This is a genomic window from Arcticibacterium sp. (assembly GCF_055134445.1).
In genome coordinates, this window is the sequence record NZ_JBSRVI010000113.1 from 1 (window position 1) to 57671 (window position 57671).

The following is a 57671-nucleotide window of genomic DNA, read 5'->3' on the forward strand; positions in this document are numbered from 1 at the left end:
CTGTGATTTCTTCGTGGGCAATTTTATCTATACAATCACTAATTTCTTTGAAGGCATTTCCAAAACGACAAATTAAATTTATAGCACTGCTACCACCTACTGCTTCTAAAACTACTTGGTCATGAGCCACCAATTTGAAAATTACAGGGCTGGTAGTAGATAAATTGAGGTCTTTGTTGATTTCTGGGAGTGCTTCATTTTCAAGTTTTATTTCATAATGCCCATTCTCTTGAGCTTTGTCCAAGATTTGTTCTAAATAAAATTCAATTGGCGACAGCGTCACTTCTTTCTCAGCCGAATCCAAATCAATTTCTGTGATGAGGGGGGCAAAGCTGGTGTCAAACCTGTCTCCATATCCTATGCCCTTTTCTGTGTCTAAGGCTATTAATAATGGCACTTCATGTTTGCCAAACCTTCTATCAAATCTTATTTTAAAGGTCTCTAAATCCGTACTTTGAGACTCGGATTTTAAGGTATTTAAGACATAAATGGCGTTTAAAAGCTGTGGCTGAAGTTTTGTGTCTACAGCGTGCCCTTCTACTAAGTTGAAAAAACTTTCGACATGGAATGCCCTTTGTCCTCCGGCATTAAATAGCCGCTCTATGGCCGTATAACGGGCTATTTTATTAATTTGATTTAAATCAAGTTCTTTGAGGCGTGTTTTGACAGTATTAATTTTTTTTGCCCACACTTCAGGAAATGAATTTTGATGCAGCAGATCTAAAAGTTCAGCTATTTTATCGGAGCTACACAAATCCGGTTCCAGTTCACTGACTAGAATTTGAGTGTCTACCAAGTCACTGGCGAAGGCAAGTGCCTCTTCTTGGGTAACTTCTTCACCTACAAATAATGCTGCAATTTCATGCAAGGTGGCACCATTTTCTGCCAATGAAAGTGCGGCTAAGATATATTCATTTTTGGTGATTGCTGATATCTGAAAATCAAGATGCTCATCCACCCATATTTTTTCTGTATACCTTATTTGATCATGAAGAATGTAATAGCTTGAGTTTGGGTAAAATTTGGCATTAATCTTAGCTTGAGGTTCATTTTTGATGGTGTCATAAATTTGTGTTAACACCGAAAAGTCAAGTTCAGTCTTTCTCAGAAAGCCTTCTTCTTGTTTTATGTGGGTTTTAGGACCCCATTTAGTCACGGAGTTTCCGGCAAATAATCCAAATGGTGTTGGTCTTGAAAAACTCCGAAGAATGTACTTGGTGACACTGATAATTACTTTTTCTTCATCTTTTTCTGACAGGGAGCCTTTATTTAATTCTAGAATAGCTTTAAAAAGCGATGGAGAGGAAAGATATATGCTTTCTAACAGGAGGTCATCTTGAAGCAGATTCCTTACCTCTTTTTCCGTGATTATTGGCTTAAACGAGTGAATGGGAGTCCGGAGGACTAAATCTGGAAGAAAGTTATATTTGGGCATTTTGATAACGGATGAACCTGTGGGGATTAAAGTTAGGATTTAAGGGTTAAGATTTAATCATTTTGTCTCATTCTCCACATTTTTATTCAAATCCTTTAAATTTGCAGGCACATTATTTTAAAATATGGGAAGAGCATTTGAATTTAGGAAGGCGAGAAAGATGAAGCGATGGAGTTCCATGGCTAAAACCTTCACGAGAATTGGTAAGGATATAGTAATGGCGGTAAAGGAAGGTGGGCCAGACCCCACTTCTAATAGCAGGCTTAGGGCTGTTATACAAAACTCCAAGGCTGCAAATATGCCGAAAACCAATGTAGAGAACGCAATAAAGCGAGCATCTTCAAAAGATCAGGAAGACTATAAAGAGGTGGTGCTTGAGGGTTACGGCTTACATGGGGTTGCTGTTTTGGTGGAGTGCACCACGGATAATAATAAACGTACCGTAGCAAATGTTCGAAGTTACTTTTCTAAAACAGGGGGTAGTTTGGGAACAAATGGCATGCTTGATTTTATTTTTGATAGAAAATGCGTTTTTAAAATTGAAAATAAAGAAGGCTTAAATTTAGAAGAATTAGAGTTAGAGCTTATTGATTTTAGCGTTGACGACGTTTTCTTGGATGATGAAACAGCTGAAGTTAACATCTACGGAGAGTTTGCCTCCTATGGCGACATTCAGAAATATTTAGAGGAGAATGATTTTGAGGTAGTGAGTTCAGGTTTTGAGAGAATTCCTACAGACACAAAAGTCCTGTCTGAAGAACAAGGCATGGAAATTGATAAATTATTAGAGAAATTAGATGAAGATGACGATGTTCAAAATGTTTATCATAACATGGTTCTAGAGTAAAAACTCCAGTCCTATAATCTTGATAAGGGCGTTCTTCCATTTTGAGAACGCTTTTTTTTTGTTAAGACCTAAAGATTGCAGAGCAAGAAACATGCATATATGGCGAATAGTTAATTTCATATAAAGAAAGCGTCAGTTTGACTTAATTACTTGATTGATGGATGATTTTAGAGGCTTAAGTTCTTATGATATAGATATTTAATGTCTAAATTGCTTCATTATATGTTATTACATACTAATGTATCTTTGTTATAAGGCTTGTGATATGTTTAATCTTTCTGTTTTTTTTGTAACCCATACCAACTAAAATTGCGATTCTTTTTACTTGCTCTGTTGCAAATACCTTTAATGGCAATCTGCCAAACGGTGGAGCACGATCCTGCGGATTATTTTCTGAAAGTTTTTAGAACTTCCAGCCAGATAACTATTGATGGTGAGGCAAATGAAATGGTATGGCAAAGTGCAGAGGCTGTGGGAAATTTCTGGGAGCTTTTTCCTAAATCAGGCATACAGAGTAAAACTAAAACTTCTGTCAGAGCGGCTTATGACGATGACTTCATTTATTTTTTAATAGAAGCATATGATAGTTCGGGCACTTTCGTGGCACCATCGCTAAAGAGGGATGTCAGCTTAGCTGCAAATGACGGTGTAGGGGTAATACTGGATCCCATAAATAAAAAATCGAACGGATTTGGCTTTACATGTACCCCTTATAATGTACAGTCGGAGTATCAGTATGGTACAGATGATGCTTCTTTTACCTATGCATGGGATAATAAGTGGTTTTCTGAAGCCAAAATTTATGATGACAAATATGTCATAGAGATGGCAATACCTTTTAAAACCTTAAGATATAAAGCAGAGAATACCACATGGGGTGTAAACTTTTTTAGGAGCGATAGAAAGAAAAATCAATTTTCTTCTTGGACCAATTTACCGCGACAGTTTTCGGCATTAGACCTTGCTTTTTTAGGAACCCTACAGTTTGAAGATAATCTAGGAAAACAAAAAAATAATATCTCCTTAAATCCATATTTAATGGGTGGTGTTTATAATGATTCCCAAACCAATACCACGACTACTTGGAAGGGCTTTATTCCCTTTAAAGAAAATGCTGGGAATGCAAATTATTATGGGAATGTTGGTTTTGATGCAAAGGTTGGTGTTGGTGAGGCTCTTAATCTAGATCTAACGGTCAACTCAGACTTTTCTCAAGTGGAGGTTGATCAGCAAGTGACCAATCTAACCCGTTATTCTATCCTCTACCCAGAAAGACGATCTTTCTTCTTAGAAAATAGTGACATTTTTTCTGGTTTTGGAAACTCAGATATCAAGCCATTCTTTTCCAGAAGAATAGGACTCGATAAAAATGCGAACCCCATTCCTACACTTTATGGAATGAGGTTAAGCGGGAATTTGATGGCAAAAACGCGAATAGGGCTAATGAATCTTCAAACTTTAAAAAGTGGAGATTATGCGGCTCAGAATTATACAGCCACGGCATTGCATCAAAGGATAGGAAAGAGGTCATTGGTGAAAGGCTACTTTCTGAATAGAGAAGCCTTGGGGCTAGAAAATGAAGAAAATGTAGCGTCAATGGATAAATTTGGCAGAAATGCAGGTTTGGAGTTAAATCTAATTGACCATAAGGGCGTTAACAGAGCATGGGCGGGCTATCATCTTTCCATGAAAGAGGGCATTGAAGAAAATAGAGATTTTTATCAATTTGGTTTTGGTCATTTTGGTAAGCTTTACACGGGCTTTGTGGATTTCGGAAATTTAAAAAAGGATTACTATTCCGATATGGGCTTTGTGAATAGAATAGAGACTTTCGCAAAAATTGGAGATAGTTATTTAGATGCTGATACTACGGTTAGAGCAGGATTCAAGTTTATTAATAATGAAAATCATCTTACTTTCCGTCCTAAACATAAAAGATTGGTAGAGCTCTCTTTTGGGCAAACTAACCATGTCAATTACTTTGAAGATGGAGAGCTGAGCGATAGGTATCATACGCTTTCTTCAGGCCTTTATTTCAAAAACGCCTCAAGTGTAAATCTAGAGTATAAAATGCATGAAGATAACATAAGGTTTTATTTCCCTCTGCCTTCGAACATGCCACTTGCTCCAGGAAATTATAACTACAGTAATTTTTCGTTAAACTATAAAGGAGACGCCCGAAAGAACTTTGTTTTAAACGGGGGGCTGCTGTTCGGGAAATATTATAATGCAGAAATAAGGCAGTATAACATGAGCATGCTTTTGAGAAAGCAGCCGTATTTTAGTATGACTTTAAGTGCTCAGTATAATGATCTTCTTTTTCCGGAAGATTACGGTAGAACACATTTGTGGCTTGTTGGTCCTAAAGTGGAGGCCACCATAACCAATAAGCTTTTTTGGACCACCTTTTTGCAGTTTAACACTCAGGAGGATAATTTCAATATCAACAGTCGAATTCAGTACAGATTTAGCCCTATGTCTGACATATATTTGGTTTACACAGATAACTACCACAGTGATTCTTTCACAAATAAAAATAGAGCCATAGTCTTGAAATTTAATTATTGGTTCAGTTTATAAAAAAGGAGAGCCATAAGACTCTCCCTTTATTTTAAAGACTAATTTTGTTTGTTCATGCGTTTTCTTGGAGCATGTTTTCTTCTACCATCTTGCTTTCCTTCCGTTTTTAATTCTAAGTATTTGATATACTGGTCTTTTGTTAAAACTTCTTTGAGCTGAGCATTATAAGCCTCTTTTCCGGCCTTCATGGCTTCTTGTTTTATTTTCATCTCTTCTTGTTTGGCTTTATGCATGGCCTCTGTTTCCGTTGCTTTTTCGGTGTTGAGGGCTAATACTTTAGTATACTGTTCGTCAGATAAAACCAACTCACTTTTCATTTTTTGTGTCATTTTCTCAGCACGTTCTTTTGGAGAGGGTTTTTCTTTTTCCATTTTTTGGGCAAAGGAAGCTCCACTAGCAGTAAAAAACAATGCCGCTAAAATCATTAACTTTTTCATAATATGTTTGTTTAAATTAATTACAGACCTTTAGACGTAGAGCTTTATCAAAGGTTTAATATCTTTGGCAAAAGTTTATCAAAACAGAAATCTAATGAGAACAAAGTACGCAGCAGGAAACTGGAAAATGAATTTAACTTTTGAAGAAGGTCAAATCCTTTTTTCTGAAGTAACTAATATGGTTAAGGATGAAGTTGTAAATCCGAACGTAAAAGTAGTAATGGGAGTACCTGCTCCTTATTTAAGTTCATTTAGCAAACTTATCAATACGGACAAAGTGAGCATTGCAGCTCAAAACTGTCATCCTGAAGCATCAGGAGCATTCACTGGCGAAATGTCTGTAGGAATGTTGGCATCAGCAGGTGTAGATCATATTATCATAGGTCACTCAGAAAGAAGAGAATACTTCAATGAGTCTGACGAATTTATCGCAGCTAAAGTAAATGCAATTTTAGCAGGTGGTTTAACACCAATCTTCTGCTGTGGAGAGACTTTAGAACAGCGTGAGGCTGGTATTCATTTTGACTTTGTAAAAGGTCAATTGACAAACGGCTTGTTCCAACTTTCGGCTGAAGAGCTTCAGAAAGTGGTTATAGCTTATGAGCCAATCTGGGCAATTGGTACAGGTGTGACGGCATCAAGCGACCAAGCTCAAGAAATGCATAAAGCATTAAGGGACCATTTGGCATCAAAATATGGTGCTGATGTGGCGGCAAATATTTCTATCCTTTATGGTGGAAGTGTGAAGCCTGGTAATGCAGGAGAGCTTTTCTCTCAGCCAGATATTGACGGTGGTTTAGTAGGTGGAGCTTCTCTAGACTCTAGAGGATTTACGGATATTGCTAAGGCGTTTCCAGCTTAAGACTCTCTGAAAAAATATATGAAACTCCCTTTCTTAAAAGATTGGGAGTTTTTTTATGACTCAATATTGTATTCGGGAGATAAGGCATTAATTACCTTACCGTTTCTAAAAGTGAATTTTAGTGCTATTCGTTGTGAACCATTTTGAGGTATTTCTTTAAGAAGAAAATCGAAGATTAGGTATGGAGGAGGTTCAGAGTCGCTAGAGGTTCCATATAATAGGTTATGCGTTAACAAAGGAAGGTTTTCTAAATTTGTGCCCGTCAAATTACTTCCTTCAACAAATGGGCTTTTTAGTCTGCCAATTATAAGGTCAGTTATTATCGATCCTGCTGGATAGTTTTTGTTAAAGTTATAGACTGTTGAGGCTTCTATGTTTGTGACATGCCAGTCAGGAGCCATTTCTGAGAAGCATTCGCAGAGTTGCATGGCTCCAGCTGTTTGAATTTTTAGTGCTTCATAGAGTATTCTGATTTGCTTAGACAAGCTGTCTTCCAAATGAATAGTAAACAAAATTTCGTTTAACGCAGGTTCTGTCCTATAGTCCCAACTGCTGAGTTTAGAAGAGAGAGAAAGCAAAATTAGCATCAATTAACTTTGATGGTCCGCAAAAGCAGAAGCACGACTGCAGCGTAAAAGCAATTGGTATTAAAATCGGGATTTTCCATTTCATATATGAATGTCAAAATTTACTAAAGTAAAGACAAGTATAAAATCGAAATGTTCTTTAAAGGGTAACCTACTAATGTTATTCTTGCTCAAGAATACCTATCATTTCTCCATGGATATGCGGTGTCAGAATATCCTCTTTCTTCCCAAAAGCCTTTTTTGTTGGCGTTTATGAATTCTATTCTCTTGATCCATTTGGAGCCTTTCCAGGCGTAAAGCTGCGGTGTTATCATTCTGCATGGGCCACCGTGCTCTAGTTCAAGCGGAGCGTCGTAAACGGTATGAGCAAGCAGCACATCTGGCTTTAAGGCTTCTTCTATTTGTACGTTTGTGGTATAGGTGTCGTAACCATAGCATAAGATATGGGTTACCGTTTCTTTAGGCATGACCAGTGCCGCTAAATCTATTAGTCTTACACCTTTCCATGGCATGTCCATTTTACTCCAAGTGGTGACACAGTGAAAATCTGAGGTGTCTTCCGTTTGAGGCAAATCCATGAAATCTTGCCATTTCAATATCAGAGGTTTTTCTACTTCGCCATTAAGGGTCAGTCTCCAGTTTTCTAAACTGATTTCAGGATGATAACCTAAGTCTAGCACAGGCCATTTTATGGTTTCCGTTTGACCGGCGGGTAACTGTGGCATGCCATGTCTGTTGATTGGGCCAGAGCCTAAAGGTTTGTCGTCCGCTATTGAAGGAGAATCCGCCATTTTTTTCTCAAAACGAGCTTTCAACTTCATTCTGGCGTCTATAATTCTATCTAGTTTTTCCATATTTCTTCAGATTGATGCTGCAATTTAGAACTGCAGGCTTGTTATTCTTTTATAGCACCTTTATAATTCTTTTCTCCCGCCTCTATTTTTACCTTTAAATGGTTTTCTTCTGGTGGAATAGGGCAGCTATAACCTGAAGAAAAGGCACAATACGGATTATAAGCTTTATTAAAATCAAGTGTGATAATATCCTCTGATAATTCTGACATCCTCAAGTCCAAGTATCTCCCTCCACCATAAGTGCTGTCACCGTTTGAAGCGTCTCTGAAAGGAATAAAAAGATAATCCTTATAAAGAGGGTGTTTTATTAAATCCATACTTCTATATACGGTCAATGTCTGCTTTTTGCCTTTTATCTTAAATGTCAATTGACCAAACCGCGTATAGGTTTTAGTTTTTCCACTGCTAGTTGGTATTTCAAAAGGTTCACTTTTTCCGCCTATTTTAAATTCACAAACAACATTAAAAGTTTCATCAGGATTGTAAAAGTCTAAATCATGTAAATCATCTGCTTTTAAAGGAGAATTTGGATTCGTGACGAAGTCTTTTTTGTAGTTTTCTCTGTGCTGTAGCATCTCTTCTTGGTAGCTATTCTGCCCTAAAGCGTTATGCACGGTCAAATATATAATGCACATGAAAATGTACTTTATTGGTTTGTCAAGCCCCGATTTATTAATTTTCCGAATATTCTTCATGCTTCAAATTAAACAATAAAATTGCATGTCCGTAACCGTCATTTTAATAATAGTCACTGTATTGACAAGTATCTACGCATGGCGAGATAGTACGTTCAGGGATAAATGGATTCATAACGCCTATAGTGCCAACAAAAACAAAGAGTATTACCGATTATTGACCAGTGGTTTTATTCATGCAGATTACATGCATTTGTTTTTTAATATGTACGCATTTTATCTCTTTGGGGGTGTTGTGGAGCAGTATTTTGCTTACTTTTTTGGAGGAAAGGCTATTTTGGCATTTTTAGGACTTTATTTAATAGGTATAGTGGTGGCAAACTTGCCTGATTTTGTAAAGTATAAAGACAATATTGGATTTAATTCCCTTGGAGCTTCGGGTGGCGTATCAGCAATTGTTTTTTGTTCAGTTGTTTTAAATCCTTTAATGGAGCTGATTATTTTCCCAATACCAATTCCAATGCCAGGCTATATTTTCGCATTAGTTTACGTGGCCTATTCTATTTTTATGGAAAAACGTCAAATGGATAACGTGAACCATATGGCTCACCTATGGGGGGCTATTTGGGGCGTATTGTTTATAGGATTAACAGAGCCCGCCACTTTGCCAAGGTTTGTTGAGCAGATTACCTCATCGTTTTGAAAATTTTAGAAACATTAAAACAGCCATATCCTTGTGTTGACCTAGAGAGGTCAGACACACAAAACCTGCTTCATTCGTTTGCGGTGGGACTTTTTGTGGCTGTTTTTTTGATTGTTTTCGAGCCTTTTGGAATAAATCAGTGGGAGTCGGATAAAAAGTTTTTGCATTTATTGGCATTTGGCGGGGTAACTTTCGGCATTCTGATATTTATGAAATTCGGAGTAATGAAAGCCTTTCCCAACTATTTTAGAGAAGAAAAATGGACAGTAGGTAGAGAGGTTCTCATTAATTTTTTTGTTTTGATTTTAATCACCTCAGGAAACTTCATATATGCCGGGATTATTGAGATTTTCCCGTGGAAATGGGTGGTGTTTTTATGGAGCTTTGCAGCGGTATTGGCCTTAGGCTTTTTTCCTATCTTTTTCAATGTTTTTGTAAAGTACAAAAGAGGCTTAAATAAATATTCTGAAGAAGTAGCGATTAGAGGTTCCCAAAACAAGCAAGACTCAAAAATAATTTTAAAGGCAGAAAATGGTAAAGATGTATTGGACTTAGAATCGGGTCAGTTGTTTTATTTAGAATCTGCTGATAACTATTCAAAAGTAGTTTACTTATTGGAGGGCGAACTTAAGCAGCAGCTTTTAAGAGGGAGTCTTTCCCGAATGGAAAGTCAAATTTTGGATGAAAGTATTGTACGCTGCCATAGGTCTTACATTGTTAATCTCAATAAGGCCCTAAAAGTAACGGGTAATGCACAAGGTTATAAGTTGCATTTAAAAGATATTGATGACATTGTTCCGGTGGCTAGGAAATATAGTAGTATTGTGGAAGGACTGAAATAGGCATTAGCCTATTAGCGTTAGGAGTAAAACGATGGCTAGAATAATCCATTTTACCCTATTCCACCAACTTACATGGCTTTTGAAAATCAAAATTAGAGCTTCTATGAGAAGCAAAAAGAAACAAGTGGCCAAGGTGGCCATGGTAAAGTTATTTTCAAATGAATTAAAGCTAAAGCTGAAGATAATGAGCAATAGGCAAGCCAGAGGGAATAGTATTTTGCTATAAGCTTTGATGTCCATTTTTGATTTTGTCTTAGAAATAGAAAATTATTAGTTAAATATCATACTATTTTTTTATATAAATGATGACTTTTAGGATGTCTTAATATGACATTCGTCATTTTTCTGGTTGATTTTTTTTTCGTGCTTGGCTAAACGGGAATATTTAAGAAATGCAATTCAAAGATTATTATAAAATACTCGGTCTTGATAAATCGGCAACCGCTGATGATATAAAAAAGGCTTATAGGAAGCTTGCTCGTAAATCTCATCCAGATTTGAATCCAGATAATCCAGAAGCAAAGATTAAATTTCAGGAATTAAATGAGGCCCATGAAGTACTTTCTGACGTGGAGAAGAGAAAGAAGTACGATAAGTATGGGAAGGATTGGAAACATGGAGAGGAGTTTGAGAAAGCTCAGAACCAGCGAAGAAGCCAACAAAGAGCCTACGGTGGCGGTAGTGGTGGTGGAAATGACTTTTCTGACTTCTTTGAGTCCATGTTTGGTGGTCAAGGTGGTGGTGGAAGAAGATCTGCAGGAAAATTTAGGGGGCAAGATTTTAATGCACAGCTGAGTTTAAAGTTGACAGAGGTTCTAGAAGAAAGAAAGCAGGTGTTGACCGTAAACGGCAAAAATATAAGGCTGACTATTCCTGCGGGTATAACGGATGGGCAAACGATTAAAATTACAGGGTACGGAGGTGATGGCATGAATGGTGGCCCCAAGGGCGACTTGCTCATCACTTTTTCTATTGAAAACGACACCATATTTCAGAGCGTGGGAGCGAATCTTTATTTGACTCAAAAAATTGATTTGTTCAAAGCTGTTTTAGGAGGAGAAATTATTGTAGAAACACTTACAGGTAAGGTCAAACTAAAAGTGCCTGCTGAAAGTAGTAACGATTCTAAAATCAAACTCACTGGTAAGGGGATGCCAGTTTATAAGAAGAAGGACACCTTCGGCGATTTAATTATCACTTTTCAGATAGAAATGCCTAAAAATCTGACAGAGGAAGAGAAAGAATTATTTCAGAAACTATCAAAACTTAGAAGTCATGGCAACTGAGAAATACATTCGCATAGAACACTTTTGTGAAGTTCATGAGGTGAGTTTGTCTTTTATAGAAGAGATAGAATCATATGAATTAATCACTATGGTGGTTAAAGAAAACACAAAATGTCTTCTCCCAAATGATATAGCCACTTTAGAGAAGATAATCCGTTTATATAAAGAACTTGAAATTAATCCTGCTGGCATAGATGCCATTCTGCATTTACTGGAAAAGCTAAATAAAAAGGAAGAGGAATTGGTAGAATTGAGAAGTAGATTAAGACTTTTTTTGAAATAAGCTTAATGTGAGTTTGTGGGTTTTGGGCTTGTTAAACATCCCATAAGTACACTGAAAGACCCTTATCCTTGCTTTTTGTCCCAAAAGCTTGTCAAGCAACCCTTTGATTTTCTGGCTACTTTTTGGCCGTATAAATTTGCTTTTGTTATCATCTCACATAAACAAAAAGCAAATGAAAAATTTATTCATTCTTCTATGTCTTTTCTTCTTAAGCTTCGCTTCTTTAAAAGCACAAGACAGGTTTACGGTTACTGTAAATATCAATCAAATAACGAACGTGAAAGGGACTGTTTACGCGTCCTTAACAAACGACGCCAATAGTTTTCCTCGTGCTCAAAACCCAGTTGCAAATAAGGTCATGAAAGTAGAAGAGGGGAAAATGAGTTTTACGTTTGAAGGTGTATTGGGCGGAGCAGATTATGCGGTAGTGCTCTTCCAAGATTTAAATGATGATGGTAAAATAGATATGAATGGCAGTATGCCTGGGGAGCCTTGCGGTTTCTCAAATTATGTAATGATGGGGCCTCCCATTTGGGAGAATTGTTCTTTCAAATTGGATGACAACCAGGATATAACTATTCAACTTTATTCCTTTTAAGATCATGAGAGAAACAATATTCAATACGTCGCTTTTTCTACATGTGATGGCAGGAGTTTTATCTCTAGTCTTTGGTCTAGTAGCCATGCTGGTGAGGAAGAAGGGTGGGAAAGTCCATAATATCTCAGGTTTAATATTTTATTGGTCCATGACTTTTATTTTTCTTACGGCTATTCTCTTTGTTGTTCTTTACCCCGCTAAGCTTAAGTATCATTTTTTCTTGACCATAAGTATGGTAAGTTTTTACCCAACATTTGCTGGTAAAAGGGTGTTGAGTATGAAAAAGGGACTGAACGTTAAATGGTTTGACTGGTTGGGTGCTTTTGGTATTTTAATTTCAGGGATTGTGATGCTTATTTATGGAACAGTACTGGTGATAAAGGGTATTGCGGCATACACAACTTTGTTCTTTATTTTTGGGCTATTTAGTATGCTTTTGGGTGTGGTGGATATTTATACCTACTCGGGAAGGAGGTCTTTAGGGAAAATGCATTGGTTTTTTGGGCATGCCGCCAAAATGATTGGAGCCTATTCTGCAGCCGTTACGGCCTTTTGTGTGAATATAGTTCCTAGATTCTTACCTGAAGATACCAGTATTTTCGTTTTATTATTGACATGGGTGGGGCCTGCGGTAGTTTTTGCCTTTGTATCTAGGTATTTTAGAAAGAAATATGAATTGAAATTCAATATTGTCAATTGACTTTGGATTGCCTCATAGGTTTCATATTCAATCTTTAAGCCTTAGTTTTGTGCTTTTTAAGAATCAACTTGCTTTATGAATCAAAGGGTCAAACCCAAATTATTAATCGTTATTTTGTTCATCGGAGTCTTTACTTTGAGCTTCATTGGCAGTGACCTCCAGCTGGCGTCGTCAAAAAGTCCAACGCTTTTAGAAAAGCCCAATTTCACTAAAAAGGAAAAGCCAAGGCTTGAGAATAGTATTGTCAAGGATAATATAATTGGGATAAAGGATTTCGTTTCAGCACAGTATGCATGGGCAGATAGTATATTGGCGGGGATGAGTCTCGAAGAAAAAATAGGGCAACTCTTTATGATTGCCACTTATTCTAATAGGAATGAAGCGTATTATCAGGGCGTTAGAGAAAAAATAGAAGATTATCACCTTGGTGGTCTTATTTTCTTTCAAGGTACCGCTCCAATTCAAGCCAAACTTACCAACGAGTACCAAGCATTAAGCAAGATACCTTTATTGATAGGTATGGATGCGGAATGGGGTTTAGGGATGAGATTGGAAAACACCGTTTCTTTTCCGAAGCAAATCACCTTAGGAGCCATTGAAGATAATCTCATTATTCAGGAAATGGGCTTTGAGATAGGTTCTCAGCTAAAGCGGTTAGGCGTACATATAAATTTTGCCCCTGTGGCAGATATAAACACAAATCCAAATAACCCTGTGATTAACTACCGGTCTTTTGGGGAGTCTGAAAGTTTAGTGGCAGCTAAAGCTATGGCTTACGCCAAAGGCTTAAAAAAAGCAGGTGTAATGGCGGTGGCAAAACATTTTCCGGGTCATGGAGATACAGATGCCGATTCTCATGTTTCTATGCCGGTGGTAAATCATAGTAAAACAAGGCTTTCTGAACAAGAGCTCGTGCCATTTAGGAAATTGATAAACGATAGTATCGCTGGGGTAATGACAGGGCATTTGTATGTGCCAGCTCTGGATAGCAGACCAAACAGGGCCGCGACTATATCAGATAAGATAATAAAAGGGTTGCTTCATGAGCAACTTGGCTTTAGAGGCTTAACTTTTACAGATGCCTTGAATATGAGAGGCATTACGAATCAGTTTTCTGTGGGGGGAGCAGATTTGGCTGCTTATGAGGCTGGCAATGATGTGTTACTCCAGACCGCAAATCTTGATGCGGGTTATAATAAAATTTTGAAGGCTTTTAGAGATGGAGATTTGGAGGAAGCCGATTTAAACTTGCGTGTTCATAAGATACTTAGAGCTAAATATTGGGCGGGCTTAAATAAGCCAAAGCATGTGAAGGTGGAAGGTTTAATGAAAGATTTGAACAACACCCGAAGCGAGGAAATTAAAGATATTCTTTTTAAAAATGCTGTTACTGTTTTAAGAGCCGATAGAGCGGTTTTCCCTTTTGTTCAGTTAGACACATTGTCTATTGGAACAGTGGCAGTGAGTGCGGCTGTAGGTAATGCATTTCAATCACAGATGAGTGGGTTTGGGAATGTAGTAAATTACGAAATGCCTATAAAGCCCGGTTCTTCAAAAGATTGGAGTTATATAGTGGATCAGGCATTTACATATGACGCTATGGTGGTAAGTGTGCATGATATGAACAGTCGCTCTTCTCAAAACTTCGGCGTTTCGCCTTCCACCATTGACATGATTAGAGCCTTGTCTAAGAAAACCAAAGTGGTGGTGGTGGCCTTTGGTAACCCTTATGGATTGAAGCTTTTTGATGACTTTCCTAATGTGATTTGTGGTTTTGAAGACGACCCTCACGCTTATAAGGCAGTGTCTGAAATACTTTTTGGTGCGGGTTCTGCGAACGGCCATTTGCCGGTTACAGCTTCGCCATTGGCTAGATTTAATTTTGGGCAAAGTTCTTTAAATGTGGGTAGACTTACAGAAGACTTACCAGAACATGTAGGCATGAGCGAAGCTAAGCTCAACGAAATTGACGGGATTGTAAATGACGCCATCAGTAAAAATGCTTTTCCAGGGGCTCAAGTTTTGGTGGCCAGAAGAGGTAAAGTGGTTTATCATAAGGCTTTTGGGACTTTTCGATATGGAGATACCGAAAAAGTGACAACCAATACGCTTTATGACTTGGCTTCACTTACCAAAGTGAGTGCCACATTGCAGGCCGTTATGATGCTTAATGAAAGGGGGCTTTTAAATTTGAACTTGAAGGCTTCCGATTATTTGCCGGAGCTAAAGGGAACTAATAAGGAAGATATGCTAGTGGGAGATATTCTTTTTCATCAGGCAGGTTTAAAGTCTTTTCAAGCGTTTTGGGCTCCTACAAAAACGTCCTCGGGAGCTTTTAAAAAGGAATATTATCAGCCTAATCAAGAAGGAAACCTTCAGGTAGCAGACGGTTTATTTATAAAACCGAGTATTAGAGATTCTGTTTGGAACTGGCTTATTGATACAGATTTTACCACGAGAAAGAAGAGTGGCGGAGAGTTTAGATATCTGTACAGTGATTTGGGTTTAATTATGATTCAAAGAATTGTGGAGGAGGTTACTAGCCAACCCTTGGATGAATTTTTAGACCAGAATTTATATGAGCCCTTGGGAATGAACCATACGCTGTTCAATCCCTTGAATAAATTTCCTAAAAGCCAGATAGCCCCTACAGAAAACGATCTGATTTTCAGAGAAAGGCAGATTTGGGGTACCGTTCACGACCCTAATGCGGCACTTTTAGGTGGGGTAGCGGGCCATGCTGGACTTTTTAGCAACGCTTGGGATTTGGCTAAATTGTATCAAATGAATCTTCAAAATGGTTCTTATGGTGGAAGGAGATATTTGTTTCCTGAGACGGTCAATCATTTTTCTACGCATCTTTCTAATAGAAGTCATAGAGGAATAGGCTGGAATAAGCCTGTTCAAAATCAGGATTTATCTACCATTGCTTCTACGGCTTCGCCCAATACATATGGGCATACCGGCTTTACAGGAACGGTGGTGTGGGTAGATCCAGACCGTCAGCTGATTTTTATCATGCTAGCCAATAGAGTGTACCCAAGGGCCAATAATAGTAAACTTATGGACTTGGATGTTCGCAAAAGAATCCATGAAGTCATCAACGAGGCGGTGGATAATCTTTGATAATTTTATGATAATCTTTATTAATTTCATTGCATTAAACACGCAATGAAAATGATTTACAGGCTCAGTTTTATTTTTACCCTTACCATACTTCTCTTTCAAAAGGTAGATGGTCAGCAAACAATTTACTTTGAAGATTCAGATTTCAATTTTAAACCTATACTTATTGGCGAAAAGCCAACTGAAATAAGGAATACCTTTACACTTTCAGATGGGACTTACTGGGTTAATTATGTTGGAGAAACTGGTGTCCTTGTAAAGTATGAAGGGACTGAAGAGGTATATAGGTCGGAACAAACCATTTATTTGAATTATAATGAGAGACCGCTGATTTTTCCGGATAATTCTATTTGGGTTCAAATGTCGACTTATTCAGTAGCAGACACAAATACCCTCTATTCTTATAGAAGGAAATTTTTAGTAATTGATTCTGAGAATGTCGAAAGTATTTTGGATGAAGGAGAGGTCTTTGATGGTGGTAGGTTTTTGTATTATGACAAACATAAAAATCAATATTATGCTATAGGAGACTCATTAAGAAGATATAATGTGGACTTTTCACGTGACTATACTTTTAATTGTGAAGTTCCTCTATCGGGAATTGGAACTGTTTTAGTTGATAAGTATGGCAATGTATTTTTAGGTAATGACAAATATGGTCTTTCTTATAATTTCAATCGAACAACATATAAACTAGATCATGATGGTAAAATTATTTGGGAAGGCTTGATTAATAAGAAAAGGAATTATTCATCAAGTAGTTGGGGTGATTATAATATTTTTTATCCACTATATGAGAAGGATGATTTTGTGTTATGGGGCTCTTTACAGTGCGGAGAGGGCTGTTATACGGCAGACAATCATGCCCTTACTGAAAATGACGAAAGAGTAGAATTAGCTTATTTAAAGAAGGTAGAAAATGAATATATAGGCTTCGATTTTATTGATAACTATGGTGTTACTTTGAAAAATGGTAACAGATTCATGAAATATGATTCGCTTAATCACATTTTTGATATTGATAGGTCAGTTGTAATTGATTTGCATGGAAAATCTATTCGGGGTGTTTTTCCTGATAGCTCTATTCTGGTTAAGTCAGGTAATGACCTAAAGAGATATACGACTAAAACTAATTTAGATATTACTACAGAAATTGTTAACCTTAATGAAGCTTCGAGTGATTTTTTCAATAAAGAGGTGATTGATGTTAGAGGCAAAGAGATTGATTTGGAGGTGGCTACTTCTGACAGTTCAGAGTCCTATGTTTTTCTACAACCAGAAGATACAGAGGCTGCTTACTTGGCAGAGAAACGTCTTGTTTTTACGGGAAGGGAGGGCGACTTTAAAGTCTTAGCATATTCATTCACAGGAAGTGCCGCTTATGAAAGCAGGGAGTTTAAGGTTAGGAAAACAGAAGCAGAGATTGAAGTAATTACGCGAGGGCCATTTTATATTAATGTGCCTATTGAATTCGAAACGGTTCAGTCGAAAGTCTACATGGATTCGGTTTCAGGAAGTTGTACTAACTCCTATAAAACAATTACGGCAACTTCTTATAGCGACGAAGGTTGTACTATTTATTACTCTTGGGAAGGCAATGAGGATTATGCTAAAAGGGTGCAGGCTACTCGTTTTGAGATTTCGAGAGAGACTGCTTTGGGTGTGAATGAGTCGTTTAATAGTGATATTTCTAGCTATCCTAATCCAGTTACAAATGGGAGGGCTTTTATCATATCTTCAAAAGAACCGATTTTTTCAATAAATGCTGTTGACGGTCTTGGGCGTAAACAGTTATTTAAAAGTAGAAAAATGGGAAATGATATGGAAATAACTATGTCAAATGACTTTTCTGGAATTCTCTTTATTCAAATGTTCGATAAGAAAAATAACTTTATAGGGAGTATTAAAAAGGTGATAGAATGAATCTACCACCTTTTCTGTTTTAAATCTTCTCCAAAGTTAAGCTTTCCCCTTTGGCAAGCTCTATCAATTTAGATTTTCCCTGATAAACCACATTAGTTTTCGAGCCGCCTTTGGCATAAACTGTTACTGATTTCAGCTTTCCCTTTTTCCAAGCCAAGTCAATTTCAAAACCACCTCTAGCTCGTAAGCCCTTTACAGCACCCGTTTGCCAAGCATCTGGCAGGGCAGGAAGCAGGTAAATGTTATCATTGTCAGACTGCACCAGCATTTCCGCTATAGCCGCCGTACCTCCAAAGTTTCCATCGATTTGAAAAGGAGGGTGAGCGTCAAAAAGGTTTGGGTACGTGCCTCCTTTATTATTGCCTTTTGGTCTGATGGCATCAGGTTCTACATAACTTAAAAGCTCTCGATACATTTTATAAGCATGGTTTCCGTCTAGTAATCTAGCCCAAAGGTTAATTCTCCAGCCTTTTGACCAGCCCGTGGTTTCATCGCCTTTTATTTCTAAGGTTTTCTTTGCGGCGTTTGCTAAGTCTGGCGTTTTGGCCACGGTAATATGATGTCCTGGATGTAAGCCAAAAAGATGGGTTTGATGCCTATGCTGAGGATCTGTATCTTCCCAGTCGTGATACCATTCTTGCAAATTCCCTTTTTTGCCAATTTGATAAGGTTGAAGTTTTGAAAGTGTAGCTTCTATTTCAGCTACAAATTCTGCATCCGTATTTAGGGTTTTGGCAGAGCTAATAATGTCATTAAAAAGCTCTTTAATCATGGCTAAATCTGCCGTAGCACCGTAAAGGGTTGCTCCTTTATAACCTTTATCTGTGATATAAACATTTTCAGGAGATGTAGACGGCGAAGTAATTAATGTACCATCAGGGCCTTCTACGAGCATATCTAGACAGAACTCGGCGGCTCCTTTCATGATAGGGTAGGCATAAATTTTAAGCCATTCTTTGTCTTGTGTAAACTGGAAGTGTTCGTATAAATGCGTGCTAGCCCAAGTGCCGCCCATGGCCCAGTTTGCCCATACAGGTGCACCTTTTCCAAAGTCTCCAACTGGATTTGTCATAGCCCATATATCAGAATTGTGTGAGCCTGTCCAGCCTCTGGCTCCATAAAAAGTTTTTGCGGTTACTTCGCCCGTTTTTTGAAGGTTGGCTAAGAAACTTAAAAATGGTTCGTGAAACTCACTAAGATTAGTGGTTTCTGCTGCCCAATAGTTTTCTTCTGCATTAATATTCATGGTGTAATTACTGCTCCATGGCGGTCTTATGTAAGGGTTCCAAAGCCCTTGTAAGTTGGCAGGAACCCCAGACGTTCTTGAACTGCTAATTAAAAGATAACGTCCGTATTGAAAATAGAGAGCTTCTAAATAGGGGTCTTTAGCTCCTGTGGCATAGTTTCTAAGCCTTTGGTCTGTCGGAATATCTTTTCCTTCATATTGACCCAAGTTTAATTTCACCCTATCGTAATATTTTTGGTAATCCGCTATATGACTGTTTTTTAGTTCGGCATAAGTTTTGGTTGCGGCTTTTTCTAGTTGTGCTTTAGCAATGGCCTGGTCGTCCAGGCCTTCAGTGGCTGGGTTTTTATCAAAACCATTAAAACTAGTGGCAATACTCACCAAAATGATGGCTTCGCTGGCATTAGAAACATGTATGGTGCTATCTGTTTGTGTTATCTCGCCATCAGTCTTAGTTACTTTTATTAGGCTAGAAAACTTGGTGCTTCTTCCTTCGCTAAATTTCACTGCATTTTCCACATTGCCCAAATAACTAGGTTTTGACTCCGTAGGAGCATAGCCATGGGCGTTAAGTAAATTCGGGCTCGTAGTTACTTTATATTTTAGTAAGCTGCTAAACGCCAAGTTGAAATTTAAGCTGTTTTTGTGCTTCGCTTTTAATTTGATAACAAAAACCTTATCAGGATGTGAAGTGAAATATTCTTTCACAATCTCATTATCATTATTGTCAAAGCGAACCTTGACGGTGGCTTCATCTAGGCTTAATTCACGGTAATAGTTTTGACCTTTTAGATTGTCAAAATTCATGGTCAATGTTCCTAGTGGAGCAAAAGACTCTGAAAATTTGCCTTGAATGTTTCTGATAAGCGAGTCGGCCAGTTTGTAGTTATTGTTTTTAAGGGCTGCTCTTACCAGCGGCATATAGGTACGAGCATCAGGATTCATATTTGGGTCGGTGGGTTCACCAGACCAAAGTGTAATGTCGTTGAGGTATATCTTGTCGGAGGAAACTCCACCAAAAACCGTAGCTCCAATTTTACCGTTTCCCAATACTAAACTTTCTTCAAAATGTTCAGCTGGTTTATCGTACCATAGTTTCATAGGGGCTTGCTGGGCTATGGCAGAGGAAGTAAAAAGTATTGCAAATAGTACTTTTTTCATTATTAATGATTGGGTTCAAGGTCAATGTTAGGGCTGATTTTTGACAGTTTCAAATTTCCATAGAAAATTAGGGCATAACAGTGATATAAAACAGTGGTCTTCCTAGATTCTACAGGGCCATGATTACTTTTCAAGCCTTTTCTGACTAAATTTGCAGTCTGATTTCAAATACAAGAAGATTGATGATTAAAACTCCGAAAAGATACACCGTAACTGCTGCTTTAATTTATGCCAATGGGCCTATTCATATTGGTCATTTGGCAGGTTGTTATCTGCCGTCCGACATATATGTGCGTTACTTAAGAGCAAAGGGAAAAGACGTGGCGTTTATTTCGGGGACAGATGAGCACGGCGTGCCCATTACCATCAAAGCAAAAAAAGAAGGGATTACGCCACAGGAATTGGTGGATAGATATCACAAGCAAATCAAGCAGAGTTTTATTGATTTTGGGATAAATTTTGATATTTACTCTCAAACCTCCAAGCCTATCCATCATGAGGTATCTCAAGACTTTTTTAGGAAGTTGTATGACCAAGGAGATTTTGTAGAAGAAGAAACGGAGCAGCTTTATGATGAAGCCGCGGGTCAATTTTTGGCCGATAGATATGTGATTGGCACTTGCCCAAAATGTGGGAATGATAAAGCCTATGGCGACCAATGCGAAAGTTGTGGAACAGCTCTTTCTCCATTGGAATTAAAAAACCCGAAATCGACACTTTCTGGTGCTGAACCCATTAAAAAGGTGACCAAAAACTGGTATTTGCCTTTGGATAGAATGCAGCCCCAAATTGAGGAATATGTCAATAGCCATCCAGAATGGAAGAATAATGTGGCTGGACAGTGTAAATCATGGCTTCAAGACGGCCTAAGACCACGTGCCATGACCAGAGACTTAGACTGGGGCATTAAGGTGCCCGTAGAAGGAGCGGATGGAAAAGTGCTTTACGTGTGGTTTGATGCACCTATAGGCTACATCACTTTTACGCAAGAATGGGCGGCAGCCAATGGCAAGGATTGGAAGGATTACTGGCAATCAGAAGATACCAAGCTGGTACATTTTATTGGCAAAGACAATATCGTTTTCCATTGTATTATTTTTCCTGCCATGCTGATGGCTCACGGAGATTATACTTTGGCAGATAACGTTCCTGCAAATGAATTTATGAATCTAGAGGGTGATAAAATCAGCACTTCTAGAAACTGGGCTGTCTGGCTTCATGAGTATTTAGAGGGCTTTCCTGGCAAAGAAGATGTGCTGCGTTATGCCTTAACATCAAACGCTCCTGAGTCAAAAGATTCGGAGTTTACATGGAAAGTCTGGCAAACCAAAAACAACTCGGAATTGGTAGCCATTTTAGGGAATTTTGTAAACCGCACCATGGTGCTCACCAATAAGTATTATGAAGGCGTACTTCCTGCGAAAGGCGAGTTGACCGATTTTGATAAAGAGACCTTAGAGAAATTGACAAAGCTTCCTTGTGATGTTTCAGACGCATTAAAGAATTTCAAATTTAGAGATGGCTTGTCTAGCATGATGGAGATAGCCAGACTTGGGAACAAGTATTTGGCGGATACGGAGCCTTGGAAATTAATAAAGACAGACCCTGAGCGTGTCAAAACTATTATGAATATAGCGGTGCAAATTACCGCTTCGTTAGGAGTTGCCTGTGAGCCGTTTTTGCCGTTTACTGCGACCAAAATTAATGCTATGCTTAATGTTGAGAAACGTGAATGGTTATTTGCAGGAAAAGCAGACGCGGTGGCAGACGGTCATCAACTAAAAGAAGCATCATTGCTTTTTGAGAAAATAGAAGACAGCACGGTGGAAGCTCAGGTACAAAAATTATTGGATACTAAGAAAATGAATGAATTGGAGAGTAAAGCAGTTCCTGAAATAAAGGAAGAAATAGTTTTTGATGACTTCATGAAGTTGGATATCAGAATAGGTACCATCCTAGAGGCAGAACCTATGAAGAAAAGCAAGAAGCTTCTGAAATTCTTAATAGATGATGGTTTTGAGAAACGTACCATTTTAAGCGGAATAGCAGAGCATTATAATCCGGAAGAGATGATTGGCAAGCAAGTGACTTTTGTAGCCAATTTAGCCCCAAGAAAAATGATGGGAATAGAATCTCAAGGAATGATTCTTATGGCGGAAAATAATGATGGCGGCTTAGCCCTTATTCAGCCAGACAAAGCTGTTTGGAATGGTGGTACGGTTTCTTAATTTTTGACTGACCCTACTCTCTATTTATACGTATTAATAATTGGCCTATTGCTTTTAAAAAAGCGATGGGCTATTTTTTTATAAGGCTTTCCCATTTCTTCTTGTCAATAAAAGAGAATATCAGCCCTTTCTAACTTCAATTAATCGTCCGATTTGCCGTTCAGTTGTTCGCTAGCGGACGCAAAAAAATAGAAAGACATTGTCAATATACTTGTAATAAGTGGTTTATGTTTTATGGTATGCCTTTGGAATAATTGGCATTGAGGGTTCAGTGGTTATGAGCGGTTTCATAAACCTTGTTGACATCCGAAATTTTAAATAAAACATATTATGAAAAAGTTATTAAAAATTATTGCGGGTTTATTGTTCATTTCATCTTTTGCTTTCGCTAACGATGAGCTTCCAAATCCAGAAAAAGGAAATGCCTTTAAAATGGCTATGTATTTTAACAAGACCACTGGAGTGGTTAAAACCTTTTATGAAAAAGCACAGGGTTCTGACCTTGACATCACTATCTCTGACGAGAAAGGAAGAGTGTTAAATGGCATTCACATTAGCAAGAAAAGATACAGTGCTAGAGTGAATTTTGACCTTAGTGGTTTAGAGAATGGGATATATACGGTCAAGGCCGCTCATAATGGAGAAGTCATATCTAAGGTTATTAAAATGGAGAAGGTAGAGCCAGAGTATAAAATGGAGGTCTTCTAATGACAGAATTTATAGGTCAATAAGTGTTCTTGAGAGTTTCGATGTTAAGAGATCTTAATCTTAGTTATACAGTAAAATGGCCATGCAACCTAGAATATCAGATTGGTATCTAAGAAGGCAGGAACTCTTAGATGGGAAGTTCACCATTTAAACTTTTAATTTACCATACATACTATTATGTATTGCATAGTAGCTGGTTTATTACTCACCTTTGAGCTATCGAAACGCAATTAAGCGTCCAATGAAAAACTATTTACTTTAAAAAAAACAAAAAAACTTATTATGAAAAAGCAATTTAAAACTATCGTTCTAGCCTTATTGACAACAACTCTTTCTTTCGCTGCATTAGCAAATGTTACACATCCAGATAAGAAAAAGTCTTTTGAAGTAGGCATGTATTATGATTCTAACAGCGGAACTGTTAAAACATTTATTGAGAAGGAAATAGGGGATCTGCTGTCTATAACTTTTGTAAACGAGGATGGCAATGAATTATCGCAGTCCTTTTTGAAAAGGAAATCGCAGTCTGGCAGAGTAAATTTTGATATTAATACTTTGCCTATTGGTACATATAGCATTAAGATAAGTAATGGTTCCACGGAGCTTGTTTATCCGGTGAACATTTCTCAGCCTACTCCTGATAAGGTAGTGAAATTATCTAAATAGCATATTTAGTGCTGATTGTCGCGTAGGGTAAAGAGCAGAGTAGCCAGTCTATTTTGCTCTTTCTTTTTAAGAGAGAAACCTTGACCTATAGTTTAAAGGCGTGGTACTTTTCACACTCTTAAATTGTCTATTAAAGTTTGAAAGATTATTGAATCCGCTCTCAAAGGAAACTTCTGAAACGCTATGTTTATCTTTTTGCAATAATTTGCACGCGTGCTCAATCCGTATCTCCGTTAGAAAAGTACTAAATGTTTTTCTTGTTCTCTTTTTAAAATATCTGCTAAAAGCAGATTCGCTCATACTGGCCAAGCCTGCAATATCATTTAATTTAATGTCTTGACGGAAATTCTGCATAACATACTCAAAAACCTTTTTTATACGGTCAGAGTCTACATTATTGTTTAGGTATATCGGGTCTGAGGTTAGGAATTTGAAATCTTCCGTTTTACTCATTTTATTTAAAATAGAAAGAAGGGCGATAAGTCTATCCATATTCTCTTTCTGAGAAAGAGCGGCTATTTCATCTTCTAAACCTTCTGCAAATTTTTTCCCGAACTGAAGTCCTCGTTTGCTATGGTCTAAGAGTTGTTTAATCAAATGATTTTCTGGAGCATCCATAAAACCTTGCCCTAAAAAGTCTTCACTAAAATGTATCACTAATGATTTGGCTCTTAGACCGGAGTTTTCTCTATGGTATTCTGGAGCACTTCTATAGTAATGAGGAAGGTATGAGCCTATCATCGCTAAGTCTCCAGGTTCAAAGTCAGTAATGCTACTTCCTATGTACTTTTCGCCCGTACTTTTTTGCATAAAGACGATTTCCACCTCAGGGTGGTAGTGCCATGGCGTAGGAAAATAAGGAGCTTCCTGATCGAAAAGACTGAAGGAATAATCAGAAGGCGTAGATATTTTGAGTAATTGTGGTTTCACTTTTAACTATATTTTGCTCAAAAATAATATATAATAGTAATAATAGTATTAGATTTCTGTTACTTTTGTTGGATAATTTCATATATAATCAAAAAATAGTTCAATGAAAGCATTAAGTACATGCATGTTATACGTGCTTCTAAGTGGTCTTAGCTTTAACTCTTTTGCTCAAAAAGCCTCTAAAGATGGTTGGGTGACCTTATTCAATGGAAAAAACCTAGATGGCTGGAATCAAAAAAATGGCGAAGCTAAATATGAGGTCTTAAATGGAGAGATTGTGGGTACTACCGTAGCCAATACTCCAAATTCATTTTTATGTACCAACAAAACTTATGGGGATTTCATTTTTGAGGTTGATCTTAAAGTTGCAGAAGAAATGAATTCAGGTGTTCAATTCAGAAGTTTGTCTTCGGAAGATTATAATAAAGGCAGAGTACATGGCTATCAAATGGAGGTAGATCCATCTGACAGAGCATGGTCTGGTGGAATATATGACGAAGCTAGAAGAGGATGGCTTTATATTCCGAATATGAATGAGCCTGCAAAAAAAGCTTTCAAGCATAATGATTGGAACACTTACAGAATAGAAGCTATTGGCTCTGTGATTAGAACATGGGTTAATGGTGTGCCAGTTTCTCACCTTATTGACGAAGAAACAGCTGTTGGTTTTATTGCTCTTCAGGTACATGGTATAGGCTCAAGCGACAGAGCAGGAAAGCAGATAAAATGGCGTAACATCAGAATAAAGACGGACAATATCGTGCCTAGCCCATATGATGAAGTTCCTGTAGTCAACTTAATTGATAATAACCTTTCTGCACAAGAAACGGCTCAAGGGTATAAATTACTTTTTGATGGTAAAAGTTTTGACGGATGGAGAGGTGTTAACAGAAAAGACATGACTGGTAAAAGATGGTCTATCAATGATGGCAACATTATGATTAGCAAATCTGACGGTTCTGAAACAGGAAACGACATTGTAACCACAGAAAACTATGGTGCTTTTGAGTTAGTATTTGATTTCAAATTGACTCCTGGTGCAAACTCTGGCGTAAAGTATTTTGTGAATGAGGACTTTGATGCAGGTGGAAAATCTGGTATTGGTCTTGAGTATCAAGTACTAGATGATGTGCTTCATCCAGATGCTAAGATGGGAGCCGTTGGAAATAGAACATTGGCTTCTCTATATGATTTGATACCATCAATCAAAGTTGATAAGCGTTTTCAAAGAAAGATTGGAGAGTGGAACCAAGGTCGTTTGGTAGTCATGCCAAATAACACGGTGCAGCACTGGCTAAATGGTTATAAAGTAGTGGAGTATGAAAGGAAAAGTAACATTTACAAAGCCCTAGTAGCTAGAAGTAAATACGAGAAATATGAGAATTTTGGTACAGCTGATGAGGGACCAATATTGCTACAAGATCATGGAGATGAAGTGAGGTTTAAAAACCTGAAGATCAGAAAGCTGTAATAAGAAATCAATACCTATTAAAATAATAAAAACAAGAATGAGTACTAATAGAAGAGAATTCATAAAAAAGTCATTGATGGCAGGAGTGGCCACCAGTTTTTCAGCAAGCAGTTATGCTAAAATTATTGGGTCTAATGATCGTGTAAGAGTGGGTTGTGTAGGTTTTTCTGACAGACACCGTTCTTCCCATGTGTCTGCTTTCAAAGACATACAAAAAGAAATGAACTTTGAAATGGTGGCTGTTTCGGATATCTGGAACAAAAGAAGAGCAGAAGGACAAGCATATCTTCAAAGCCAATTAGGAAGTAAAGTGACCGCTTATAATAATAATGATGATCTATATGCATCTAATAGTGTAGACGCTGTGATGATCAGTACGGCAGATTTTCAGCATGCATTACATACCATTGAGGCGGTAAAGGCCGGATGTGATGTATACGCAGAGAAGCCTTTGGCCGAAACCATGGAAGATAACCGTGCGGTGCTTAAAGCAGTAAAAGATTCTAAGAAAATAGTACAGATAGGTTCCCAAAGAAGAAGTGGCTCTAACTATCATGCTGCAGCAGATTATATTAAATCGGGCAAATTCGGTGATATCGTCATGGTGGAGCTGATGTGGAACGTAAATCAGCCAGGCAGATGGAGAAGACCAGATTTAGTGGCTAACTTGAAAGAGTCTGATGTAGATTGGAAAAGGTTTCTACTAAATAGACCTTATGAGGCCTTTGATGCTCGTAAATATTTAGAATACAGACTTTTCTGGCCTTATTCTTCAGGAATCCCAGGTCAGTGGATGAGTCATCAAATTGACACCGTACACTGGTTTAGTGGTTTGCCTCACCCAAGAAGCGTTGTTGCCAATGGTGGAATTTATCAGTGGAAAGATGGCAGAAGTAACGCAGATACTTTGACAGTAGTATTTGATTATGGCCCTCTAGACGATTTATCTAAAGGTTTCCAAGTTCAGTTTACCAGCCGTTTTTCTAACTCAGCCGGTGGAACTAAAGAGCTTTATTATTCTAATGGTGGAATGATAAACTTGGATACGAATGAAATTTCTGATGAAGGAGGTTTAGATCTTAGACATGCGTCTGCCATGGGCATGAAAGCTAACTTATTAAAGACAGCTAAAATAGAAGGACAAAAAGTAGAAACAGCTGCCAATACAGGTGGAGATTCTCTTACGAATAACCATGTGAGAAACTGGATGGAGTGCGTAAGAAGCAGAAAGACACCTAATGCACCTATTGAAGCAGGTTATCAACATTCTATAGCCACTATGATGTCAAATGCGGCTTATAGAACAGGTCTTAAAGTTACTTTTGACGAGAAAAGTCAGGAAGTTTTAGCGGGTGGTGTGCCATTCAAATATTAAAATCCGATGATGAGCTGACGACCTTCTGTATCTGCATCAAATTCCAGGTTAGAGATCGTCAGCCCCATCAGTCTTATCCCCTTTTCGGAGGGTAGCAAGGCGTTTAGCATATCGTAAGCATTTTTAGAGATAAATTCCTCTTCCAGTAATAATAGCTGAGAAGTTCTGCTTCGGGTTATAATCTCGAAGTCGGCAAATTTTATCTTTAAAGTGAGGGTCTTGCCAAACGCCTTTGCTTTATTTATTCTTTTCCATAATTGTTCTAAGATGACATCCAATTCCGCGTAGAGTTCGTCAGAAGAATTGAGGTCGTTACTGAAGGTGTTTTCCACACCAATAGATTTTCTTATTATGTCGGGGTTTACCTTTCTGTGGTCTTTTCCTCTACATATATCAAAGTAATATCGGCCAACTTTGCCAAAGTTATTGACCAAAAACGCTAAGCTTTTACCTTTTAAATCTTTTCCGGTGGCAATCCCCATTTTCGTCATTTTTTCTGCCGTCACTTTTCCAATACCGTAAAATCTTTTTATTGGAAGGGTTTCCGCATAGGCTTCTGCTTGATGAGGTTTTATCACAAACATGCCATCGGGTTTATTGACATCCGAAGCTGTTTTCGCTAGAAACTTATTAAATGAAATGCCTGCTGAAGCGGTTAAAGAGGTTCTTTCTTTTATTTTTTGTCGTATTTGCTTCGCAATTTCAGTAGCCAGCGGAATGTTTTTGAAATTCTCCGTAACATCCAGATAGGCCTCGTCTAGCGATAGGGGCTCTACCAAATCTGTGTATTCAAAAAACACCTCTCTTATTTGATTTGAAACCAATTTGTATTGGTCAAACCTTGGTTTCACAAAGATAAGGTTTGGGCAGAGCCTCTTGGCTGTTTTAGAAGGCATGGCAGATTTAACACCGAACTGCCGAGCCTCATAACTAGCGGCCGCCACCACACCTCTTTCTGCACTACCGCCCACGGCCACAGGTTTCCCTTTCAGTTCAGGATTATCTCGCTGCTCTACCGACGCAAAAAATGCGTCCATGTCTATATGGATTATTTTTCTGAGCTTAGCATCCATTCTTTAGGAGTAGGTTTAAATGCGGTATCCAAAACACGCTCTGGAAGTATCTGAGTCAAATGATGTTTGAGATGGATGACATAATCTTTCATCATAAATGCCAATGTAAAAGGTCCTTCGCCATTTACTTTTATTTCGTTTTTGAGGGCATTTGTTGGAGTGTTCTCCATAATATGAGCAATATGAAGATTAAACTGACTCCAGAAATCTATTAATCCGTGCCAATCTGCATCATTGTATTTCTGGTTTTCTACCCATTCTTCTTGCTGATAGGCCACCACATCAATTTTAGCAGTGCTCGTAGAGTTCACAATCCGCATTTGATTATTATTAGCTGAGTCAATCAAGTGACCCATAATCTCCTTAGCACTCCATTTGTTTGGCATTGGCTTTTTTGAAGCTGCTGCGTCTTCTATTTGCTTCAGAATTGGCCCTATATTAATGACAACATCCTTTAAGATTTCAGCGGTTTCTTTCATCCAAATAGTTAATTTTGAGCCAAATTTAAAGATTTAGAATTCTAAAGCCCCAAAAGGCTATTACAAACAAAAGTTAAGCTTTGATTCCCTTCATATATTTCTTCCTTCGTTTTGAGGCATTTTTAGTCAATCTGTTTTTTGTCAAAAGAATGGACGTTACCGGTCTTGAAAATGTAGCCAAAGACAAACCCATTCTTTTTGCGTCTACCCACGCCAACTCTTTTTATGATGCCATCGTGCTTCATCTCGTTTTTAAAAGATATGTGTATGCTTTGGCTAGAGGTGATGCTTTTGAAAAACCGATTGTGGCTAAAATATTGAGCTATATTCACATGCTTCCAGTTTGGAGAATAACAGAAGGCAGACAAAACATGTCAAGGAATGCCAAGACATTTAATAAATGCAATGAATTGTTTAAGCAAAACAAGCAGGTTTTGATTTATCCAGAAGGGGTATGCAAGAATCAAACGTCCTTATTGCCTCTTAAAAAAAGAGGAACAGCTGCCATGGCCTTTAAGGCTTGGAATGAAGACATAGATGTGCAAGTAGTGCCCGTGGTGCTTACTTACGATTCCTTTAAGAAGTTTGGTAAGAGAATTAATTTGAATATCGGGAAGCCGCTCCAGAAGTCGGAATTTGACTTATCAGAGGAAATAAGTTTTTCTAAGAGCTTTACGGTAGAGCTTTCGGAGCGGATGAAACCCTTATTTTCTCACGTTTTTAAGCCTGTCGGATTCCTGCGAAATGCTTTTTTCTACTTTGGCTGGCTAATTAATTTTCCTTTGTATTTGGCTATCGATGCCTTCGTTAAAAAGAAGTTTGGTAGGACCATATTTTCGGATTCTATATGGTTTGGATTGCTTTATCTTTCCTACCCGCTATACTTACTTCTTTTGTTTTTGGTCTTAAAACAAGTCTTTTAACCTTATCTTTTTAGTAAAATATTTTTAAGAATGTCAGTACACATAGGAACTATTGGTCAAACATTGCCAGCTTACTTTGCAGATAAGAAATATTCTCAAGTGATTGTTTTGGTGGACAAAAACACCAAAAAAAGTTGTTATCCATTGATTAAAGATTTGTTGCCAAAACACACTTTGGTCAAAATCAAAAGTGGAGAGACGTATAAAACACTAGATACCTGTCAGGAGATTTGGCAAGTGATGACGGATGCCAATATGGATAGGCATGCTTTAATGATAAATTTAGGTGGTGGCGTAATAGGAGACATGGGTGGTTTTTGTGCTGCTACTTACAAAAGAGGGATAGAATTTATTCAAATTCCTACCACCTTGTTGGCACAGGTAGACGCCAGTGTTGGAGGTAAGCTAGGAATTGATTTTAACGGCTTTAAAAATCATATAGGTGTTTTCCAACTGCCAGAAACGGTACTTATAGATTCTGTTTTCTTGAAGACACTTCCTGTGGCAGAGCTTCGCTCTGGTTTTGCGGAAATTGTGAAGCATTGTCTCATTCAGGATGGAGCTAAATGGGGTGAAATCAACGTCAAAGATTTTGAAGAGCAAGATTTTGATAACTTAATAGAGCATTCTATTGAGATTAAAAAGAAAGTGGTAGCAGAAGATCCTACAGAGAAAGGTTTAAGGAAAATCTTGAATTTTGGACATACGCTTGGGCACGCTGTCGAAACTTATTTTTTAGAGAAGAACCCTAAGAAAAGATTACTTCATGGAGAGGCTGTTGCGGTAGGTATGATCTGCGAAGCCTATATGTCTTTAGAGAGAGGCTTAATAGATCAAAGGCTTTTTGAGGAAATTGAAGCTTTTATTTTCTCTGTCTATGGAAAAGTAAAATTGAAGGAAGAATATTTACCAGCGATATTAAAGCACACTTTACAAGATAAGAAAAACAGAGACGCTAAAGTCAGGTTTTCTCTATTGGATGGTCGTGGGAGCTGTACTTATGATATAGTTGCAGGAAAACAAGAAATGAAAAAGGCATTATTATATTATGTGGGTTAGGTCATTTTGAGCTAATTCTTTGGTTTTAACCGTTTTCGGGTTTATTTTTATTAGTGTTCGCATCTTTTTCTTAAGTGGGTGCGTACATGCCTAAAACCTTTAAAACAGTTTCCAATGAAAAAACTCTTACCTTTTCTTGCTCTTTTAGCATTTGGTATTGCAGGATGCAACACCATGAAACTAATGGTGGATAACGATTATAGTTATGATACCGACTTTACAACGTATAAAAATTACAATTTCTTAGCCTGCGAGATAGACACCTCTTTTATCTGTACAGAAATTCAGGATGCTATTAGAAGGCAAATGAGAGCTAGAGGATATAACTTAACAGAAGATGGCCCAGGTTTATTGGTGAGTTATAGTATCATAAAAGAGCGGGTAGAGTACAAAGGATATTTTCAGCCTACTTTAGACAGATGGGTTAATAAATATGACTATGACGACACCTATAAAACGCAAAACTTCAATTTTGGTGGAGGTATGATTCTGGTTTCTTTATTAGATGCGGAGAGTAGCAGGCTAATTTGGAGAGGATACGCTTCTGGTGTTTTTAATAAAAACATTAAAAAGCCCGTCAACTATTACAGAAGTGTGGTCAGAACCATTTTTGATCAATATCCGCTTTTTGCGGCAGGTGAAAAACCTCGTAAGCTTACGAGCATTTACTAAGTTAGTTGACCATTTTTTGAAATAAAGTATCTAGCGTTTCTTCTGGGCTATTACAGTATCCTGGGTGGACTTCTGATGCCTGTAAGATGGTGCTTCTTCGAGCGGTTAACCATCTAAATCGAGATGGCATGTCTTGCTCTCCTATGAGACCCGCATCTTTAGAGGCTTCACATATTTTCTGAAAGGACACTAAGTGTTCTTTGATCTCTTGGAAGTCTAGTTGGGATGCAAATGCCTTTAAACGAGATTCATCTAGCTTAAATTTAAAACCGAGGAATCGTGGTGACTTACAGTATAAAGCTATTCCTACGTTTATAAATTCTCCACGGTCTACACAAGGCACAAGCCTAAGGGTGGCGTATTCGTATAGGTGTTTATCTAGCATGGATAGCTTCTTTTAAGATGATATTGGCATAAACTCTTCTGTTTAATAAAAAATCTTTATAAAGCTTTTTGCTGAGGTTTACGTCGGATTCTAACCAATCTTCTGGAATGGCATTGACTATTTCTTCTATTACCAGCGGATTTAGTTTTTCCAACATCTCCTCATGAATTTCCGCTAATTTGCTGGCTTTTTTAATAAGAACATGGTCTTTGATTTGAACAAAAGGTTTTTTGCTTTGCTCTTCCCACATTTCTGGTTGATGATGAAAGTATAAGGAGGCACCATGGTCAATGAGCCAAAGTTCTTTATGCCACATAAGCATATTGGTGTTTCTTGGTGTGCGGTCAATATTCATCAAAAAGGCATCTAACCAAACAATTTTTGAAGATAAATAAGGCTCTACATCGTTCACTACCGCGTCAAAAGTAATAGAGCCTTGGAGGTAATGAACGCCTAAATTTAGGCCAACGCTCCATTTTAAAAGGTCTTGAATTTCTTCATCAGCTTCTGTTCTGCCATAACCTTCTGGTAAATTTCCGAAAACCATTTCAGGGATTTTTAATCCGGCCGCTCTAGCAAGCTCACCGCCTATGAAGTCGGCTATGAGAGCTTTGCAACCTTGACCTGCACCTCTAAACTTTAAAACATAGGAAAATCCGTCGTCAGCATCTACAATAGCGGGCAGCGAACCTCCCTCACGAAGTGGCGTTACGTATCGGTCAATATGGACGGTCCTGATATCTAGCATGGTGTAAATGGAATAAATTGTGCCTTAAGAGTGAGTAAGTTTATGAAAAATTTCCTCCATTGTTTCACCAGAAGCCTTTAGTGCCAATAAACTATCGTCTGCTACTATTTGACCACGATTAAGAACGATTACACGTTCGCAGATGGATTCTACCTCTTGCATGATATGCGTGCTAAAAATGACCGTTTTATCTTTCCCTACCTCTTTTATCAATGCCCTTATTTCACTGAGTTGGTTAGGATCTAATCCCGTAGTGGGTTCGTCTAAAATAAGTATTTCAGGTTCGTGAATGAGAGCTTGTGCCAAACCTACTCGCTGTCTATAACCTTTAGACAGTTGCCCAATTTTTTTATGTTTTTCTCTATCTAGACCCACCATATCAATGAGGTCTTCTACTCTGTTTTTAAGTGCATTTCCTTTCATGTCGAAAAGAGAGCCTGTGAAAGCTAAAAACTCTCTTATATACATGTCTTGATAGAGTGGATTGTGCTCTGGTAAATAACCAATACATTTTTGAGCTTCTTTGGTTTGTGAAGCAATATTGTAACCATTGACAATAGCCTCTCCAGCTGTAGCCTCCAAATAGCCTGTTAAGATTTTCATGGTTGTACTTTTTCCGGCACCGTTTGGACCCAAAAAGCCCACTATTTCTCCTTTTTTTATATCAAAGCTAATACTGTCAATGGCTTTTTGAGAGCCGTAATTTTTTGTTAGAGCGTTTATTGATATTGACATGTAATCTATTTTTGAGAAAACGAAAATACTACATTTTATGACATGGCTTTCCGTAAAAAAGATCAAATGCACCTAAATGGAAAAACCGCCCTGCCAAATGGCGGGACGGTTTCTGGTTTTCGTGTTTGTTGAAGTATTGTAAATTTTATAAAAGGGGTGTTATATTTTTAGAAGGTGTATTTGTTCTCCGTTAACATTACATCAGCAATACGTCTTCTAGCGTCTTTGGTATTAAAAGGTTCAATCTTAGTGAATCTCTTTAAACCCATTAGCATTACCCTTAGTTCGTCTCCTTCTGCAAAAGACTGAATGGCATCTTTACCGGCGGCATTTGAGTTGTTTACGGCCTTGTGGAGGTTAAGCATCATCATATCTTTTTCTAGGCTTACGGCTTCTTCGCCTTTAATGCCAATCATTTTTTCTACTCTTAATAAGGCAGATTCTGCAGCATAAACTTCTATAATCATATCTGCTACATTCATTAAGATTTCCTGCTCATGAGAAAGTTTCATCATAAATTTCTGAACAGCCGCTCCCGCAATCATTAAAACAGCTTTCTTAAGATTTGCGACTACTTTTTTCTCTGCTGAGAATATGCCGTCTTCTTCTCCACCAAAAGATGGGATAGACATGATTTCTTTAGCTACTTCTTGTGCTGGACCCATTAAGTCCATTTCACCTTTCATGGCACGCTTTAAAAGCATGTCCACTGTAAGTAGTCTGTTAATTTCGTTTGTGCCTTCAAAAATCCTGTTGATTCTGGCATCTCTGTATGCTCTTTCTACAGGAGCATCTGCAGAATAGCCCATACCTCCGTAAATTTGTACACCTTCATCTGCTACATAGTCTAAAACCTCGGAACCATGTACTTTCAAAATGGCACACTCAATAGCAAACTGTTCTAGTGCACTTAGCTTTGCTTCTGCATCTGTTTTGCCACTTTCCTTAAAGGTGATTATTAGGTCGTCTATGTTTTGACCAGCTCTGTAACAAGCCGTTTCTGAAACCCAGATTCGAGTGGCCATTTCTCCGAGCTTATGCTTGATGGCACCGAAACGGCCGATTGCGATACCGAATTGCTTACGCTCGTTAGCGTAGTTAATAGCATGATTAATGACTCCTTTGGAGCCACCTACAGCGGCTATGCCTAATTTTATTCTGCCAATATTTAGAATATTAACCGCAATCTTAAAACCGTTTTGTCTGCTAGAAAGAAGGTTTTCTACGGGAACCATGCAGTCGTTAAAAAAGACCTGACGCGTATCAGAACCTTTAATACCTAGTTTTTTCTCTGGCTCGTTCATGGTGATGCCACCGAAGGTTTTCTCTATAATGAACGCCGTTAGATTTTTGTCGTCTTCTATTTTAGCAAACACAATAAACACATCTGCAAAACCACCATTGGTGATCCACATTTTCTGTCCATTTATTTTATAATGTTTACCATCTGCGGTTAATGTAGCTTTCGTTTTGGCGGAGTTGGCATCAGAACCAGAATCTGGTTCAGTTAAACAATAAGCAGCTTTCCATACACCTGTTGCCAAGTTTGGAAGATATTTTTTCTTTTGCTCTTCGTCTCCGTAATATAAGATAGGTAGGGTACCAATACCTGTATGAGCAGACTGTGCCACAGAGAAAGAATGACCACAACCCAAAACTTCTGCTACTAACATGGAGGTATTGAAATCCATGCCGAAACCATCATATTCTTCTGGTACAGCTGTTCCTAACAAACCTAGCTCACCGGCTTTATCCATAAGAGAAGACATAAGCTCTGGAGATTCTGCTTTGTCTATTTCATCTAAAATGGGATGTATTTCAGTTTTTAGAAAATCACTACAAGTCTCAGCTATCATTCGCTGCTCTTCATTGAACTCTTCTGGGATAAATACGTCTTGTGCAGCGGTTTCTTTGATTAAGAATTCGCCACCCTTTAAAGATGCTTTTGCTGATAGTGTTGTCATAGGAACTATAGAGTTGAAATATTGTTGTCAAATACAAATAATAGTATGCTTGCATACCATTGCAAATATAAAACAATAATTTAATAGTATGCAAGCATACTATTAGAAAAAAAGGGAAATAAATTCTTGTCTTATTTTAACCCGCTTTATGCATTAGAAAATCTCCCGATTTTATCTGGACCGCAACTAAATTGCTTTCCATCGGCAAGCTCAGGGTAACACAAATCAGCTCGTAAACCCATTTAAACTCACTCACCAGAGCGGTGCTATGCTAATCTCGTTTAAATCTCTGATTTATTACACTTTAGCTACTCATTACAATTCTCCAATGCATAAACCGGGTTTAAGGACAATTTTCAATAGTAGCTTTAAAGACGGCACCCGCATTGGCTTCGAAGCCAGGGTTTAGTAAAACGGTTTGATTTGCAGTATAGTTGATCTTACCTACGGCTGATAGCTTCTGAACACTTTGAAGGGTTTGCTGCGTTTGATAAGGATTTTGGGCGTTTATAACACTTCCCGTTAAACTTAACGGACTGGCAAAGCAAGAAGACACCACAACGTTTTTGGGAGCAGTAGAGGTACTTAAGCAGTGTAAAGTTTTACACGCTAGGGTGTAGTTGGCCGTGCTGGTAGGGTATAACTTAAGTGGATTTACTTTTCCGCCTGTATTCCAAGTATAGATGCCATTGCAGTTGCTACCCGTTAATGTAAGGGTGTCACCAGACCGAATTTGAGTTGCGGAAGCCACAAAACTAGGATTAGTAGGAAGTGTAAAAGTGTTAAGGTCTACAATAGGGCTAAAAAGTATCTTGCCAGAAGTGGCCTTACGAGCTCTAAGTGAATATTTTCCCGCACCTACGATTATTCCAGTGCTTGAAGAAAATTCCCAGTTTGGACGTAGATAGCCTGTTGGTGGCAATGCGGTATAATCACCGCCATAATCGCTGGTATTTCCCAAAGCTTCTGTATCTGTATTTTCTCTATTAGACCAATCATAGCTCGAATAGCTTTCTGCAGGACTTAATCGAATGGCAGAGAAGCCATCGCTTGGATTACAAATGAAGTTTAATTCTATGAGGTCAGAAGCTAAAATAGGGGTAGAGCTGCTTAAAAAACCATTTGTAAGATAGTTATACCAAGCTGTAGCATGATCGAATAATCCAGCTGATAAATCCATATGGACGCCATCCGATCTTTTATCGCCACCGATTATATTATCGGTTTCTGGACCTCCGTATACATTTGCGTCAGCATTGATAGATTGATTTTGACCAAGAATAACATTTCCGTGGGAATTTCCGTTATAGGATGCTCTTGCAACCATCCACGCTAAATTAGGGAACTCACTTTGTTCCCTTGTTTTTGATATTAATATCTCGAGATAACTTTGATAGACATTTGCATCCATGCCTGAATCGGATTCACCTTGATGCCATAGTACTGCACGAACTCCGGTCAAGCTGGTATAGAGCCTCATTACAGATGCTAAGGCACCGTATGGATGCTGATATTGTTGTTGAACAAAACTAGGATTACCTGTAAGAGATTCACCATTGGCTGATTGTTTCCACCATAGAATACTGGTGCCTCCAAAACCGGCTCCATAAAAGAGCACCGGTACATTTAATGCTGTTACCAAATCTTTAGATACTTTTCCCCAGTGCCAAGGTGCATTATGAAAAGGTCCAATGTAAACCGAATCACTTGCTACACTATCGGCATTCATAGGAGAATAGCCAATCGGTAACTTGTCGTAATCATTAGTTTTATTTGAATAACGCATCACATTAGAACGGTCTTCATCTGAGTCAATTCCTACTCCAGATGCTGAGGTGGTTCCTGTGGCATTCGACTGACCCGCTATCACAAAAACTTCGCCTATGCCTACTCGATTTCTTCCTACGGAATCTATTTGAATCCCATTTTTATAAGCCTTCACTGCTAATTTATACCAGCCGCCTTGAGCCAAAATTTTACCATAGAAGTAAGGTTTTCCATCTCTTTCATCTACTTTCTGCCAAGCACTAGCAGTTCCTTGTCCCACAACCCTAGGAAAAACTTTGGCTATAATACTGTCGTATTCAGCTGTAAAGTTTCCACTGATTTGAATATAGGCTTGATTGGAGTTATTCCGTTGAAAAATTTGCCTTTCAACGGGGAAAGTCAATGAGATTTGCCCTTTTACAGATAAGAAACTCAATAGACCAAGGAAGAGAAATGTGTATTTTTTCATAATAAGCTGTACAAAAATAAAAGATGTAGGCCATTTTAGCATATATATCTTCTTAAATTGATTCTAAGGTTCTTAAGTCGTTTACTTTTACGGACACATGAACCAACAAGATCTTAAACAAGGCATTATTTTTATGCTTATTGCTTCCTTCTGCTTTGCATTAGTGGGTGCTTGTACACGTATTCTTAGAGATTCTATCAGTTCGGTAGAAATAGTTTTCTTTAGAAATCTTATTGGGGTTGGTTTTATAGCATATTCTGTCTTGAGGCGACCATTGGTTCAAATTGGTGGAAAACCAGGCCTTTTAATATTTAGGGGGGTGATTGGCACCATAGCTTTATATACCTTCTTTTATAGTATTACTCAAATAGGGCTGGCAGAAGCCATCACTTATCAGCAAACTTATCCTCTATTCATCGCTATTTTTTCTGTTTTCATTGCGGGCGAAGGTCTTAGAAGAAATGAGTGGCTGGCGGTACTTTTAGGTTTCGGTGGAATATGTTTCATTTTTGTGCCACAAATGTCCTCTGGGCTTGTCAATGCTCGCAGTCATATTATTGGTATCACCAATGCCGTACTTACGGCTTTTGCCTATATGAGCATAAGAGGTTTAAGTGCCTACTATGACGCCAGAAGTATCGTCTTATCTTTTATGCTTTCGGGTATTTTACTGCCTATTATTTCCATGGGCATTGGACAGTTTTACGAATTGCCTTCCTTAGACTTTCTGGTGGCATCCTATGTCCAGCCGCATGGCTCTGACTGGTTTTGGATAGTGATTTTGGGCGTAGCCGCTATGATAGGTCAAATTTATCTTACGAAAGCTTTTAGTTATGGCAAAGCAGGGACTATCTCCGCCGTGGGTTTCAGTAATATTGTCTTCTCGGTCATATTTGGAATATTTTTGGGAGATCCAAGGCCCACGACTTTAGCATTTCTTGGAATAGCCTTCGTTATAATTTCTGGGATAATTATTTCCTATCAGTCTAAAAAGGCTACCTGATATTTTATCTTTGTTTCATATGTCTGAATTATTTCCGTCTGAAACACTTTTTGTAGATATTTTACTTCCGGTACCTATTCCGCAAGCCTTTACTTATAGAGTTCCGAGGCATCTAATGGAATTTGTAAAAAACGGAAGTAGGGTTATAGTTCCATTTGGAAGAAATAGAGTCCTTACGGGCATTATTTCTGCTATTCATGGTACCCCACCAGAAAAATACAAGGCCAAATACATTTCGGAGCTGATGGATGAAGAGCCGGTGGTAACAGCCAGTCAACTGTGGCTTTTTCAATGGGTGGCAGATTATTATATGTGCCATGCTGGTGAAGTGATGAATATGGGTTTGCCTTCAGGACTAAAGGTAAATAGCGAGTCTAGAATTCAGATTAATCCAGATTTTGAGGAGGAGGGCACATTAGAACCTATAGAAAAGGAAATTCTGAGAATTATTGAAGAGAATGACTCTATTTCCTATGCCGATTTATCGAAGTTTATCAATGAAATAGACGTGACTAAGCTGGTGAAAACGCTAATTGCCAAACATGCCATCATCGTTTATGAGGAAGTAAAGGAGCGTTACACACCAAAAAAGATTAAAAAGATTAGACTTAAAGCCTCGTTAGCTACAAAGTCTGGGGTTTTAGGTTTAATAGATAAACTGGGGAAGTCGCAAAAGCAGCAAGAGGTGATATTGACCTATTTAAGTCATATCAATATTGATTTTCTGGAAGAGAAAAACCTTCACGGCATTGATAAAGTGTTTTTTAAGGAAGCTGAGAATTCCGCTTCATCCTTAAAGACATTAATAGATAAAGGAATTTTAGAGCAATTTGAAATAACCGTATCTCGGTTTGACAGCATTGATTCTGATAGTTTGAAGGAAATAAAGCTAACAGAGCATCAGTCAAAGGCCTCAGAAGCCATTATGGATGGTTTTGCCGAAAAGCAAGTGGTGCTTTTTCATGGAATTACGGGAAGTGGAAAAACGGAAATATACATTGACCTCATACAAAAGGTTCTGGAAAACGGTTCTCAGATACTAATGCTTTTGCCAGAAATTGCATTAACCACCCAAATAGTAAGTAGGCTTCAGAAAGTTTTTGGAGATAAAATGGGAGTTTACCACTCCAAGTTTTCTGATAATGAGCGTGTGGAGGTTTATATGGGTGTGCTTTCTGGCAGATATCAGTTTGTGGTAGGGGTACGTTCTTCTATTTTTCTTCCTTTTCAGAATCTAGGTCTTATTATAGTAGATGAAGAGCATGAGATTTCCTACAAGCAGTTTGACCCCGCTCCTAGGTATCATGCTCGAGATGTGGCAGTTATGCTGGCCTATAAACAAAATGCCAAGGTGCTTTTAGGTTCGGCTACGCCATCTTTTGAATCTTATATGCAGGCTCTGAATGAAAACTATGGTTTGGTGGAGTTGAATAAGAGATTTGGAGATGCCCAATTGCCTTCTATGGAACTCATTGATATGAAGGAGGCTCGTAAAAATAGTACCATAAGGCATGATTTTTCTGACATCTTACTCGCTGGTATTGAAGCTAACATCAAGAAAAAAGAACAGTCTATCATTTTTCAGAATAGGAGGGGATATTCTCCTTATTTAAACTGTGAGGAGTGTAACTGGATTGGCAAATGCCATCAATGTGCGGTAAGTCTTACCCATCATCTGTATGAAAATACTTTGGTATGCCATTATTGTGGTTACACAGAAACATTACCAAAAGCTTGTCCTGTTTGTAATTCTTTAAAACTAAAATCAAAGGGTGTTGGTACGCAGAAAATAGAGGAAGATCTACAAGAGATCTTTAGGGATGCCAGTATTTTGAGAATGGATTTTGATACCACTAGAGCTAAAAACGCATATCAAAACATCATCAATGAATTTGGTGAAGGCGAGGTAGATATTTTAGTGGGTACCCAGATGATATCTAAGGGTTTAGATTTTGACAATGTGAGTTTGGTAGGTGTTTTTGATGCCGACAAAATGATACATTTTCCAGATTTTAGAGCCGCAGAAAGAGCATACCAAATGCTGACGCAAGTAAGTGGTAGGGCAGGCAGAAAGGAGAAGCCAGGAAAGGTGATGATACAGACGGGTGACCCTGAACATCAAGTTTTGAAATTTGTTTTAGAAGGGGATTATAAGGGCTTTTATCAAACGGAGATAATAGAGAGAGAGGCCTTTAGATACCCACCATTTTCTAGGATTATCAGCATAAGTACGAAACACATTGATAGGAGTGTTTCTCATAAAGCAGCGGGTCTTTTGGCAGATATGCTAAGAGAAAAGCTGGGTGCCCAAAGGGTGTTGGGACCAGAGAAGGCCATGATAGAAAGGATTAGGAATCAGTATATTTTTGAAGTTTGGATGAAGCTAGAGAAAAACAAGCTAAACATGCCTGCCACTAAGCTATTTATAAGAGAACAGATTACAGAATTGAATACACAAAAGGAATTTAAAAGTGTTAGGTTTGTGGTAACTGTAGACGTGGTTTAAAGCCGAAAGGTTTTGCTGCTTAGGGTATAAAAAGAAACGATATGGGACTAAGAAATACAATAGGTGATTTATTCAAAATAGGTGAAATAAAGGATAGTGTTATTAGTCTTTTTGAAGCCAAGTTTGAACTGAAAAAAATAGAAATTCAGGAAAAGGCCGAAAAGGGAGTGGCAGAGTTGATATTTGTCTTGCTATTATTTGTTTTGGGTTCAATGGTGTTGGTTTTCACACTTATTCTTGCCGCTTATGGTTTGAATATTTGGCTTGGCGAGCCTTATGGCTATGTGGTTGTTTTGGGCTTATTGATAGTTACTATGGTATTCTTTTATTATCAGAAATCAGAAATTAAGAAAATGATAACTAAGACCATTCAGAAGGAAATGGATGCCATGGATAGTTGAAATAGCTCTAGGCAGTATATACATTAAAACCCCGATTTGGTGATTAAGCCAAACGGGGTTTTGTGATTTACAGGGTTAAAATTTACAATCTAAGTTTTTTATTTGTCAGGAGAATTTGCATCTTTTCCCCACCAACTGGCCAACATAGAGCCCGTAACATTCATTAATGGGCCAAAGATAGTGGCGGCTAATCCTACAGTTGCTACTTTTCCCATTTCCACTGCCAAGGCAGATGCCAGTCCGCCGTTTTGCATACCCACTTCTAAAGATATGGTTCTGGCGTCTCTTTTATTTAGACCAAACAGTTTGGCAGCACCATAGCCAAAAGCATAGCCACCTAAGTTATGCAACACCACAGCCACAAAAAGCAATGCTCCTACAGCGGCTAGGGATGCTTGACCAGCAGCGGTTACTACCGTAATGACATAAGCAATTCCCGCCATCGAAAACAAAGGCAATATTTTCTTTATGGCTTGCATCTGATTCGGAATAAATTTATTTAAAAGAAACCCAACCGCGACCGGTAGAATCACAATTTTACACATGCTCCACATCATACTTAAGAAATCGATGTCAATAAACTCTCCACCTAGCCACTGCATAAGCGTAGGGGTGAGTATGGGAGCTAGCATGGTAGCAAAAATGGTAAGCGTTATAGAGAGTGCAATGTTAGCCTTTGCTATTAATGACATGACGTTTGACGCTAGACCACTAGGGCTGCTTCCAATCAGTATCATTCCTGCGGCTATTTCGGCTGGAAAATTAAAAATTTGTGTTAATCCGTAACCCCAAAGCGGCATAATCATAAACTGTAGAAATATACCAATCAAAACGAGCTTAGGAGTTTTCAAAATTTCTAGAAAATCGTCAATGGTTATGGTGGTTCCCATACCAAACATAATAATCTGAAGTACCGGAATGATTAAAAGGGTTAATTCCACACCTCCAACAGAAATCAAATACTCTGGGAAATTATAGGCAATAATGACAAGAACAATAATAACAATAGTGTAAATGTAATTTTTCATTCAATAGGTTATATAAGTTGGAAGTTAGAGTTAACAAAACTATTTAGTTAAGCCTCTAACTTCCATTCTAAAAGAGAAATAATTTATTTTTCCAATTGTATTAGCTCCAAGTTCTGTCGTGGCTGTCTAGCTCATCCCACTCTTTTGTAGGAGCAAAATACATGGTGCCACTTTTTAGATGCTCTTTAACCACTGCTTCGTTTAATTCAATGCCTAAACCTGGTTTTTCTGGCACTTTCACAAAACCATCTTTATAAATAGGTTTGTCTATACCGCCTACAAGATCTTCCCACCAAGGAATGTCAAAGCTGTGATGTTCTAGAGCTACAAAGTTTTCAGTGGCTGCTGCACAATGGATATTTGCCATGAAACAAACGGGAGAACCCGCAAAGTGCATGGCCATTGGTATACCATGGTCTTCTGCATAGTCGCCGATTTTTTTAGTCTCAATCAAACCTCCTGAGCTGGCTAAGTCTGGTTGAACCATGTCTACCGCTCTAGCATCTATCAGTTTAATAAACTCCTCTTTTAAGAAAATATCTTCCCCGGTTAAGGTAGGCGTGTCCACGGCATCAGAGATTTGTTTCCACTGGTCTGTATAAAACCAAGGAATCATATCTTCAAGCCATGCTAGCTGATACTTCTCTACTTTTTTGGCCAAGCGTATAGCGGTGTTTACACCAAAATGTCCAAAGTGATCTGCCGCTAAAGGAATGTCATAGCCTACCGCTTTGCGAACCTCTTCTACATAATTGGCCATAATGTCCAAACCTTCATCGGTAATTTGAATGCCTGTAAAAGGGTGTTTGGTATTGGCATAGCCTCTTGCGTTTCCTTTAGTGGCAGGAGGGTTACCCCATTGCTTAGAATAATCTGTATTTAATCCACCTATAATTGTTCCAGGGTGGTTTTTCAAAAGATCAACACCAAAGTCCATTTTCAGAAAAGTCAGTCCTAAGTCTTTTCTTTCCTTCATTTTTTGGGCAAACTCCACTGGATCGGGCACGGTAGGGGTGTCTCCATAAATACGAATGTAGTCTCTATATTTTCCTCCAAGCATTTGGTATGCAGGTACGCCATATGCTTTTCCGGCTAAATCCATCAATGCCATTTCCACACCACATACGCCACCAGCAGCACGGCCATGACCACCAAACTGTTTGATTTCTTTGAAAAGCATTTCTGGTGTACAAGGGTTTTTACCAAGAAGCCTGCTTTTTAGAAAGAGACCGTATTTGGCACTGGCTCCATCTCTAATTTCGCCATAACCTGAAATTCCTTGATTGGTGTCTATCCTAATGATAGGGCAGGTCATAGGGGCTTTATTAATAACAGCAATTCTTAAATCTGTTATTCTCAAGTCTGAAGGGCTACTGGAGCGTTTGACTTTTTGGGTAAGGAATTCTATTTCTTTATCGGGGTGGCCATTAAACATCATCCCTAGAGAGAGTCCTCCTAATGCCGATTTTCTGATGAAATCTCGTCTATTATCTCCTCCTGATGGTTTTTCTGTGCTATCTTCAGAGGCTATTTTATGAGCAGTTTCGTCTGAGGAATGAAGGGCAGGGCCATCTGGAATTTGACCATTAAATTTAAATCTGTCTAATAAATTCTTTTTCATGTTATTTCAATTTTATAAGAATGATTGACCTGAGGGTCAGCGTTGAATTTTTATTTTTAATCTTATTGGGTTATCATTTATCCAAGAAAAGCCACTGAAAAAAGCTCTTTGAATCCATTAAATGAGTTCATATAATTGAGCCCGTCGAAGCTTGTCGAATTTCAGGTAGCTGAGCTTGTCGATGCTACCAGTTTCTTTCTTTCATATAATCATCAAATTCCTTAGGCGTCATTTGAAGTTTTTTAGGGTTAGCTTTAATCCAGCCAAGAAAGTCATTTTTGATTTTTTCAGACCATTTCATGTCAATTTCACCTGGCGTATATTTACCTTCTTTAAGCCTTAAAACCCCGAATTCATCTCTAAGTGCTGTGAATTCAGAATTTAGAATCAAGTCTTCTGCAAATTGAGCTGGAATAAAAACCACGCCTTCCTGTTTTCCTAAGACCAAGTCACCAGGCAAAACAGTGGCTCTTCCAATTCTGATCGGGCAGTTGATACAGGTCATCATTACACCTTGTATATACGAAGGGTCGAGGCCTCTTACAAAACCAACAAAACCTTCTATTTTGCTAATGCCTTCTACATCTCTTGCACCAGCATCAAATACAACGCCATTGCCAGATTTGGCATAGATGGCATTGGCTAGGTTATCGCCAATGAGCGTTCCATCAATAATTTTTCCGAATCCATCAGCTACATATACATCGCCATTTTGTAGCACATCAATAGGCCATGAGTTAGGAGAGCCCACCCTGTTTTCTGCTTTACCTTTTGCTTTTATTTTGTCGTCCATGTCTGGACGAGAAGGCATGTATTGGGTGGTTACAACACGGCCCACCAAGGGTTTGTTTCCAATGATAACCCAACCAGCCTCAAACTGATTATGGTATCCTTTATTTCTTAAAAAGCCCCAAGCCTCTTCGGTAGAAACATTGGCCAATCTTTTAATAAGGGCATCAGAAACATGCGGACGACCATCTGCAGAACGAGGGCCATTGTAGTCACTGGTGAAGGTTTTTATTTGTTCAGGAGTCCATTCTATTTGTTGGGCACTGGCTGAGAAAACTATCAAAGCACAGAAGAAGGTAAGGCATAAGTTAATTTGCTTCATATTTATTATTTAGGGTTATTATTGCCATAATTACGTAAGAATAATTCAAATTAAACACAGAATAAGTCCATTAAATGGATTTGATCGACCAAGTGGCGGTAAATAGAATTTTGGTCAAATTTTTTAGTGAAGTGCAGTTATCAGAAGCATAAACGCCACTCAGTTAAGATTAACTAAATGGCGTTCAAAATCATGCTAATATTATTTGTTCCACCAAACTTTGGTATCTAGATTATCAGCTCCTTGTCTTGAAATAGCAGCTTGAATGTTGGTTCCGTTAACAGATATTTCAGAGTTTGGATAAGTTAGTCTATTAATAAAATCGCCTTTGATATCTTTTCTTGGGAAAGGGTTTGGAGTTAAAGTAGGAAACCCTGTTCTTCTGAAATTGGCGAATGCCTCAGGACCATTTAAAAAAGATGCTATCCAGTATTGGGTGCCAATCTCTTTCAAAGCGTTTGCTCCTAAAGGATTTGCTGAAACAAAAGTGGCTATATCTTCAGGAGCTACGGCACTATTGACATCGTAATCCCCTAATTGCATCATATGAGCCTCTATTCCATTTTTATAATAAATAGATGCGGAGCCGCTTACCCATCCATTAACTGCGGCTTCTGCCAATAATAATTGAGTTTGGGCATAAGTAACTAAGAATGATGGAGCGGTGTTTTTCACCATTCTAGTTCTATCTATCTGAGAATATTCATAGAAACTAACCAAGCCAGCTGCTGTGGCTACGGCTTTGATACTCGAGTTATCATATCCCATAGGAATACCCATCTGAACTGCAGGATCTCTATTCGCTTTATTTGCTGTTTGACCAGAACCAGAATCTGCACCGACATAGCGAACCGCAATACTCTTTAGTCTTGGGTCAGAAGTACTTTTCAGTTGATTAATAAATGCAGCAGGAATAAAGAAGTTACTTGATTCTGTGGAGTTCAACATTGAACCGTTAGGGTTCTGGTAGTTAGCGTCATGCTTGATTACACAGTTGTCTGAGTTGCTCTGCATTAAACCACCAGCTACAGCAGCGGTCACTGTGGATTTCGCTTTGGCGGCATCAACTTTGCTAAGTCTCATCCCTGCTCTAAGTAGCAGAGAATACCCCATTTTTTTCCATTTCGCTATGTCTCCGCGATACATTACTTCTGCACCTTCCACTTTTCCTGAAGCATTTAGGGCTGCAGAAGCTTCTGTTAGCTCCTTTATGATATCCGTATAAATAGCCTCCTGAGAATCATAAGCTGGTAAAACTACTTGATCTGAAAAGCCTTTTCCAGCCTGAAAATATGGAACATCACCATAAGTGTCTGTCAAAACCATAAATGTGTAGGCTTGCCATATTCTGGCCATTTGAATGAGGTTATTTCTATCTCCTCTTTCTTTTGCTTGAGCTATTACATCAGTGGTACTTCTTATGACATTTCTATAATACTGAGGCCACATGGGGCTTAAAAGAGCTCTGTTATCCTGATTATAATTAGCACCAGTTAATACTCCTGAGTTTGGCGAAACTAACTGCTGAACAACGCCCATTTCGTAAATCGCAGTAGAATTAGGGAAAGCGGTATTAAGAATAGCATTGTTTAAAATAAAAGCAGGGTCAATAGCCGTAGCTGCGGTAGTATTGATGTTAAGTTCGTCAAAACCTTTATCACAGGCAGAGAAGGTTAAGGCTAGGAAGGAAAGAAATATATATTTTGTTATCTTTTTCATCAGAATTGATTTTAGAATTTAACATTAAGATTGAAGCCAAGACCTCTTGTAGTAGGCACACCAGTAGACTCTAAGCCCACAATGTTGTCAGAAGTATATCCGAAAGAATCAGGGTCTATGTTTGGCACCCATTTCTTAAGCATGAGTACGTTGTTTGCCACAATACTTAGTTTTGCAGACTTCACAAGGAAGTTGGCTGGTAAGAATTTAGTGAAATCGTATCCAGCATTAATCTGACGTAATTTCCAAAAGCCTGCATTATAAATGATAGGCTCGATAAGTGCTTGAGAACGAATGACTTCCCAGTATGGCTGAGACTTGGCAGCTACTGTATTAGGCTCACCAGACTGATTTACACCCACTCCTATTACTCCAGTATCTCTTCCTTCTAGCGTTTGCTTATGCAAGCCATGTCTGGTTAAGTTGAAGTTGGTACCTGACATCATATTGGCTCCAAGTTTGAAATCTATTAGGAAAGAAAGGCTAACTCCTTTATAGTTGAATGCGTTAGTGAAACCACCCACCCAGTTTGGCAATGCACTACCAAAAGAAATTAAATCTGGTGTTCTAATCGGAATTCCGTTTGAACCAAATATTTTTCTTCCTTGGTCGTCTCTTTTGAAGCCAAAACCGTAAAGCTGACCTAGCTCTTCGCCTACTACTTGTCTTAATTCACCATTAAATACATGGGTACCTGTAGTTATTTTTTCACCAGGGGTATCTGTTAATAAGCTCAACACTTTTGTTTTATTATAAGAACCGTTAAAAGTGAAGTCCCATCTAAAGTCGTTGGTTTTTAAAGGTGTAATACCTAATAACCATTCTACGCCTCGGTTTCTGCTTTTACCGCTATTGATAAGTGTGCTAACAAAACCCGACGCATCAGATATTTGGGCAGATACGATTTGGTCTCTTGTGATTTTCTCATAAGCAGCCATATCTAAGCTTACTCTATTATTGAAAAGCTTTAATTCAAAACCCACCTCTGCTTCTGAAGTACGCATTGGGCGTAAGCCAGCATTAGGAACGGTGCTTCCTTGTGAGCTTCCAACTGGCTGTCCTGTAAATAAGTTGGCATTTATTCCATAAAACAAGGAATTAGAATAAGGCGATACATCTGTATCAGAACCTACTTCTGCGTAAGCCGCTCTTAGTTTACCAAAAGACAGCCAAGTTGGAGCGGAGGCCATGGCTTGAGAAAATACGAAACTACCAGAAACAGATGGGTAGAAAATGCTTCTGTTTTCTTTAGAAAGGGTAGAGAACCAGTCGTTTCTGGCTGTACCATTTATAAAAAGAACGTCGTTATAAGATATTTCGGCAGAACCATAAACTGAGTTTACAGCTCTTTCAGACAAGCCGTAAATAGGGTCTTTTACCCTACCGTTCATAACGGTATAGAGGTCTCTTACAACAAAGTCAGTTACCTGTGTACTATTTAAATCAGAACGACGGGTCATTTGGTTACCTCCAAGATTTACGTCAAGACCAATGTTTCCAAACTCTTTCGTTCCAGAAATAAGAATGTCTTTATTGATTTCTCTAAATCTTCTGGCTTCTTGGGTATAAACACCATTAACAAAACCAGCTGGTGCAGGACCTCTAGAAGCATGACCCGTAGGGAAGTTATTATAATCTTCGTCTCTTGACCAGTAATCCTGGCCTACCCTTCCTTGTACAAATAACCAATCTGCCAGTTCATACTTTAAAGACATATTTCCAAAAATCCTATCTCTTTGGATGTTATGAAATTGGTCTGAAAGTGTAAAATAAGGATTGGTTCTGTTTTTGAACCTAGAGTAAACGTATTCGTTTCCATCTGCGTCATGTTTTTTCTCTTCTAATAAATCCCAAGGCATGGAATTAGACATGATTGCTACTGAAGTAGGAATGGAGTTATCTTGATTGGCAATATTGGGAGGGTTCGTATTGTTCTCGTTGGAGTAATTAATATTACTGGCAATACTAAGTTTCTTAGATAGCTCATAGGACAATCCTAGATTAACAGTTTTTCTATTAAATGAGTTGTTAGGTACAATGCCTTTACTATCAAGGTTTGAGAAGGAGATGTTAAATCCACCAGAAGCATCACCACCTGAAAGTGAGATGGTATTCGTGAAATTTTGACCATTTCTATAAAAGATATCATATCTATTTTTGATAGGTTCGTAAGGTACGGTCACACCATCAAAAAGAACTTGGGTCATACCAGGGGCAAACTTTTCTCCGAAAGACCACTGACCGTCAGTTGGGTTAGGTGAAGTGGGTCTTACACCGTTTTCTCCCTGTCCATATTCATACTGATAATCTGTAAAGTCAAGGGCTTTTTCTGTGGTGAAGTTGGTGTTATAGGTTACACCTATTCCTTTTCCGTCACCATGCGTTTTAGTTGTAATCATGATTACACCGTCTTTGGCACGAGAGCCATAAAGAGCAGCAGCAGTAGCTCCTTTAAGTACGGTCATGCTTTCAATGTCATCCGGGTTGATAGATGAAAGACCATCACCACCATCAGAGTAAATTCCACCACCACCCCTTACGCCTATAGAATTGTCTGAACCAGCGTTGTTTTGGTTGGTTCCGAAATTGGTGTTGTCGATTGGTACACCGTTCACTACAATAAGTGGTGAATTTTGACCAGAAATAGAAGATTGACCACGGATTCTGATTTTCGAGGTTCCTCCTGGGCCTGTTCCCATGGCAGAAATATTAACACCAGACACTTTACCTTGGAGGGCATTCATAAAGTTAGGCTGTCTGTTTTCTGTCAGTGCTTCTTTCTGTACGGTAGAAGTGGCATAACCGAGTTTTTTTGCATCCTTCTTGATACCAAGTGCGGTAACTACCACTTCATTTAAGCTTTGAGAATCTTCGGTCAGGTTTATATTGATAGTGGTTTTGTTTCCCACCAAAACTTCCTGAGGGTTAAAACCCACAAAGCTAAATACTAGTGTGGCGTTGGTTCCTGCGTTAATTTGATAGGTACCATTCGCATCTGCCGTTGTTCCAGTAGTTGTACCTTTTACTATAACCGAAACACCGGGTAAGGTGGAATTGTCTGCAGCCGATCTCACGGTCCCGCTAATTTGTTGGGCCAGAGTGCTGAAAGAAAGAAGTGTCAAGCTCAATAGAATGAGATAATTGTTCTTCATAGTTTATAATTAAGGTTTGGAAGATTGAATAAGTGTCAAAAGTTCTTCTTTTATTTATAACAAACTTTCAAATTGTTTCGGCGGCTAATTTTGCAAAATGGTATAATCTGCAGATTTAGTATGACATTTAACCTTATTCATGACTCCTAAAGTTTTATTGCAAGGCCAAACAGACCTATTAACGCCATTTAAACAGATTGGGAAGTTTGTGGTACATAAGAGTGTGCTACAAAAGGCGGAGCACTCTTCGTTATGGGAGGTGGAAGTTTTGACATTTTTTTTCATTCATGAGGGTAAATTCGAATGGTATGTCAACGGCGTCTCTTGTGTTTTGCTTCCTAATGATTTATTAATTCTACGACCGAAGGATTGTTTAAGTTTGGGTGGAGGTATTTTGGAAATGGGTACTTATGTAGAATTTTCCATCCAGGAGATTGACGAGGTTTTATTTCATAAAAGCTGGAGTGGAATAAGTGTACCAGACGGATTGCTGATAAAACAATTATTGGAACAGCGTTTCCCGTTGGTTATTCAAGATGTGAAAGATGCTTTAGGGATATTTCAGAGGCTAATGAGAGAATTAACCGAATGTGAAATAGCCTATATGACCAGAGTAAACAGTCTTATTGATGAGCTTTTCATTAAAGTTTCTAGAGCATTGAGTATTGAAAACAATCAGAGTCACGACTTCCCAAAAGTGTTTCTTAAACTAGATAAAATGTTGAGAGAAAACCTGTCACATCCGTGGACGGTAAATGAAATGGGAAGCATGGTGGGATTGGCGACAACGGCCTTTACAGAAAAAATAAAATTTTATACGGGGTTTGCACCTTTACAATATTTGATAAACTTGCGGGTGGCGGAGGCCATGCGTATGATTAAAAATTCGGATCACTCTATGACGAGGATTGCCTTGGAACTCGGATTTTATAGTTCTCAACATTTCTCCTCTACCTTTAAAAAATTAACGGGTTTCTCTCCTAAAAGCTACAGAAAAAATGGATTCTAAAAAGGCCTGTATACTCACCATAAATATTGGTACATCCGCCACAAAAATAATTGGGTTTGATTATTTAGGGAAGGAAGTTGTAAATAGAAAGGGCTCATACCCAACGTTTCATCCACGTCCCGACTGGAGTGAACAAGACCCAGAGCAAGTATTTATTACTATCATGTTTTTGCTCAAAGGAATCTTGAATGATGTTTCCTTTTACGATAAGCATCATGTGCAAAGTATTGTTTTGAGTTCTTCAATGCACAGTGTTTTACCCTTGGATAAAAACGGTAACACCCTCGGGAATGCCATTATATGGTCCGATAATCGTGCTTGTGATATAGCAACTTCTTTGAAAGGAACAGAGCTTGGAAACAAAATCTATAAAAATACAGGTACGCCCATCCATGCGATGTCTCCACTTTCTAAAATAACCTGGATAAGAGAGAATGAGCCTGAAAAGTTTGAAAAGATTAGCAGGTTTGTCTCCATAAAAGAATATGTGATTTATCAGCTTACTGGTGCGTTTTGTGTAGATTATAGCATAGCGTCAGCCACTGGTTTTTTTAATTTACAACAACTAGATTGGGACAAGGATGCCATGAAGTTTGCCCATCTGGATGCGTCATATTTTTCTAGACCAGTAGATATATTTTACGCCGATTTAGAGATTAAAGCTCCGATTCTAAACTCTTTAAAACTGCATAAAGAAACGAAACTGATATTAGGGAGTTCTGATGGTTGTTTGGCTTCTTTAAGTGCAGGCTCAATGAGCAATAATCAGGCTGTTGTATCGGTGACTAGTTCTGGTGCTGTAAGGGTTTTTGGAGAAGAATGTTTAGTAGATGGTAAAGGAAGCTTTTTCAATTATATCTTAGAAAAGGGGAAGTATATAAGTGGAGGACCTACTAATAATGGCGGAGTGGCTTTTGAGTGGGCTGCTAGAAATTTTGGTCATAACTATCAAAATTTGCCAATTGAGGAGCTATTGGTAAAATTATATAATGAGGCTGCCAAGGTGAAAGAAGGCTCTGAAGGTCTTCTATTTTTGCCATATCTTCAAGGAGAGAGAGCTCCTATATGGAACTCAAACGCAAGAGGGGTTTATTTTGGTTTGAATATAACGCATGAAGCAAAGCACATTATTAGAGCCACGCTAGAGGGCATTTTGTACGAAATATATAGCATTGGAAGGTCTATTAAGCGTCATAGAGATTTTGAATCTATACACTTAAATGGATATAACGCCATGCACCCATTATGGTCTGGGATAATCTGCGACATGTATGGCATGCCGGCATCTGTGAGTACCTATAAACATGGCCCTAATATAGGAGCGGCTATGGTAGGCCTTACGTCTATGGGTGTTTATGAAAATCTAGAAGATTCCTTGAAAATTGCTCCGGAAAGGATCGTTAGAAACCCTAATAGAAAGAAAAACAAGATTTATTCTAAGTATTACGCACTTTTTGAGAGATTGACCCATAAATTGGAATCTGAATTTGAAGAAATTTCAAAACTTCAAAACGACTATTAAATGAAAAATAGATTAATCTCAGTAGATGTATTCAGAGGAATTACCATAATGCTAATGACTTTGGTCAATAACCCAGGAGATTGGGGAAATGTGATAAAGCCTTTTCTTCATGCCCCATGGCATGGAAGTACACCTACAGACCTGGTTTTTCCATTCTTTCTTTTTGTGGTGGGCATTACCACGGTTTTGGCTTCCCCTGAACCCTTTTTGGACAAGACCACTTTTTTGAAAATTACAGTTAGGGCATTAAGGATTTTCGCATTAGGTCTCTTTCTGAATTTCTTTTCCAAAATCGATCTCTTTGGACTAGAGGGTTATCCATTGCTACTGGTTAGATTAGTTTTTGTGGCATTGGTCTATTATCTCTTATTAACCAAATACGACTTAAGGAAGCAATTATATGCGGTAGTGGGCTTGCTTGCCGTACTATTTACTTTGGCGTACTTGCCTGTTTCTGGATACGAAAACGTTAGAATCCCTGGTGTATTACAGCGTATTGCTTTAGTCTATTTTGTGGTGGCCATGCTCTATAACAGTCTCTCATTAAAAATGTTGGCGGGTATTTGTGTGGTGCTTCTTTTGGGATATTGGGCAGCCATGGCATTGATTCCAATAGATGGTGTAAGTGGTGTTTACGACAAAGATGTAAACGTGGCAGCAGTTTTTGATAGAATGTTTTTGGAAGGTCACATGTGGGTTTCCTCCAAAACATGGGATCCAGAAGGGCTTTTTAGTACCATACCCGCTATTGCTACAGGTTTGATTGGCGTATTTATAGGAACACTTTTGGTCAAAGAAAAGTATGAAGAAGAAAGGGTGAATTACCTTATTTATGCAGGCCTTGGCCTAACTGCCTTAGGGTACTTTTGGAACATGGTTTTTCCAATAAACAAGGCTTTATGGACATCTTCTTATGTGGTTTACACTGCAGGTCTGGCATCCTTGCTAATGGCCTTGGTTTATTTTGTGGTTGAAGAACGTGGTTATAAGTTTTGGATAAAACCTTTTGTGATATTTGGTGTAAACCCAATGCTCGTTTTCTTTTTCTCAGGCATTATTCCGAGGGTGCTTTCTACCGTACAGCTAGAGGGTGTGGGCTTTCAGGCTTATGTATATAAAAATGGTTTGGTGCCCATGTTTACAGACCCAAAGTATGCGTCTCTTTCTTGGGCAATTCTTTACCTTTTGTTCTGGTTTGCCGTGTTAGCCGTTTTTTATAAGAAGAAAATCTTTGTGAAGGTTTAAAGAAGTTTAATAAGTGTTCTTGCACTTAAAACAATCAGCAGTAAACCGACTAAAACGGTAGCTGGTTTTCGTGGAATTTTATTTAAAAAATATGCTCCAACCGGTGCGGCAATAATACCACCGATAACCAATCCTGCTATCACACGCCATCCGCTGATACCTTCAAAGAGTACAAAGGTGATACCGCTGGCAAAGGAAATGGCAAACTCTGCTGTGTTGACAGAGCCAATGGTATATCGTGGGTCTCTTCCTCTACCCATGAGTGTGGAGGTGACGATAGGTCCCCAGCCACCACCGCCAATGGAATCCATAAAACCACCGAAGCCAGCCAATAAACCCAGGTTTTTACTTTTCTTCTTTTTTATATTTTTCTTTAAACCCTTAATGATAATGGTGGCTGCAAGAATAATCATGTAAACGGCTATGAAGGGCTTTATGGTGTCGCCGTCAATAACATCTGCCAATAAATAGGCACCAATTATGGCTCCTGCCGTACCCGGAACAATTAAGTTAAGAACTAGCTTTTTGTTGATATTCTTGAACTTATAATGCGATATGGCCGACGCTCCTGTAGTAAACATTTCTGCCACGTGAACCGCCATGCTGCTCGTGGCAGGATGAACACCAAATGAAAGTAAAAAAGTAGTTGAGGTGGCACCGTAACCCATACCTAAGGTGCCGTCAACAAGTTGGGCAAATATGCCAATCATCAAGAATATGAGAAAATCTTCACTGAAACCATTTTTAATCTTTTCTAAAGAAAAGGTCTCAGAATAATTCAGAAATAGGAAAATGGCAAGCCCGGTAAGCAAAAATACTGGGATAAAATACCAGAGTTTATTAGCGTCGGAGACTTGACTTTTTTGCGTTTTTGAATGCATAAGGGAATCAAAAAGAAATACTTATAATATGATTTTCAGATACCTTGGTGTCTAAAACTTTTACAAATAAACTATACTCTATTTAATCTATAAGCTAAATAGACTAAAATATTTTATGGCAATCAAAAAAGTATTTTTCCAAACCTACTGACAAACGGATGTCACCACTATCATTTTACTTTGAATCAAAAGAAAAGAGCATATGCAAAAACAAGAATTAGCATCTAAAAAAGTAATGGGAATTTGGGTAAGAACAAGCAATCATGAGCAGAAAGCCTTAACGGATATCCGGACCCTTTGGGGCAGGTTTATGTCGGAAGAAATCATGTCGAAAATCCCCAATTTAATAGGAACCGAAATTTATGCTATTTACACAGAATATGAAGGTGATTTTACAAAACCTTATACGACCGTTTTGGCCTGTGAAGTAAGTAGTTTGGATGAAATTCCTGAAGGAATGAAAGGTTTAGAAATAGGAGGAGGAGCTTACACTAAGTTTACGGCAAAAGGCAATTTGGAACAAGGGGTTGTTGGAGACGCATGGATGGAAATATGGAAAACCGACGTAGATAGAAGATACACCACAGACTTTGAAGTCTATGGTGCAAAATCACAAAATCGATTAGATGCCGAGGTTGATATTTTTGTGGCGTTAAACTAGCCTTCTACAAATTGACCTAAGACTTGGTATTTATCGTAAAGGGTATTATAAATAGCCGTTTTTGATGGGTTTGGGAGATATTCTTTATCGAATCCCGAACCCATTGCTTTTTGTGCGGCCTCTACATTTTCGTAAATACCAGCCGCCGTGGCGGCAAACATCCCAGCACCTAAGGCACATGCTTGGTCTGAGGCTGCCACTTTGATCGGCATGTTTAGCACATCTGCTAAAGTCTGCATCACAAAAGAAGATTTATTGGCTACTCCACCAATCGCAATCACTTGTTTGATAGGTACACCTTCGGAAATAAATCGGTCAACAATGGCTTTTGAGCCAAAGGCTGTGGCTTCTACCAAAGCCTTAAATACGGTGGCCGCATCACTTCCTAAATTTAAGCCAGTAAAGGCACCTTTTAAGGTGTGATTAGCATCCGGCGTTCGTCTTCCATTGAACCAATCTAGTGCTATGCCGTCATTCTCTGTGAGGGCTATTTGTGATGCTTTTTCTGCCAAATAAGGTATGAGTTCATTCGCCATTTTGTTTTTGATGGCTTGATCCGTGATAAGCTCATTTACAGGTTCAAGAATTAATCGTTGAAACCAAGCGTAAACGTCACCAAAAGCAGATTGACCGGCTTCCATCCCAAGCATTCCGGGTAATACAGAGCCATCTACTTGTCCACAAATTCCTTTGATTAACAAATGTCCTACCTCTTCTGTAGGTGCCACTAGCATGTCACAAGTGGAAGTTCCCATCACTTTTACCAGCGAGTAAGGTTCAATTTCAGCACCCACACCACCCATGTGAGCATCAAAAGCACCCACGCCTATCACTACGTTTTCCGGCACACCCAGTTTTTTTGCCCATGGAGCCGAAATGAATCCCATGGATTCGTCGGAAGTGAAAGTTTCTGAGAAAAGTCTATCTCTGAGTCCAGACAATAAAGGGTCTAGCGTGCAAAGAAACTTTTCTGAGGGAAGCCCAGCAAATTCATCATGCCACATGGCTTTATGGCCTGCGGCACATCGGCTTCTTTTTAGTGTTAAGGGGTTTGTGTTTCCAGTAAGCTCTGCCGAAATCCAGTCGCAATGCTCTACCCAAGAGAAGGCTTTTTCTCTTACCTGCTCATCGACTCTTAGGGTTCTTAAAATTTTAGCCCAAAACCATTCTGAAGAATAAATCCCTCCCACATATTTCGTATAATCTACAGTCCAGTTATGAGCCAAATTATTTATTTCTTCTGCTTCAGCATTGCCCGTATGGTCTTTCCAGAGAATGAACATCCCATTTGGGTTTTCAGAAAATTCTGGCAAAAGAGCTAAGGGTGTTCCATTTCTATCAACCGCTACTGGTGTGGAGCCGGTAGTGTCCACAGAAATACCGACAACGTTTTTAGCTATCTCCGAGCCAGCTTCTGCCAATGCTCCTTTTACAGCCGTTTCTAAACTCTCAATATAATCTAAAGGGTGCTGTCTAAACTGCGAAGCGGCTGGGTCACAGTATTTTCCTGCTTTCCATCTTGGATAATAGGAAACAGAGGTGCCGTGGCTTTCGCCATTAGCGGTATTGACGACCAAGGCTCTTACAGAGTCCGAGCCAAAATCTATTCCGATGGTGTATTTAGCGGTCATTCAAAATGGTTGTTTATTCTAAGCTTAAAGATAAAACTTAAAACGGAAACGTAGCCTTTTGAATAAAAGAGTAATGAAAGAATAAGCTGTTTTCTTAGGTTAGAAAAACAAAAAGCTCTCTAGAGCCATGGGCGCCTACCACCAAGGATTGTTCAATATCTGCAGTTTTGGAAGGTCCGGAAATAAAAGTACCGAAGCTAGAATCACCGCTATCCAGTTTTTGATAGGCTTGCTGCATTAAAGGCACAATGTTTTCTTTTTTGACAATAATGCCTAGCCTTTGACATATAAAAGGTCCTACTCGCTGCCCCATCTGCTCATCCGCTATCCAGATAGCTCCGTTTTCTGCTACGCCAAGCGTACCTTCAAACAATGCAAATTCTACATTTTCCAGTGTATGTGGGTCCTCGTTTTGCCAATCTTC

General features: G+C 38.5%; 49 protein-coding genes (1 of these 49 running past the window's edge). 26 read left to right on the forward strand and 23 right to left on the reverse strand.

What is annotated here, in order from left to right:
* A partial coding sequence (locus ACTBZY_RS14650; RefSeq protein ID WP_463047087.1) for a lantibiotic dehydratase occupies positions 1 to 1435 on the reverse strand: 1435 nt, incomplete at its 3' end.
* A 124-nt stretch (positions 1436 to 1559) separates the two neighbouring features.
* Here ACTBZY_RS14650 and ACTBZY_RS14655 point away from each other — a divergent pair.
* Positions 1560 to 2282 carry a YebC/PmpR family DNA-binding transcriptional regulator gene (locus ACTBZY_RS14655; protein ID WP_463047088.1) on the forward strand — a complete coding sequence of 241 codons (723 nt, stop codon included), beginning with the start codon at positions 1560 to 1562 and terminating at the stop codon, positions 2280 to 2282.
* A gap of 348 nt (positions 2283 to 2630) precedes the next feature.
* Positions 2631 to 4862, forward strand: coding sequence for a carbohydrate binding family 9 domain-containing protein (locus ACTBZY_RS14660; RefSeq protein WP_463047089.1), 2232 nt, complete (start codon positions 2631 to 2633; stop codon positions 4860 to 4862).
* A gap of 38 nt (positions 4863 to 4900) precedes the next feature.
* Here the strand turns inward: ACTBZY_RS14660 and ACTBZY_RS14665 are convergent, their stop codons facing one another.
* Positions 4901 to 5299, reverse strand: a complete 399-nt coding sequence (locus tag ACTBZY_RS14665; protein WP_463047090.1) for a hypothetical protein — start codon at positions 5297 to 5299, stop codon at positions 4901 to 4903.
* Positions 5300 to 5393: 94 nt separating this feature from the next.
* Between ACTBZY_RS14665 and tpiA the strand changes: the two genes are divergently transcribed.
* Positions 5394 to 6161 carry a triose-phosphate isomerase gene (tpiA, locus tag ACTBZY_RS14670; protein WP_463047091.1) on the forward strand — a complete coding sequence of 256 codons (768 nt, stop codon included), beginning with the start codon at positions 5394 to 5396 and terminating at the stop codon, positions 6159 to 6161.
* A gap of 53 nt (positions 6162 to 6214) precedes the next feature.
* Here tpiA and ACTBZY_RS14675 read toward each other — a convergent pair whose 3' ends face one another.
* The 3 genes from ACTBZY_RS14675 to ACTBZY_RS14685 all read right to left on the reverse strand — a co-directional run bounded on the left by ACTBZY_RS14675 (position 6215) and on the right by ACTBZY_RS14685 (position 8237).
* Complete coding sequence (locus ACTBZY_RS14675; protein ID WP_463047092.1) at positions 6215 to 6748, reverse strand: hypothetical protein; 534 nt, start codon at positions 6746 to 6748, stop codon at positions 6215 to 6217.
* Positions 6749 to 6918: 170 nt separating this feature from the next.
* Positions 6919 to 7602 carry a molybdopterin-dependent oxidoreductase gene (locus ACTBZY_RS14680; protein ID WP_463047093.1) on the reverse strand — a complete coding sequence of 228 codons (684 nt, stop codon included), beginning with the start codon at positions 7600 to 7602 and terminating at the stop codon, positions 6919 to 6921.
* A gap of 41 nt (positions 7603 to 7643) precedes the next feature.
* Positions 7644 to 8237 carry a DUF1684 domain-containing protein gene (locus ACTBZY_RS14685; RefSeq protein ID WP_463047094.1) on the reverse strand — a complete coding sequence of 198 codons (594 nt, stop codon included), beginning with the start codon at positions 8235 to 8237 and terminating at the stop codon, positions 7644 to 7646.
* 85 nt (positions 8238 to 8322) lie between these two features.
* Between ACTBZY_RS14685 and ACTBZY_RS14690 the strand changes: the two genes are divergently transcribed.
* Together ACTBZY_RS14690 and ACTBZY_RS14695 are read left to right on the forward strand one after the other, a co-directional pair.
* Positions 8323 to 8940: a rhomboid family intramembrane serine protease gene (locus ACTBZY_RS14690; RefSeq protein WP_463047095.1), complete on the forward strand. Its 618-nt coding sequence runs from the start codon at positions 8323 to 8325 to the stop codon at positions 8938 to 8940.
* Complete coding sequence (locus ACTBZY_RS14695; RefSeq protein WP_463047096.1) at positions 8937 to 9782, forward strand: LytR/AlgR family response regulator transcription factor; 846 nt, start codon at positions 8937 to 8939, stop codon at positions 9780 to 9782. The genes ACTBZY_RS14690 and ACTBZY_RS14695 overlap by 4 nt, the downstream gene beginning before the upstream one ends.
* Before the next feature lie 3 nt (positions 9783 to 9785).
* Here the strand turns inward: ACTBZY_RS14695 and ACTBZY_RS14700 are convergent, their stop codons facing one another.
* On the reverse strand, positions 9786 to 10022 hold the full coding sequence (locus ACTBZY_RS14700; protein WP_463047097.1) for a hypothetical protein: 237 nt from the start codon (positions 10020 to 10022) through the stop codon (positions 9786 to 9788).
* Positions 10023 to 10174: 152 nt separating this feature from the next.
* Here ACTBZY_RS14700 and ACTBZY_RS14705 point away from each other — a divergent pair, with 152 nt between their 5' ends.
* From ACTBZY_RS14705 to ACTBZY_RS14730, 6 genes are all read left to right on the forward strand, one after another.
* Entirely contained in the window at positions 10175 to 11068 is an 894-nt protein-coding gene (locus tag ACTBZY_RS14705; protein ID WP_463047098.1) for a DnaJ C-terminal domain-containing protein, read from the forward strand.
* Entirely contained in the window at positions 11058 to 11351 is a 294-nt protein-coding gene (locus tag ACTBZY_RS14710) for a chaperone modulator CbpM (RefSeq protein WP_463047099.1), read from the forward strand. The genes ACTBZY_RS14705 and ACTBZY_RS14710 overlap by 11 nt, the downstream gene beginning before the upstream one ends.
* Positions 11352 to 11523: 172 nt before the next feature.
* A complete protein-coding gene (locus ACTBZY_RS14715; protein WP_463047100.1) occupies positions 11524 to 11949 on the forward strand; it encodes a DUF2141 domain-containing protein in 426 nt (141 codons plus the stop codon).
* A 4-nt stretch (positions 11950 to 11953) separates the two neighbouring features.
* Positions 11954 to 12649 (forward strand): hypothetical protein, encoded by a 696-nt coding sequence (locus tag ACTBZY_RS14720; RefSeq protein WP_463047101.1) that lies wholly within the window; start codon positions 11954 to 11956, stop codon positions 12647 to 12649.
* Positions 12650 to 12724: 75 nt separating this feature from the next.
* Positions 12725 to 15775: a glycoside hydrolase family 3 N-terminal domain-containing protein gene (locus ACTBZY_RS14725; protein ID WP_463047102.1), complete on the forward strand. Its 3051-nt coding sequence runs from the start codon at positions 12725 to 12727 to the stop codon at positions 15773 to 15775.
* A gap of 51 nt (positions 15776 to 15826) precedes the next feature.
* A complete protein-coding gene (locus ACTBZY_RS14730; RefSeq protein ID WP_463047103.1) occupies positions 15827 to 17698 on the forward strand; it encodes a hypothetical protein in 1872 nt (623 codons plus the stop codon).
* 19 nt (positions 17699 to 17717) lie between these two features.
* Here the strand turns inward: ACTBZY_RS14730 and ACTBZY_RS14735 are convergent, their stop codons facing one another.
* Entirely contained in the window at positions 17718 to 20105 is a 2388-nt protein-coding gene (locus ACTBZY_RS14735) for a glycoside hydrolase family 95 protein (RefSeq protein WP_463047104.1), read from the reverse strand.
* A 182-nt stretch (positions 20106 to 20287) separates the two neighbouring features.
* Between ACTBZY_RS14735 and metG the strand changes: the two genes are divergently transcribed.
* From metG to ACTBZY_RS14750, 3 genes are all read left to right on the forward strand, one after another.
* Complete coding sequence (gene metG / locus ACTBZY_RS14740; protein ID WP_463047105.1) at positions 20288 to 22333, forward strand: methionine--tRNA ligase; 2046 nt, start codon at positions 20288 to 20290, stop codon at positions 22331 to 22333.
* Positions 22334 to 22663: 330 nt separating this feature from the next.
* Positions 22664 to 23041, forward strand: a complete 378-nt coding sequence (locus tag ACTBZY_RS14745; RefSeq protein ID WP_463047106.1) for a T9SS type A sorting domain-containing protein — start codon at positions 22664 to 22666, stop codon at positions 23039 to 23041.
* 282 nt (positions 23042 to 23323) lie between these two features.
* Positions 23324 to 23707: a hypothetical protein gene (locus ACTBZY_RS14750; protein ID WP_463047107.1), complete on the forward strand. Its 384-nt coding sequence runs from the start codon at positions 23324 to 23326 to the stop codon at positions 23705 to 23707.
* A gap of 66 nt (positions 23708 to 23773) precedes the next feature.
* On the opposite strand, the gene ACTBZY_RS14755 is transcribed toward ACTBZY_RS14750, so the two are convergent.
* Positions 23774 to 24637: an AraC family transcriptional regulator gene (locus ACTBZY_RS14755; RefSeq protein WP_463047108.1), complete on the reverse strand. Its 864-nt coding sequence runs from the start codon at positions 24635 to 24637 to the stop codon at positions 23774 to 23776.
* A 103-nt stretch (positions 24638 to 24740) separates the two neighbouring features.
* Between ACTBZY_RS14755 and ACTBZY_RS14760 the strand changes: the two genes are divergently transcribed.
* Both ACTBZY_RS14760 and ACTBZY_RS14765 read left to right on the forward strand, forming a co-directional pair.
* The gene (locus tag ACTBZY_RS14760) at positions 24741 to 26108 is read left to right on the forward strand and encodes a 3-keto-disaccharide hydrolase (RefSeq protein ID WP_463047109.1); all 1368 of its coding nucleotides are present in this window, start codon (positions 24741 to 24743) and stop codon (positions 26106 to 26108) included.
* A 37-nt stretch (positions 26109 to 26145) separates the two neighbouring features.
* Complete coding sequence (locus tag ACTBZY_RS14765) at positions 26146 to 27483, forward strand: Gfo/Idh/MocA family protein (protein WP_463047110.1); 1338 nt, start codon at positions 26146 to 26148, stop codon at positions 27481 to 27483.
* Here the strand turns inward: ACTBZY_RS14765 and dinB are convergent.
* Positions 27480 to 28520 carry a DNA polymerase IV gene (gene dinB, locus ACTBZY_RS14770; RefSeq protein ID WP_463047111.1) on the reverse strand — a complete coding sequence of 347 codons (1041 nt, stop codon included), beginning with the start codon at positions 28518 to 28520 and terminating at the stop codon, positions 27480 to 27482. The two genes, ACTBZY_RS14765 and dinB, sit on opposite strands and share 4 nt — an antisense overlap.
* 11 nt (positions 28521 to 28531) lie before the next feature.
* Positions 28532 to 29035, reverse strand: a complete 504-nt coding sequence (locus tag ACTBZY_RS14775; protein ID WP_463047112.1) for a DinB family protein — start codon at positions 29033 to 29035, stop codon at positions 28532 to 28534.
* 80 nt (positions 29036 to 29115) lie between these two features.
* Between ACTBZY_RS14775 and ACTBZY_RS14780 the strand changes: the two genes are divergently transcribed.
* From ACTBZY_RS14780 to ACTBZY_RS14790, 3 genes are all read left to right on the forward strand, one after another.
* A complete protein-coding gene (locus ACTBZY_RS14780) occupies positions 29116 to 29958 on the forward strand; it encodes a 1-acyl-sn-glycerol-3-phosphate acyltransferase (RefSeq protein WP_463047113.1) in 843 nt (280 codons plus the stop codon).
* A 30-nt stretch (positions 29959 to 29988) separates the two neighbouring features.
* A complete protein-coding gene (gene aroB / locus ACTBZY_RS14785; RefSeq protein ID WP_463047114.1) occupies positions 29989 to 31017 on the forward strand; it encodes a 3-dehydroquinate synthase in 1029 nt (342 codons plus the stop codon).
* Positions 31018 to 31131: 114 nt separating this feature from the next.
* Entirely contained in the window at positions 31132 to 31689 is a 558-nt protein-coding gene (locus ACTBZY_RS14790; protein ID WP_463047115.1) for a DUF4136 domain-containing protein, read from the forward strand.
* Position 31690: 1 nt separating this feature from the next.
* Here the strand turns inward: ACTBZY_RS14790 and ACTBZY_RS14795 are convergent, their stop codons facing one another.
* The 5 genes from ACTBZY_RS14795 to ACTBZY_RS14815 all read right to left on the reverse strand — a co-directional run bounded on the left by ACTBZY_RS14795 (position 31691) and on the right by ACTBZY_RS14815 (position 37757).
* Complete coding sequence (locus ACTBZY_RS14795; protein WP_463047116.1) at positions 31691 to 32074, reverse strand: DUF3037 domain-containing protein; 384 nt, start codon at positions 32072 to 32074, stop codon at positions 31691 to 31693.
* Complete coding sequence (locus ACTBZY_RS14800; RefSeq protein ID WP_463047117.1) at positions 32064 to 32822, reverse strand: HipA family kinase; 759 nt, start codon at positions 32820 to 32822, stop codon at positions 32064 to 32066. Before ACTBZY_RS14800 ends, ACTBZY_RS14795 begins: the two co-directional genes overlap by 11 nt.
* A 24-nt stretch (positions 32823 to 32846) precedes the next feature.
* Positions 32847 to 33557 carry an ATP-binding cassette domain-containing protein gene (locus ACTBZY_RS14805; protein WP_463047118.1) on the reverse strand — a complete coding sequence of 237 codons (711 nt, stop codon included), beginning with the start codon at positions 33555 to 33557 and terminating at the stop codon, positions 32847 to 32849.
* A gap of 167 nt (positions 33558 to 33724) precedes the next feature.
* Entirely contained in the window at positions 33725 to 35521 is a 1797-nt protein-coding gene (locus ACTBZY_RS14810; RefSeq protein WP_463047119.1) for an acyl-CoA dehydrogenase family protein, read from the reverse strand.
* A 343-nt stretch (positions 35522 to 35864) separates the two neighbouring features.
* Positions 35865 to 37757, reverse strand: a complete 1893-nt coding sequence (locus ACTBZY_RS14815; RefSeq protein WP_463047120.1) for a sialate O-acetylesterase — start codon at positions 37755 to 37757, stop codon at positions 35865 to 35867.
* Positions 37758 to 37854: 97 nt separating this feature from the next.
* On the opposite strand from ACTBZY_RS14815, the gene ACTBZY_RS14820 reads away from it, so the two are divergent.
* From ACTBZY_RS14820 to ACTBZY_RS14830, 3 genes are read left to right on the forward strand one after another with little or no spacing between them, the layout of a single operon-like run.
* Complete coding sequence (locus ACTBZY_RS14820; protein ID WP_463047121.1) at positions 37855 to 38760, forward strand: DMT family transporter; 906 nt, start codon at positions 37855 to 37857, stop codon at positions 38758 to 38760.
* A 19-nt stretch (positions 38761 to 38779) separates the two neighbouring features.
* Positions 38780 to 41266 carry a replication restart helicase PriA gene (gene priA / locus ACTBZY_RS14825; RefSeq protein ID WP_463047122.1) on the forward strand — a complete coding sequence of 829 codons (2487 nt, stop codon included), beginning with the start codon at positions 38780 to 38782 and terminating at the stop codon, positions 41264 to 41266.
* Between the two features lie 41 nt (positions 41267 to 41307).
* A complete protein-coding gene (locus ACTBZY_RS14830) occupies positions 41308 to 41667 on the forward strand; it encodes a phage holin family protein (protein ID WP_463047123.1) in 360 nt (119 codons plus the stop codon).
* 98 nt (positions 41668 to 41765) lie between these two features.
* Here the strand turns inward: ACTBZY_RS14830 and ACTBZY_RS14835 are convergent, their stop codons facing one another.
* The 5 genes from ACTBZY_RS14835 to ACTBZY_RS14855 form a co-directional block, all read right to left on the reverse strand.
* The gene (locus ACTBZY_RS14835; protein WP_463047124.1) at positions 41766 to 42695 is read right to left on the reverse strand and encodes a bile acid:sodium symporter family protein; all 930 of its coding nucleotides are present in this window, start codon (positions 42693 to 42695) and stop codon (positions 41766 to 41768) included.
* Positions 42696 to 42795: 100 nt separating this feature from the next.
* The gene (locus ACTBZY_RS14840) at positions 42796 to 44316 is read right to left on the reverse strand and encodes a mandelate racemase/muconate lactonizing enzyme family protein (protein WP_463047125.1); all 1521 of its coding nucleotides are present in this window, start codon (positions 44314 to 44316) and stop codon (positions 42796 to 42798) included.
* Positions 44317 to 44500: 184 nt separating this feature from the next.
* Positions 44501 to 45427: an RraA family protein gene (locus ACTBZY_RS14845; protein ID WP_463047126.1), complete on the reverse strand. Its 927-nt coding sequence runs from the start codon at positions 45425 to 45427 to the stop codon at positions 44501 to 44503.
* Between the two features lie 201 nt (positions 45428 to 45628).
* Positions 45629 to 47146, reverse strand: coding sequence for a SusD/RagB family nutrient-binding outer membrane lipoprotein (locus ACTBZY_RS14850; RefSeq protein WP_463047127.1), 1518 nt, complete (start codon positions 47144 to 47146; stop codon positions 45629 to 45631).
* Between the two features lie 11 nt (positions 47147 to 47157).
* Entirely contained in the window at positions 47158 to 50298 is a 3141-nt protein-coding gene (locus ACTBZY_RS14855) for a SusC/RagA family TonB-linked outer membrane protein (RefSeq protein ID WP_463047128.1), read from the reverse strand.
* Between the two features lie 139 nt (positions 50299 to 50437).
* Here ACTBZY_RS14855 and ACTBZY_RS14860 point away from each other — a divergent pair, with 139 nt between their 5' ends.
* Genes ACTBZY_RS14860 through ACTBZY_RS14870 form a run of 3 tightly spaced genes read left to right on the forward strand, consistent with a single transcriptional unit; the run spans position 50438 to position 54074 of the window.
* On the forward strand, positions 50438 to 51307 hold the full coding sequence (locus tag ACTBZY_RS14860; protein ID WP_463047129.1) for a helix-turn-helix transcriptional regulator: 870 nt from the start codon (positions 50438 to 50440) through the stop codon (positions 51305 to 51307).
* The gene (locus ACTBZY_RS14865) at positions 51297 to 52829 is read left to right on the forward strand and encodes a gluconokinase (protein WP_463047130.1); all 1533 of its coding nucleotides are present in this window, start codon (positions 51297 to 51299) and stop codon (positions 52827 to 52829) included. The genes ACTBZY_RS14860 and ACTBZY_RS14865 overlap by 11 nt, the downstream gene beginning before the upstream one ends.
* Positions 52830 to 54074, forward strand: coding sequence for an acyltransferase family protein (locus ACTBZY_RS14870; protein ID WP_463047131.1), 1245 nt, complete (start codon positions 52830 to 52832; stop codon positions 54072 to 54074).
* On the opposite strand, the gene ACTBZY_RS14875 is transcribed toward ACTBZY_RS14870, so the two are convergent.
* Positions 54071 to 54955: a sulfite exporter TauE/SafE family protein gene (locus ACTBZY_RS14875; RefSeq protein ID WP_463047132.1), complete on the reverse strand. Its 885-nt coding sequence runs from the start codon at positions 54953 to 54955 to the stop codon at positions 54071 to 54073. The genes ACTBZY_RS14870 and ACTBZY_RS14875 overlap by 4 nt on opposite strands.
* Positions 54956 to 55157: 202 nt before the next feature.
* Between ACTBZY_RS14875 and ACTBZY_RS14880 the strand changes: the two genes are divergently transcribed.
* Positions 55158 to 55616, forward strand: coding sequence for a GyrI-like domain-containing protein (locus ACTBZY_RS14880; protein ID WP_463047133.1), 459 nt, complete (start codon positions 55158 to 55160; stop codon positions 55614 to 55616).
* Here ACTBZY_RS14880 and ACTBZY_RS14885 read toward each other — a convergent pair.
* Complete coding sequence (locus ACTBZY_RS14885; protein WP_463047134.1) at positions 55613 to 57247, reverse strand: ribulokinase; 1635 nt, start codon at positions 57245 to 57247, stop codon at positions 55613 to 55615. The genes ACTBZY_RS14880 and ACTBZY_RS14885 overlap by 4 nt on opposite strands.
* Positions 57248 to 57341: 94 nt before the next feature.
* On the reverse strand, positions 57342 to 57671 hold the 3' portion of the coding sequence (locus ACTBZY_RS14890; protein WP_463047135.1) for a LutC/YkgG family protein. 249 nt of this gene lie beyond the right edge of the window; 330 of the gene's 579 nt are visible here — the last part of the coding sequence; its start codon lies off the right edge, out of view; it ends in the stop codon at positions 57342 to 57344.

What these genes read in the sequence shown, in the direction of transcription:
- ACTBZY_RS14655 (WP_463047088.1), top strand. Translation starts at nt 1,560, where the DNA reads ATGGGAAGAGCATTTGAATTTAGGAAGGCGAGAAAGATGAAGCGATGG.
- ACTBZY_RS14660 (WP_463047089.1), top strand. Translation starts at nt 2,631, where the DNA reads ATGGCAATCTGCCAAACGGTGGAGCACGATCCTGCGGATTATTTTCTG.
- ACTBZY_RS14665 (WP_463047090.1), bottom strand. Translation starts at nt 5,299, where the DNA reads ATGAAAAAGTTAATGATTTTAGCGGCATTGTTTTTTACTGCTAGTGGA.
- tpiA (WP_463047091.1), top strand. Translation starts at nt 5,394, where the DNA reads ATGAGAACAAAGTACGCAGCAGGAAACTGGAAAATGAATTTAACTTTT.
- ACTBZY_RS14675 (WP_463047092.1), bottom strand. Translation starts at nt 6,748, where the DNA reads ATGCTAATTTTGCTTTCTCTCTCTTCTAAACTCAGCAGTTGGGACTAT.
- ACTBZY_RS14680 (WP_463047093.1), bottom strand. Translation starts at nt 7,602, where the DNA reads ATGGAAAAACTAGATAGAATTATAGACGCCAGAATGAAGTTGAAAGCT.
- ACTBZY_RS14685 (WP_463047094.1), bottom strand. Translation starts at nt 8,237, where the DNA reads ATGTGCATTATATATTTGACCGTGCATAACGCTTTAGGGCAGAATAGC.
- ACTBZY_RS14690 (WP_463047095.1), top strand. Translation starts at nt 8,323, where the DNA reads ATGTCCGTAACCGTCATTTTAATAATAGTCACTGTATTGACAAGTATC.
- ACTBZY_RS14700 (WP_463047097.1), bottom strand. Translation starts at nt 10,022, where the DNA reads ATGGACATCAAAGCTTATAGCAAAATACTATTCCCTCTGGCTTGCCTA.
- ACTBZY_RS14705 (WP_463047098.1), top strand. Translation starts at nt 10,175, where the DNA reads ATGCAATTCAAAGATTATTATAAAATACTCGGTCTTGATAAATCGGCA.
- ACTBZY_RS14710 (WP_463047099.1), top strand. Translation starts at nt 11,058, where the DNA reads ATGGCAACTGAGAAATACATTCGCATAGAACACTTTTGTGAAGTTCAT.
- ACTBZY_RS14715 (WP_463047100.1), top strand. Translation starts at nt 11,524, where the DNA reads ATGAAAAATTTATTCATTCTTCTATGTCTTTTCTTCTTAAGCTTCGCT.
- ACTBZY_RS14720 (WP_463047101.1), top strand. Translation starts at nt 11,954, where the DNA reads ATGAGAGAAACAATATTCAATACGTCGCTTTTTCTACATGTGATGGCA.
- ACTBZY_RS14725 (WP_463047102.1), top strand. Translation starts at nt 12,725, where the DNA reads ATGAATCAAAGGGTCAAACCCAAATTATTAATCGTTATTTTGTTCATC.
- ACTBZY_RS14730 (WP_463047103.1), top strand. Translation starts at nt 15,827, where the DNA reads ATGATTTACAGGCTCAGTTTTATTTTTACCCTTACCATACTTCTCTTT.
- ACTBZY_RS14735 (WP_463047104.1), bottom strand. Translation starts at nt 20,105, where the DNA reads ATGAAAAAAGTACTATTTGCAATACTTTTTACTTCCTCTGCCATAGCC.
- metG (WP_463047105.1), top strand. Translation starts at nt 20,288, where the DNA reads ATGATTAAAACTCCGAAAAGATACACCGTAACTGCTGCTTTAATTTAT.
- ACTBZY_RS14745 (WP_463047106.1), top strand. Translation starts at nt 22,664, where the DNA reads ATGAAAAAGTTATTAAAAATTATTGCGGGTTTATTGTTCATTTCATCT.
- ACTBZY_RS14750 (WP_463047107.1), top strand. Translation starts at nt 23,324, where the DNA reads ATGAAAAAGCAATTTAAAACTATCGTTCTAGCCTTATTGACAACAACT.
- ACTBZY_RS14760 (WP_463047109.1), top strand. Translation starts at nt 24,741, where the DNA reads ATGAAAGCATTAAGTACATGCATGTTATACGTGCTTCTAAGTGGTCTT.
- ACTBZY_RS14765 (WP_463047110.1), top strand. Translation starts at nt 26,146, where the DNA reads ATGAGTACTAATAGAAGAGAATTCATAAAAAAGTCATTGATGGCAGGA.
- dinB (WP_463047111.1), bottom strand. Translation starts at nt 28,520, where the DNA reads ATGGACGCATTTTTTGCGTCGGTAGAGCAGCGAGATAATCCTGAACTG.
- ACTBZY_RS14775 (WP_463047112.1), bottom strand. Translation starts at nt 29,035, where the DNA reads ATGAAAGAAACCGCTGAAATCTTAAAGGATGTTGTCATTAATATAGGG.
- aroB (WP_463047114.1), top strand. Translation starts at nt 29,989, where the DNA reads ATGTCAGTACACATAGGAACTATTGGTCAAACATTGCCAGCTTACTTT.
- ACTBZY_RS14790 (WP_463047115.1), top strand. Translation starts at nt 31,132, where the DNA reads ATGAAAAAACTCTTACCTTTTCTTGCTCTTTTAGCATTTGGTATTGCA.
- ACTBZY_RS14795 (WP_463047116.1), bottom strand. Translation starts at nt 32,074, where the DNA reads ATGCTAGATAAACACCTATACGAATACGCCACCCTTAGGCTTGTGCCT.
- ACTBZY_RS14800 (WP_463047117.1), bottom strand. Translation starts at nt 32,822, where the DNA reads ATGCTAGATATCAGGACCGTCCATATTGACCGATACGTAACGCCACTT.
- ACTBZY_RS14805 (WP_463047118.1), bottom strand. Translation starts at nt 33,557, where the DNA reads ATGTCAATATCAATAAACGCTCTAACAAAAAATTACGGCTCTCAAAAA.
- ACTBZY_RS14810 (WP_463047119.1), bottom strand. Translation starts at nt 35,521, where the DNA reads ATGACAACACTATCAGCAAAAGCATCTTTAAAGGGTGGCGAATTCTTA.
- ACTBZY_RS14815 (WP_463047120.1), bottom strand. Translation starts at nt 37,757, where the DNA reads ATGAAAAAATACACATTTCTCTTCCTTGGTCTATTGAGTTTCTTATCT.
- ACTBZY_RS14820 (WP_463047121.1), top strand. Translation starts at nt 37,855, where the DNA reads ATGAACCAACAAGATCTTAAACAAGGCATTATTTTTATGCTTATTGCT.
- priA (WP_463047122.1), top strand. Translation starts at nt 38,780, where the DNA reads ATGTCTGAATTATTTCCGTCTGAAACACTTTTTGTAGATATTTTACTT.
- ACTBZY_RS14830 (WP_463047123.1), top strand. Translation starts at nt 41,308, where the DNA reads ATGGGACTAAGAAATACAATAGGTGATTTATTCAAAATAGGTGAAATA.
- ACTBZY_RS14835 (WP_463047124.1), bottom strand. Translation starts at nt 42,695, where the DNA reads ATGAAAAATTACATTTACACTATTGTTATTATTGTTCTTGTCATTATT.
- ACTBZY_RS14840 (WP_463047125.1), bottom strand. Translation starts at nt 44,316, where the DNA reads ATGAAAAAGAATTTATTAGACAGATTTAAATTTAATGGTCAAATTCCA.
- ACTBZY_RS14845 (WP_463047126.1), bottom strand. Translation starts at nt 45,427, where the DNA reads ATGAAGCAAATTAACTTATGCCTTACCTTCTTCTGTGCTTTGATAGTT.
- ACTBZY_RS14850 (WP_463047127.1), bottom strand. Translation starts at nt 47,146, where the DNA reads ATGAAAAAGATAACAAAATATATATTTCTTTCCTTCCTAGCCTTAACC.
- ACTBZY_RS14855 (WP_463047128.1), bottom strand. Translation starts at nt 50,298, where the DNA reads ATGAAGAACAATTATCTCATTCTATTGAGCTTGACACTTCTTTCTTTC.
- ACTBZY_RS14860 (WP_463047129.1), top strand. Translation starts at nt 50,438, where the DNA reads ATGACTCCTAAAGTTTTATTGCAAGGCCAAACAGACCTATTAACGCCA.
- ACTBZY_RS14865 (WP_463047130.1), top strand. Translation starts at nt 51,297, where the DNA reads ATGGATTCTAAAAAGGCCTGTATACTCACCATAAATATTGGTACATCC.
- ACTBZY_RS14870 (WP_463047131.1), top strand. Translation starts at nt 52,830, where the DNA reads ATGAAAAATAGATTAATCTCAGTAGATGTATTCAGAGGAATTACCATA.
- ACTBZY_RS14875 (WP_463047132.1), bottom strand. Translation starts at nt 54,955, where the DNA reads ATGCATTCAAAAACGCAAAAAAGTCAAGTCTCCGACGCTAATAAACTC.
- ACTBZY_RS14880 (WP_463047133.1), top strand. Translation starts at nt 55,158, where the DNA reads ATGCAAAAACAAGAATTAGCATCTAAAAAAGTAATGGGAATTTGGGTA.
- ACTBZY_RS14885 (WP_463047134.1), bottom strand. Translation starts at nt 57,247, where the DNA reads ATGACCGCTAAATACACCATCGGAATAGATTTTGGCTCGGACTCTGTA.